The organism is Peribacillus muralis, from assembly GCF_001439925.1.
GTDB lineage: Bacteria > Bacillota > Bacilli > Bacillales > DSM-1321 > Peribacillus > Peribacillus muralis.
This window is the reverse complement of sequence record NZ_LMBV01000018.1, coordinates 1-57671: the sequence shown is the minus strand read 5'-3', so window position 1 is coordinate 57671 and position 57671 is coordinate 1. Positions and strand designations below refer to the sequence as shown.

49 protein-coding genes and 1 pseudogene are annotated in these 57671 nt (G+C 38.4%); 43 read left to right on the top strand and 7 right to left on the bottom strand.

Going from position 1 to position 57671, the window contains the following annotated elements; genetic code table 11:
* Positions 1 to 171 precede the first annotated feature (171 nt).
* The 21 genes from ASU00_RS18140 to ASU00_RS26715 all read left to right on the top strand — a co-directional run bounded on the left by ASU00_RS18140 (position 172) and on the right by ASU00_RS26715 (position 21992).
* A complete protein-coding gene (locus ASU00_RS18140; protein WP_057914896.1) occupies positions 172 to 798 on the top strand; it encodes a hypothetical protein in 627 nt (208 codons plus the stop codon).
* A gap of 401 nt (positions 799 to 1199) precedes the next feature.
* Positions 1200 to 1772, top strand: coding sequence for a YdhK family protein (locus tag ASU00_RS18135; protein ID WP_152983790.1), 573 nt, complete (start codon positions 1200 to 1202; stop codon positions 1770 to 1772).
* 698 nt (positions 1773 to 2470) lie between these two features.
* Complete coding sequence (locus ASU00_RS18130; RefSeq protein WP_057914895.1) at positions 2471 to 2953, top strand: GNAT family N-acetyltransferase; 483 nt, start codon at positions 2471 to 2473, stop codon at positions 2951 to 2953.
* 335 nt (positions 2954 to 3288) lie between these two features.
* The gene (locus ASU00_RS18125) at positions 3289 to 4020 is read left to right on the top strand and encodes a GntR family transcriptional regulator (protein ID WP_057914919.1); all 732 of its coding nucleotides are present in this window, start codon (positions 3289 to 3291) and stop codon (positions 4018 to 4020) included.
* Positions 4021 to 4410: 390 nt separating this feature from the next.
* Positions 4411 to 5460: a LacI family DNA-binding transcriptional regulator gene (locus tag ASU00_RS18120; RefSeq protein WP_057914894.1), complete on the top strand. Its 1050-nt coding sequence runs from the start codon at positions 4411 to 4413 to the stop codon at positions 5458 to 5460.
* A 73-nt stretch (positions 5461 to 5533) separates the two neighbouring features.
* Positions 5534 to 6808, top strand: coding sequence for a Gfo/Idh/MocA family protein (locus ASU00_RS18115; RefSeq protein WP_057914893.1), 1275 nt, complete (start codon positions 5534 to 5536; stop codon positions 6806 to 6808).
* A gap of 288 nt (positions 6809 to 7096) precedes the next feature.
* A complete protein-coding gene (locus ASU00_RS18110; protein ID WP_057914892.1) occupies positions 7097 to 8341 on the top strand; it encodes an ABC transporter substrate-binding protein in 1245 nt (414 codons plus the stop codon).
* A gap of 84 nt (positions 8342 to 8425) precedes the next feature.
* Positions 8426 to 9346 carry a carbohydrate ABC transporter permease gene (locus tag ASU00_RS18105; protein WP_057914918.1) on the top strand — a complete coding sequence of 307 codons (921 nt, stop codon included), beginning with the start codon at positions 8426 to 8428 and terminating at the stop codon, positions 9344 to 9346.
* 89 nt (positions 9347 to 9435) lie between these two features.
* Positions 9436 to 10194, top strand: coding sequence for a carbohydrate ABC transporter permease (locus ASU00_RS18100; RefSeq protein ID WP_152983791.1), 759 nt, complete (start codon positions 9436 to 9438; stop codon positions 10192 to 10194).
* Positions 10195 to 10551: 357 nt separating this feature from the next.
* Positions 10552 to 11457 (top strand): ROK family protein, encoded by a 906-nt coding sequence (locus tag ASU00_RS18095; RefSeq protein WP_057914890.1) that lies wholly within the window; start codon positions 10552 to 10554, stop codon positions 11455 to 11457.
* Positions 11458 to 11476: 19 nt separating this feature from the next.
* The gene (locus ASU00_RS18090; RefSeq protein WP_057914889.1) at positions 11477 to 12643 is read left to right on the top strand and encodes an SIS domain-containing protein; all 1167 of its coding nucleotides are present in this window, start codon (positions 11477 to 11479) and stop codon (positions 12641 to 12643) included.
* Positions 12644 to 12917: 274 nt separating this feature from the next.
* Positions 12918 to 13853, top strand: a complete 936-nt coding sequence (lacC, locus tag ASU00_RS18085) for a tagatose-6-phosphate kinase (protein ID WP_057914888.1) — start codon at positions 12918 to 12920, stop codon at positions 13851 to 13853.
* Between the two features lie 15 nt (positions 13854 to 13868).
* Positions 13869 to 14855 carry a tagatose-bisphosphate aldolase gene (gene lacD / locus ASU00_RS18080; protein ID WP_057914887.1) on the top strand — a complete coding sequence of 329 codons (987 nt, stop codon included), beginning with the start codon at positions 13869 to 13871 and terminating at the stop codon, positions 14853 to 14855.
* Between the two features lie 480 nt (positions 14856 to 15335).
* Positions 15336 to 16520 carry a glycosyltransferase family 4 protein gene (locus ASU00_RS18075; RefSeq protein WP_057914886.1) on the top strand — a complete coding sequence of 395 codons (1185 nt, stop codon included), beginning with the start codon at positions 15336 to 15338 and terminating at the stop codon, positions 16518 to 16520.
* Between the two features lie 20 nt (positions 16521 to 16540).
* Complete coding sequence (locus ASU00_RS18070) at positions 16541 to 16864, top strand: hypothetical protein (RefSeq protein ID WP_057914885.1); 324 nt, start codon at positions 16541 to 16543, stop codon at positions 16862 to 16864.
* A 37-nt stretch (positions 16865 to 16901) separates the two neighbouring features.
* On the top strand, positions 16902 to 18692 hold the full coding sequence (locus ASU00_RS18065) for a glycosyltransferase family protein (RefSeq protein WP_057914884.1): 1791 nt from the start codon (positions 16902 to 16904) through the stop codon (positions 18690 to 18692).
* Positions 18693 to 19057: 365 nt separating this feature from the next.
* Complete coding sequence (locus ASU00_RS18060) at positions 19058 to 19543, top strand: PaaI family thioesterase (protein WP_057914883.1); 486 nt, start codon at positions 19058 to 19060, stop codon at positions 19541 to 19543.
* Positions 19544 to 19768: 225 nt separating this feature from the next.
* Positions 19769 to 20224: a LytTR family DNA-binding domain-containing protein gene (locus tag ASU00_RS18050; protein ID WP_057914881.1), complete on the top strand. Its 456-nt coding sequence runs from the start codon at positions 19769 to 19771 to the stop codon at positions 20222 to 20224.
* Positions 20224 to 20640: a DUF3021 domain-containing protein gene (locus ASU00_RS18045; RefSeq protein WP_057914880.1), complete on the top strand. Its 417-nt coding sequence runs from the start codon at positions 20224 to 20226 to the stop codon at positions 20638 to 20640. The genes ASU00_RS18050 and ASU00_RS18045 overlap by 1 nt, the downstream gene beginning before the upstream one ends.
* Before the next feature lie 772 nt (positions 20641 to 21412).
* Positions 21413 to 21592 (top strand): IDEAL domain-containing protein, encoded by a 180-nt coding sequence (locus tag ASU00_RS18040; RefSeq protein WP_057914879.1) that lies wholly within the window; start codon positions 21413 to 21415, stop codon positions 21590 to 21592.
* Between the two features lie 271 nt (positions 21593 to 21863).
* Positions 21864 to 21992, top strand: a complete 129-nt coding sequence (locus tag ASU00_RS26715; RefSeq protein ID WP_269085335.1) for a hypothetical protein — start codon at positions 21864 to 21866, stop codon at positions 21990 to 21992.
* A 440-nt stretch (positions 21993 to 22432) separates the two neighbouring features.
* Here the strand turns inward: ASU00_RS26715 and ASU00_RS18035 are convergent, their stop codons facing one another.
* Positions 22433 to 23836: a sigma-54 interaction domain-containing protein gene (locus tag ASU00_RS18035; RefSeq protein ID WP_057914878.1), complete on the bottom strand. Its 1404-nt coding sequence runs from the start codon at positions 23834 to 23836 to the stop codon at positions 22433 to 22435.
* Positions 23837 to 24054: 218 nt separating this feature from the next.
* Between ASU00_RS18035 and speB the strand changes: the two genes are divergently transcribed.
* The 5 genes from speB to ASU00_RS18015 all read left to right on the top strand — a co-directional run bounded on the left by speB (position 24055) and on the right by ASU00_RS18015 (position 29330).
* The gene (speB, locus tag ASU00_RS18030) at positions 24055 to 25053 is read left to right on the top strand and encodes an agmatinase (RefSeq protein WP_057914877.1); all 999 of its coding nucleotides are present in this window, start codon (positions 24055 to 24057) and stop codon (positions 25051 to 25053) included.
* Positions 25054 to 25123: 70 nt separating this feature from the next.
* Positions 25124 to 26557 carry a sodium:solute symporter family protein gene (locus ASU00_RS18025; protein ID WP_057914876.1) on the top strand — a complete coding sequence of 478 codons (1434 nt, stop codon included), beginning with the start codon at positions 25124 to 25126 and terminating at the stop codon, positions 26555 to 26557.
* Positions 26558 to 26992: 435 nt separating this feature from the next.
* Entirely contained in the window at positions 26993 to 27085 is a 93-nt protein-coding gene (locus ASU00_RS26380) for a putative holin-like toxin (RefSeq protein ID WP_220126990.1), read from the top strand.
* Positions 27086 to 27281: 196 nt separating this feature from the next.
* A complete protein-coding gene (locus tag ASU00_RS18020) occupies positions 27282 to 27851 on the top strand; it encodes a TetR/AcrR family transcriptional regulator (protein ID WP_057914875.1) in 570 nt (189 codons plus the stop codon).
* Positions 27852 to 27899: 48 nt separating this feature from the next.
* Positions 27900 to 29330: an MDR family MFS transporter gene (locus tag ASU00_RS18015; protein WP_057914874.1), complete on the top strand. Its 1431-nt coding sequence runs from the start codon at positions 27900 to 27902 to the stop codon at positions 29328 to 29330.
* Between the two features lie 118 nt (positions 29331 to 29448).
* Here ASU00_RS18015 and ASU00_RS18010 read toward each other — a convergent pair whose 3' ends face one another.
* Positions 29449 to 30291 carry an alpha/beta fold hydrolase gene (locus ASU00_RS18010; RefSeq protein ID WP_057914873.1) on the bottom strand — a complete coding sequence of 281 codons (843 nt, stop codon included), beginning with the start codon at positions 30289 to 30291 and terminating at the stop codon, positions 29449 to 29451.
* A 241-nt stretch (positions 30292 to 30532) separates the two neighbouring features.
* On the opposite strand from ASU00_RS18010, the gene ASU00_RS18005 reads away from it, so the two are divergent.
* From ASU00_RS18005 to abc-f, 8 genes are all read left to right on the top strand, one after another.
* The gene (locus ASU00_RS18005) at positions 30533 to 31591 is read left to right on the top strand and encodes an alkene reductase (RefSeq protein ID WP_082630431.1); all 1059 of its coding nucleotides are present in this window, start codon (positions 30533 to 30535) and stop codon (positions 31589 to 31591) included.
* A gap of 126 nt (positions 31592 to 31717) precedes the next feature.
* Positions 31718 to 32239 (top strand): P-loop NTPase family protein, encoded by a 522-nt coding sequence (locus ASU00_RS18000; protein WP_057914871.1) that lies wholly within the window; start codon positions 31718 to 31720, stop codon positions 32237 to 32239.
* Positions 32240 to 32288: 49 nt separating this feature from the next.
* Positions 32289 to 32594 (top strand): NIPSNAP family protein, encoded by a 306-nt coding sequence (locus tag ASU00_RS17995; protein ID WP_057914870.1) that lies wholly within the window; start codon positions 32289 to 32291, stop codon positions 32592 to 32594.
* A gap of 175 nt (positions 32595 to 32769) precedes the next feature.
* The gene (locus ASU00_RS17990) at positions 32770 to 33195 is read left to right on the top strand and encodes a MarR family winged helix-turn-helix transcriptional regulator (RefSeq protein WP_057914869.1); all 426 of its coding nucleotides are present in this window, start codon (positions 32770 to 32772) and stop codon (positions 33193 to 33195) included.
* On the top strand, positions 33179 to 33520 hold the full coding sequence (locus ASU00_RS17985) for a DUF3147 family protein (RefSeq protein WP_057914868.1): 342 nt from the start codon (positions 33179 to 33181) through the stop codon (positions 33518 to 33520). Before ASU00_RS17990 ends, ASU00_RS17985 begins: the two co-directional genes overlap by 17 nt.
* 442 nt (positions 33521 to 33962) lie before the next feature.
* Positions 33963 to 34481, top strand: coding sequence for a histidine phosphatase family protein (locus ASU00_RS17975; protein WP_057914867.1), 519 nt, complete (start codon positions 33963 to 33965; stop codon positions 34479 to 34481).
* Between the two features lie 679 nt (positions 34482 to 35160).
* The gene (locus ASU00_RS17970; RefSeq protein WP_057914866.1) at positions 35161 to 36663 is read left to right on the top strand and encodes a malate:quinone oxidoreductase; all 1503 of its coding nucleotides are present in this window, start codon (positions 35161 to 35163) and stop codon (positions 36661 to 36663) included.
* Between the two features lie 630 nt (positions 36664 to 37293).
* A complete protein-coding gene (abc-f, locus tag ASU00_RS17965; protein ID WP_057914865.1) occupies positions 37294 to 38925 on the top strand; it encodes a ribosomal protection-like ABC-F family protein in 1632 nt (543 codons plus the stop codon).
* 52 nt (positions 38926 to 38977) lie between these two features.
* On the opposite strand, the gene ASU00_RS17960 is transcribed toward abc-f, so the two are convergent.
* From ASU00_RS17960 to ASU00_RS17950, 3 genes and pseudogenes are all read right to left on the bottom strand, one after another.
* The gene (locus ASU00_RS17960; RefSeq protein WP_057914864.1) at positions 38978 to 39892 is read right to left on the bottom strand and encodes an iron-hydroxamate ABC transporter substrate-binding protein; all 915 of its coding nucleotides are present in this window, start codon (positions 39890 to 39892) and stop codon (positions 38978 to 38980) included.
* Between the two features lie 416 nt (positions 39893 to 40308).
* Positions 40309 to 40521 (bottom strand): annotated as a pseudogene (locus tag ASU00_RS17955) (glycerol-3-phosphate transporter); the annotation flags it as partial.
* Positions 40522 to 40622: 101 nt separating this feature from the next.
* Complete coding sequence (locus ASU00_RS17950; RefSeq protein ID WP_057914862.1) at positions 40623 to 41816, bottom strand: L-lactate MFS transporter; 1194 nt, start codon at positions 41814 to 41816, stop codon at positions 40623 to 40625.
* Between the two features lie 290 nt (positions 41817 to 42106).
* Between ASU00_RS17950 and ASU00_RS17945 the strand changes: the two genes are divergently transcribed.
* The 4 genes from ASU00_RS17945 (at position 42107) to ASU00_RS17930 (ending at position 45516) form a co-directional block, all read left to right on the top strand.
* Positions 42107 to 42451: a peptidoglycan-binding domain-containing protein gene (locus tag ASU00_RS17945; RefSeq protein WP_330219551.1), complete on the top strand. Its 345-nt coding sequence runs from the start codon at positions 42107 to 42109 to the stop codon at positions 42449 to 42451.
* Between the two features lie 163 nt (positions 42452 to 42614).
* Positions 42615 to 44066, top strand: a complete 1452-nt coding sequence (locus ASU00_RS17940; protein ID WP_057914860.1) for a spore germination protein — start codon at positions 42615 to 42617, stop codon at positions 44064 to 44066.
* A gap of 416 nt (positions 44067 to 44482) precedes the next feature.
* Positions 44483 to 45037, top strand: a complete 555-nt coding sequence (locus ASU00_RS17935) for a cysteine hydrolase family protein (protein WP_057914859.1) — start codon at positions 44483 to 44485, stop codon at positions 45035 to 45037.
* A 269-nt stretch (positions 45038 to 45306) separates the two neighbouring features.
* The gene (locus tag ASU00_RS17930) at positions 45307 to 45516 is read left to right on the top strand and encodes a hypothetical protein (protein WP_057914858.1); all 210 of its coding nucleotides are present in this window, start codon (positions 45307 to 45309) and stop codon (positions 45514 to 45516) included.
* Positions 45517 to 46368: 852 nt separating this feature from the next.
* Here ASU00_RS17930 and ASU00_RS17925 read toward each other — a convergent pair.
* Both ASU00_RS17925 and ASU00_RS17920 read right to left on the bottom strand, forming a co-directional pair.
* Positions 46369 to 46821 (bottom strand): helix-turn-helix domain-containing protein, encoded by a 453-nt coding sequence (locus tag ASU00_RS17925; RefSeq protein ID WP_057914857.1) that lies wholly within the window; start codon positions 46819 to 46821, stop codon positions 46369 to 46371.
* A gap of 1191 nt (positions 46822 to 48012) precedes the next feature.
* Positions 48013 to 48939, bottom strand: a complete 927-nt coding sequence (locus tag ASU00_RS17920) for a LysR family transcriptional regulator (RefSeq protein ID WP_057914856.1) — start codon at positions 48937 to 48939, stop codon at positions 48013 to 48015.
* A 138-nt stretch (positions 48940 to 49077) separates the two neighbouring features.
* Between ASU00_RS17920 and ASU00_RS17915 the strand changes: the two genes are divergently transcribed.
* The 5 genes from ASU00_RS17915 (at position 49078) to ASU00_RS17895 (ending at position 56938) form a co-directional block, all read left to right on the top strand.
* Positions 49078 to 50595 carry a long-chain-fatty-acid--CoA ligase gene (locus tag ASU00_RS17915; protein WP_057914855.1) on the top strand — a complete coding sequence of 506 codons (1518 nt, stop codon included), beginning with the start codon at positions 49078 to 49080 and terminating at the stop codon, positions 50593 to 50595.
* Between the two features lie 54 nt (positions 50596 to 50649).
* Positions 50650 to 52170, top strand: coding sequence for an aldehyde dehydrogenase family protein (locus ASU00_RS17910; RefSeq protein WP_057914854.1), 1521 nt, complete (start codon positions 50650 to 50652; stop codon positions 52168 to 52170).
* 45 nt (positions 52171 to 52215) lie between these two features.
* Complete coding sequence (locus tag ASU00_RS17905) at positions 52216 to 53448, top strand: iron-containing alcohol dehydrogenase (RefSeq protein ID WP_057914853.1); 1233 nt, start codon at positions 52216 to 52218, stop codon at positions 53446 to 53448.
* Between the two features lie 160 nt (positions 53449 to 53608).
* Positions 53609 to 55513 (top strand): alkyl/aryl-sulfatase, encoded by a 1905-nt coding sequence (locus tag ASU00_RS17900; RefSeq protein ID WP_057914852.1) that lies wholly within the window; start codon positions 53609 to 53611, stop codon positions 55511 to 55513.
* Between the two features lie 150 nt (positions 55514 to 55663).
* On the top strand, positions 55664 to 56938 hold the full coding sequence (locus ASU00_RS17895; RefSeq protein ID WP_057914851.1) for an MFS transporter: 1275 nt from the start codon (positions 55664 to 55666) through the stop codon (positions 56936 to 56938).
* Positions 56939 to 57671: the final 733 nt, after the last annotated feature.

The window sequence follows — 57671 nt, the reverse complement described above, 5'->3', positions numbered from 1 at the left end:
AGACTGTCGACAACCCTTGCCGGTCTTTTAGTGGGTGCATTCAATAATGGGAACCGGTAGCTTCCTTTTAATATGAATAATGCTAATTTGAAACTTACAAGATGATGGTGAAACAGCAGAGCTAATGCTGATAAAAAAAGATAGATTGATAAAATGAAAGGGGGAAAGAGCATGGAAAGAAACAATCGTTTAGTATTTTCCCGGTCCAACACGACCATGAAACGAAAATTCGATGAAGCAATATCGATTCTGGAATATAGTGTCATGCTGGTGGAACTGTTTGAATTGGAAGAATTCAATAACGTAATCGCCGGTCAGCTAAGACTGATGTTAGGTGAAACGAAACATACAAGAATAAAGAGGGAAAAAGTCACCATAGATCAATCCTTAATAAAGAAAATCAATCCTAACCCGAAATTGTACCCTGTGAAAGATTGCATTCAAATAGGCGTTGACGGTCTTGCGCAACTTCCTGAAGAATTCTTCGACTATACTGAACAGAGAATTGACCTAGTTGCGTGGAGAAACCAAGTCATCTTCAAAAACAGAATGGAAGGAAAACTTCATGAAATGACCATCATCGACTTCATTAAGGAAACGGCTGATAAAATCGGTGGGGCTCAAGTGGATTCAAGGCTTCCATATAAATCTTTGATAGCGGAAGAGCATACCAAAATTTTATTGATGGCCATAACGAAGGGTTTATTCAAGTCCATCGGCAGGGATTATTCACAGCACTCATCAATGAATCTTTCGAGCATCAGAGAGAAGATAGAGCAAACGAAAGCCATTGAATAGGGGAAATATTGGGACAAAAAAAGGTTCCCAAGATATGCGACCAAGCTTAGTAAAATCATTTAGCCTGTTTTTACATTACATAAGCAGTGGTAGGTTAACGGAACGAATAATCGAAAAAAATAATTTCCTGTTCTGAGTGAATAGAAAATAATGCTATTACTTGGTTAGCCAAAAAAGCAAGATGACGTTTAAGCAAAAAAGACGATTTTTCTATTGTAAAATAGGAAATTCGTCTTTTTTTCATATGGATTTTAAGAGAACAAGGTCTGGGCACAATCATAAAAGGGAAAAACTAAACGCATAACAGGCATGCCTGGCTTCATTTTTTCACACGAGTGCACTCCATAATTTTTGCATATTTAATTGGTACGATTGATGTAAATACGTAAGGAGGTTTTAATATGCTGAATGCAAAAACAAAAATGCCAAACGTTTTAGCTTTATTAGCAGCGCTGCTCTTAGTCCTTGGCGCATGTTCCAACAGCGAAAATAAAGACAAGGAACATAAAGGAGAAGGCGAACATAGTGAAATGGACATGAATCATTCTGGCTCAGAAGATGTTCCTGAAGAATTGAAAGCTGCAGAAAATCCAACCTATGAAGTTGGAAGTCAAGTGATTATCGAATCCGCTCATATGGAAAGCATGAAGGGGGCAGAAGCAACAATAGTGGGTGCTTATGATACGACGGCTTACTCTATTTCGTATACACCTACAACCGGAGGGGAAAAAGTCGAAAATCATAAATGGATCATTCAAGAAGAGATAAAAGATGCAGGCGAGAAACCGTATGAATCGGGAGCTGAGGTTATCATAAATGCGTCACATATGAAAGGGATGAATGGTGCGGTAGCTCATATCGAAACGGCAGAAAATACGACAGTGTACATGGTTGATTTCACGCCGACTTCTGGAGGAGAGAAAGTGAAGAATCATAAATGGGTAACGGAAAGTGAATTATCAGCTGTTGAATAATTGGCACCAGCTTAACCGCATTTCCCGCAGGAGTCTCGCGCCTTCCGTTCCATTCCACTATGCGTGAAAACGTAGAATTACTTATAATCACAGTTTTGGTGCATGGATATTGACTGTTTCATTGCACTGCAGGCGGGGCTCGCTTATCCAGAGGAGGTCCGTGATCAGAAGCCTGCGATACGCGCATTTCTCGTAGGAGAATCGCTATTTCCATTTAATCCACTTTAATTTCGATGCTAAGCCTTAACTCGCGAGTAAAAGTGTCAAACTCGCGAGTAAAGTGGTTAAATTCGCGAGTAACGTGCATGTAGCGGCGAGAAACGACCCCAATTGCGTGTGAAAAGCGCGAAGTTTACGAGAAACGGCCTCAAATTTCATGCAAAACCCGAACTCGCGAGTAAAATGGCTAAATTCATGAGTAACTGTACCTTAGACCGTTTCATTGCACTGCAGGGACTCGCTTATCCGGGGTCCGTTAGTCTCCTTGACTTGCGCCTGCGGGGTCACACGTAGACGCACATTTCTAAGCAGGAGTGCGCTCCTTCCATTCCACTGGTACTTGCTTTAGGAGTTTCCCACTTTCAATTCTTTTAATAAAATTCTGGGAATTCATCAATGGTGTATGGATGGTTACTTTTAATATCTGGTAATATAGAATTATCAGTTTTTTTAAAAATTATGGATGTGGTGGTGAGGGCATGGGAACGGGGTTAGTGATAAGGCCTTTCATGGAAAAGGATATTGCAGCGCTGAACGATTATTGTTTACCTATGGAGCAAGCAATTTATACTTCGCTGCCTTTGAAAGTCATTGAAGACTTCAGGAGGGATAAGCATAATCTTCCGATGATGATAGTATTTAACGCTGATTTAGTAGGCTGTTTAGCGCTATATACCGATAAGGCAGGAAATCAATATACACATAATGAGAACGCCATTCTACTTAAATCATTCTCCTTGGATTCACGTCATCAAAAAATGGGGTTAGCTTTTAAAGCTTTAAAAGTCTTGCCTGATATGATTAAACGAAATCATCCTGATAAAGATGAGGTAATTCTGACCGTGCATCATACGAACATTCCAGCGATCAATTTATATAAAAAGGCTGGATTCGTTGATAAGGGATACAGATTTAAAGGGCAAGACGGGGAAGAGTTAGTTTTCCATTTAGCTTTAGGTTAAGGAAACTTTAGATAGTATCCGGTATATAGGTGTGAGGATCCAAGCGTGACACCAATAACCGCCGGAAAAATTAAGGTGCATCATCTTGAGAAGTGGAGTGTGTGAGCAAATGAAACACTTCGGGGAGAGTATGATAACGCTTAGAAAAAATAAGAGAAAGAGCGAGTTAGGTAAGCTACAACTGGTTAAAAGCTTGTGGCAAATCAAATCAGAATTCATCGAATCAACAAGTAATAATGCCTAGGTCAACTTTACTTGTTGGGTTGACACTATAAGTGTCGATGATATAATTTGTTATAGGAATGTTAGTATGGATGGAAGGTAGGCTTATTATAATGAAACCACTTCAGCACGAAAGTGTAATTCCTCTTTATCACCAATTAATGGAGAGGCTGAAAGGTTCCATTGAAAAAGGGAAATGGACGCATGGCGACAAAATCCCATCTGAAAATCAATTAATGGACCAATTCGGTGTGAGCCGAAACACAGCAAAAAAAGCAATCGAAGAGCTAGTACAGGAAGGCATCCTTTACCGAATCCAAGGAAAAGGTACCTTTGTGGCAAAACCAAAATTGCAACAGTCATTGATGGGGTTTTACAGCTTTAGCAAGGTATTAAAAGAAAAAGGAATGAATCCTAAAGATATCATTCTAAAAATAGAGGAAGTTAAATCAACGGCAAAAATTAGGGAAGCGCTGCTGCTTGAAGAAGATGATAATGTCATTGAAATGAAACGCCTTCGTTGTGCCGACGATGAACCGTATATTCTGGAGTCATCTTTCATCCCGAAAAGCGTGATTTCAGATGCGGAGCAACTTAAAAAAGTTGGCGAAATTTCATTATATGATTTATTTTCACAACAATTTAATATTATAGTAACCAGAGCAAAAGAGGCATTTGAACCTGTGCTCATTCGTGCTGAAGAAAGTGAGTATCTTCAAACGGAAGAAGGTCGTCCAGCGCTGTTGCTTGAACGAACAGCCTATGATATCAGTGGAATGCCTGTTGAATTTTGCATATCCATTGTACGAGGCGATCGTTGCCGCTTTTACACGGAACTAACATAAAGTTTGAATCACTCATGGCAATGTGTCTATGAGTTTTTTTATTTCAACTCTTGCTAAACAACTGCTATCATGGAAAAAAAAAATCATTGTGTATTTTTTTTATATTTAAGTTGTTGGGTTGACAGGTTAATGGATGGGGTGTATATTTACTTTAGTCATAATTTTCTGTCAAATAAATTCATTGTCGACAGTGTTTTTGAATTCTTTTTTTAATCTATCTTGTACCTACAACCCATTCTCTTTTAAACGAAAAAGAGTATGCTTTGGAACAGAATAAAACCACTCTTAAAACATTAAAAATATTCAAAAAGTTTTTCTTATAAAGAATAAAAATTTTTGTTATCCTTTATAAGAAAGCGCTTAACTACATAATTAAGAGGTGTTTTATTAGTGATCAGATTAAAGGATATTGCTGAACGTGTAGGTGTTTCTATTTCTACTGTTTCGAGAGTAATACAAAATGATCAGACTCGTAATGTTAACAAGGAAACAAAAGAAAAAATTTGGGAGGTTGTTAAGGAGTTAGGGTATATACCAAATCAGCATGCTCGAAATTTAGTTGCCAACAAGCAAGAGAAGAATAACATAAGAACAATGAAAATTGGATGGGTAGCCAATCCAAAACAAGCGGAAGTTAACCCTTACTTTGCAAATATTTATACAGGTATTCGTGATGTATTACTAGAAAATGATTACAACTTAATTAGTATTACCAGAGATGAACTTGAAAACGAGACGCTACTTCTTAAGATTATACATGATTCGGGGATAGAAGGACTGCTTCTTATCGATAAGATTAATGACAGCATTATCGAATATATTCAACAAAATATACCTATAGTAGGTTTGGACTTTTATTATACGGATAAAAATATAGCGATTGTCGACTACAATCGCGAGGAAGCCATTAAAATGGTGGTTCAGTACTTAATTAGTCAAGGTCACCAGGAAATAGGTTTTATTGGTGGAGGTGTTAATCAATCTTTTGAAGATTTGTATGCTGAACATCGTTTTAAAGGTTTTCAATATGCCATGGAAGAAGCCGGGCTTGCCATCCAATCTGAATGGGTAATCAATACACAGTGGAAAATGGAAAATAGCTTTGAGAAAATGAAAAGTTTGCTTAAAAGAAAACCATTACATGTCCCAACAGCAATGGTTTGTGCGAGTGACTTGATGGCCATCCCTGCGATGAGAGCTGTCAGAGAAAATAAACTTAGAATTCCAGAGGATATCGCCTTCTTTGGAGTTGATAATATTGAAATGGGTAAATATTCGTCGCCACAGCTTTCGACGGTAGAAATTCCTAAATATGAAATGGGAAGAATAGCAGCTAAAACTATCATGGAAATGGTAGAAGCGAAGATTAAGCTTCCGATGAAGATCATATTGCCATTTGAATTAGTCCTTCGGGAATCATCTAATATAAAACGAACCTAAGCGGTTCTTTTTTTAAAAATTGTTGGAAAACGTTTGGAGTAAAATAGGAAAACGGAGGCTAGGTGGGTAAAACATGAAACAAATGACAGCAATTATTATCGGAGCAGGTGACAGAGGGGTAAGAGCATATGCACCATATGCCCTGGATTATCCTAATGAATTAAAAATCACAGGTGTGGCAGAGCCATATAAAGAAAGAAGAATTAAATTTCAACAAGAACATAATATTTCTAACGAAAATTGTTATGAGTCGTGGGAAGATGTTTTCAATCTAGAAAGAAAAATTGCAGATATTGCTATTATATGTACACTTGATCGCAATCACTTTAAACCGACCATGAAAGCACTGGAACTGGGCTATCATGTTCTGCTGGAAAAGCCTATGTCCCCGGATCCAATGGAATGCATAGCGATGGAACAAGCAGCCCAAAAGTATAATCGACATCTTACAATATGTCATGTATTGAGGTATACAGAATTTTGGGCAACGATTAAAAAGGTTATTTCCTCAGGGGAAATTGGTGAGGTAGTATCGCTGCAATTAAATGAAAATGTAGAAGTCATGCATATGTCGCATAGCTTTGTACGTGGTAATTGGAATAATAAAGAAAGAACAAGTCCGATGATTTTGCAAAAGTCATGTCATGATATGGATATTATTTCATTTGTGATAGGCAAGGAATGTAAACGAGTTAGTTCATATGGTTCGCTTATGCATTTTAAGGAAGACAATGCACCAACTGGCGCGCCGAACAGATGTTTAGATGGCTGTCCTGCTGAACATGAATGTCCATATCATGCTGGAAGGTATTATCTTGGTGAAGGAAAAGGATGGGCAAGGAAATTTACAGAAGATTATACGAATGAGGGAATCATAAAAGCATTGAATGAAACTCCATATGGAAAATGCGTATATCGCTCAGATAATAATGTAGTGGATCATCAAGTTGTAAATATGGAATTCGAGGATGGAGCAACAGCGACGTTTAGTATGTGCGGATTTACAAGGGAGCAAACACGTATTGTTCAAATAATGGGAACAAAAGGAGAAATACGTGGAAATATGGAGGAAAATAGTATTTCGATCTTTAATTTTCTCACTAAGCATGAAACGGTAATAAAATTTGATATTCCCATTGGTGGACATGGTGGTGGAGATAAAAGCATCATTAGGACATTCTTGAGAGAAATTCAATACGGAAATGAACAAGATAGTGTTTCTTCCGCCCTTGCTTCCGTAAGAAGTCACCTAATGGCATTTGCTGCTGAAGAGTCAAGGTTAAAACAGGGACAATCCATTAATATTGATGAATATTATAACCGTTTAAAAGAAAAACCTAGAGGTTAGTAGTTTCACTATATTAAAAGAAAAGTACCATCCCACATTTTCCAAAGAGTCAAAATAAAGAAAGTTTGTTCACCTTCTGGTTTAATTTCGCGAGACGATTTTTATTTAGTAGAGGCGGTAAGCCCTAAACAAATCAGCATTTGTCCGTATTTCTTCTTTATGTAATAGTGAAAGTTTTAATGGATGAATTAAATGTAAGGGCTATCATAAAGGCTTTGTCATAGCACCATTCATGTTTTAGGAGTATTTTGTTAGAAATCTACTAAAATTCAGAAAGAAGGTAACATGATGAAAAAATGGCTACTACTGCTTTTAACCGTAATTCTAGGATTAATAGGATTAGCCGGATGTAGTAATGATGACACCGCTTCAGGGGACGGAAAGGTTGAAATTACTTATGGATTTTGGGATAAGAAGCAAGTCGCCGCAATAGATGAAGTTATCAAATTATTCAACGAGAAATATCCGGACATTAAAGTGAAAACGGAGATTACTCCTTATGGCCAGTACTTTCAAAAACTCGAAACTGCTGCAACTGGCGCTGCGTTACCCGATGTTATGTGGATGAATGGTGCCCATGTTCAACAATATGCTGAGGGAAAGGTAATCCTTCCACTTACTGACCTTGCAAAAAAAGATAACTATAGCTTAGATAATTACCCGAAATCTTTAACTGATCTTTATACTGTTAAAGGAGAAATATTTGGTATTCCAAAAGACTTTGATACAACAGGCTTATGGTATAACAAAAAAATCTTTGATGAAGCAGGTGTGCCATATCCAGATGACAGTTGGGATTGGAATAAATTAAAGGAAGTCGCGAAAAAGCTGACAGATAAAGATAAAGACATTTGGGGCTTTGCTGCCACTATGGGCAATCAAGGTGGTTATTATGACCTCATTTGGCAAAATGGCGGTTATATTATTTCTGACGATGGCAAGTCCGCAGGATTTGATCAACCGGAGGCCATCGAGGCATTAAACTATAATATTAGTTTCATTAAAGAAGGATTATCACCAACGCAAGCTCAAATGACTGAAACGGCCGTTTCTGAATTATTTTCTTCAGGAAAAGTAGCGATGATGTTTGATGGTCCTTGGATGGTACAAGAGTACAAGAATAATCCTGATATAAATGTTGCTGTAGTACCAAAAGGAAAACAGCGCGCGGTTTCTATTCATGGGCTAGCCAATGTAATTGCGGCTAACACAAAGCATAAAGATGCTGCATGGAAATTTGTCCAGTTCCTAGGTTCTAAAGAAGCGGCAGAGATATTTGCGAAAACAGGGACGGTTATACCAGCTTATAATGATACACAAGATGCTTGGGTACAAGCCGTTCCAACTATAAATCTTCAAGCCTTTATTGATGGTGTCGATTATTCTGTTCCACTGCCTAATGAGAAAAGAACAGGAGAAATTTGGCAGTATGAAACGGACGTACTCAAAAAGGTTTGGAGTGAAGAAGAAAGTATAGAAGACGGTGTAAAAGAGTTAACAGAGAAGGCAAATGAGGCACTATCCAAGAAATAGAAAAAAAGAAGAAGAGAAGATGATTCTTCTCTTCTTTCCTTAAAAGGAGTGAATACATTGAAGGAACATCCTCTCCAGATAAAAATGAATACGAATACAAAACTTAAGGTTTCTAACTTAACGAAGACAAGAAAAAGTTCAGACTTCTTTTGGGCTTATCTTATGATTGCTCCTACCATGTTAGGTTTATTCATTTTTTACCTTTGGCCTATCTTTCAGACCTTTTACTTTAGTTTTACCGAATGGGGAGCATTTGGTCAATTCGAGTGGACGGGATTAGATAACTATAAGAGGATGCTCGAGGATACTAATCTGTTAAAATCGTTTAAAAATACGGGGATTTATATTATTTTTACTGTCCCAATTGGGATTATCTTATCTATTCTAATAGCGGTACTCCTTAACCAAAAAATTAAAGGGAAATCCGTTTATCGCACATTATATTTCCTACCCGTAATTACTATGCCTGCTGCCATCGCAATGGTGTGGAAATGGCTTTATAATTCCGATTACGGACTGCTGAACTATATTTTATCTCTATTTGGAATCAAGGGTCCACAGTGGGTAAGTGATCCGAAAATTGCCTTATATTCAATTATTGTGGTAGCTATCTGGAGTGGGATTGGTTATAACATGGTCATTTTCCTTTCCGGACTACAAGGAATTCCGAAGTCTTATTATGAAGCAGCGGAAATCGATGGTGCAGGTCCAATCAGTGTGTTCTTTAAAATTACGCTGCCACTGCTCTCCCCTGTCATTTTCTTTGTAAGCATCACTTCTCTAATAGGAGCTTTTCAGGTGTTTGATTTAATTTTCATGATGATTGGAAAAAGTAGTACAGCCTTGGAAAGTACTCAATCGGTTGTTTATTTATTCTATCAGCACGCTTTCGTTTTAAACGATAAAGGGTATGCAGCAGCAATCGCTGTTCTATTATTAGTAGTCATCCTGATTATCACTGCAATCCAAATGGTCTTACAGAAAAAATGGGTTCACTATGACTAAAGGGGGTAGAGGCATTGGAAAAAACGAGACAGCTTGTGAAAAGTAAAACATTCCTTATCCATTTCGTTCTTATTGTGGGATCTGTAGCAATGGTTATGCCTTTTTTATGGATGATCTTAACCTCCTTAAAAACGTATGCTGAGTCCATTCATGTTCCGCCTGTTATATTTCCGAAGGACTTACAATGGGGGAACTTTATAGAGGTTTTTGGACTTCTGCCTTTTTTTAAATTTATGTTTAATACATTTATTATTACGGTCGTACGGACTGCAGGACAGTTATTTTTGTGTTCGTTAGCCGCCTATGCATTCGCTAGGATTGAATTTCCAGGCAGGAATATCCTATTTTTGTTAGCTTTATCCGTTTTAATGGTACCAGGACAAGTGTTTTTGCTCCCGCAATATATGATTATGGTGAAACTTGGCTGGTTGAATACATTACAGGCAGTAATAGTCCCTGGAATGTTTAGTGCATTCGGTACGTTCCTGCTAAGGCAATTCTTTATGGGGCTTCCAAAAGAACTAGAAGAGGCAGCAAGACTCGATGGCTGTAACCATTTCCAAATTTACTGGAAAGTCATGCTTCCTCTCGCCAAACCTGGTTTAATTGCATTGGGTATTTTCACTACTCTTTGGAGCTGGAATGAATTGATGTGGCCAATGATTGTGAACAGTTCTCCTGAATCGATGACACTTTCTGTTGGATTGTCATCCCTTCAAGGTCAGTATTTAACGAACTATCCGGTACTTATGGCAGGCTCCTTTTTAGCGATACTGTCCATGCTTGTTTTATTTATCATCTTGCAAAAACAATTTATTGAAGGAATTGCAGTAACAGGAGGAAAATAATATATACCAGATTGAATAAGGCTAAATTTTACATCAAATCAATAATATAAAACCTCGATATGTTGGGTTGACCCTACAAGTTCTATTGGTATAATATAAATATAAAATGTAAGCATTGTTTTGAAATGGCTTATTATAGATAACCATTATACTGAGCTACCACATTAAAAACTCATAGTAATTGACTATGAGTTTTTAAAAAGAATAACTTGTACCAACAACCCATCTCCGCTGAAGCAGTATAAAAAGGCTGAGAGAAAAGTACCATTTTCTTTGGAGGTAGTAACAAGTATAAGAAATGATGTGAATAGCTTGTTGACATAGTAGAAAACGGGTGGGGATTTAGAGGTGAGGAAAATGAAAAAGGCAATTGGCATTGACATCGGAGGGACTAAAATTGCAGCAGGGATCATTACCGAATCGGGAGAATTGCTAAAGCGTGAAGATGTAAAAAGTGATCCTTCTGACCGGGAAAATATGTTTGCTAGAGTGTTAGAAGCGGTAGAACAAGTTCTTAAAAAATCATCTTTTTCCTTAGCCGACATAGAAGGTATCGGTGTGGGGGTGCCAGGCAAAGTAGATCGTGAGAATGGCATCGCTATTTTTCAAAATAATTTACCTTGGGAACAGTTCCCCATCACCGCTCGTTTACGGGAGCAATTCGGTCTCGAACAGATTCAAATTGACAATGATGTCTATATGGCTGCATTTGCCGAGTGGAAGGCAGCTCAGGTAAAGCGGAGTGAGACATTTGTCTATGTGACTATCAGTACCGGAATCTCCTGTTCCATCATTCAAAATGGTTCATTTTTTAGGGGTGCTGGATTCGCCGGGGAACTAGGGTTAATACCGGTACTCTCGAAGACAGACAATAAGGGAAATAAGCGATTGGAAAAAGTGGCTGCTGGACCGGCCATTGAAAAGTTGGCAGAAAAGGAATTGCAAGTTGAACAAATTTCCACTAAAGAAGTCTTTGCAGGCTATGCAAAGGGGACATGTGAATATCTACCATTCATTGAAGAAGTGACAGACAACTTAGCTCAGGGACTTTATACAATTTCCTGTTTATTGGATCCACATAAAATGGTTTTCGGCGGCAGTGTCATCGTAAACAACCCTTTTCTGCTTGAGTTACTGAAAGAAAAGCTACAAAGCTACCAATTACCTGAACAACAACATATTTTAGGTCAAATGAGTATTAGCAGATTGAGGCAAGATAATGGCGTCGTTGGTGCAGGATTGCGAGTATTCGAGAGGTTATAAAAAAGGAGAAGTGTTGGAGATGTTTAAACTGGATAAAGAAAAATTAGTATCGTTAGGTGCATCGATTACAACTGAGGAAATCAAGCAACAACCTGCTTTATGGGATGAAACCTATTTATTGTATACAAAAAAACAAGAGGAGATTCAAGCATTTTTGCAAAAACTGTCTAAGCAACATGAACGAATACGTGTCATTTTTACTGGTGCTGGAACTTCTGCCTATGTCGGTGAGACGGTCTTACCATATTTAAAAGGGGTAGTTGATGAAAAAAAGTGGGAATTACTGAGTGTCCCGACTACCAATTTGGTGTCAAACCCCTATGAATTTTTAAAAGCAGATTTCCCAACCTTGCTGGTTTCATTTGCTCGAAGCGGCAATAGTCCCGAAAGTGTGGCTGCTGTAGAATTAGCTGAACAAATCGTAACAAATTTCTATCAATTAACGATTACTTGTGCAAATGATGGCGAGTTAGCGCTAAGGGCAAAAGGTGATGAACAAAATCTTTTGTTGTTGATGCCTGAAAGAGCCAATGATCAAGGATTTGCCATGACCGGAAGCTACTCATGCATGACATTAACAACATTACTCGTATTTGATCCGCTGCCATTGGCGGAAAAAGGGTCGATTATCCAAACGATTGGTCAAATGGGTGAAAGTGTTATTCGTAGAGAAGATGATATCCAAAAAATAATTGATTGCGATTTTGACCGCATCATTTACCTAGGTTCAGGAAGTTTAGAAGGCTTAGCGAGAGAATCGCAGTTAAAAGTACTAGAGCTAACAGCGGGAAAAATTGTAACCGCATTTGATTCGCCATTAGGATTCCGACACGGGCCTAAAGCGTTTGTCAATGAAAGAACGGTGGTTTTTGTATTTGTTTCTAATCACCCTTATACACGTCAATATGATTTGGATATATTAAATGAATTGCAGCGAGATAACATTGCCAACTATATTTGTGCAATTGAAGTTGATGGGGACACGAGCTTTGTAGGCAACACGTTTTTATTTGGCAGAGATGCTCAATCCGTTCCGGATGTTTACCTGGCATTACCTTTTGTCATGATTGGACAAACTGTCTCACTACTAGCTTCCGTAAAAGTCAGGAATACACCGGATACACCTTCACCGACAGGGACGGTTAACCGTGTAGTAAAAGGCGTAACCTTATACGAATATACGTAAATAGGGACTGGAACGGTTAGTAGTTTTATAGAATTAGTAAATAAATAAGTGTTTTCTTCTGGAAAAGGTGGTAGATGCTGATTTTCTGCAGTTTCCCACCAATTCTATCAAATTGAACACTATTAGCAGGTGCAGTACTTGCCAATTAAAAGGTTCTTGCAGGGATGTAAGACCTCAACCTCATTGCTGAATCATTGGGTCCACTTTCTAAAAAAAGTACAGAATTTTCAATCTGCAGTTTCTACCTAAATAACAACCAGAAAGAGTGATTACGATGATTTTAGCTGTAACAATGAATCCATCAGTTGATATATCTTATCCGATTGATCGATTCAAGCTTGATGATATCAACCGTGTAGAAACGGTACGTAAAACGGCTGGTGGAAAGGGCTTGAATGTTGCCCGAGTAATCGCACAAATGGAAGAAGAGGTCTTGTCTACAGGTGTGTTAGGTGGAACTATTGGCAATTACATTGTTCAGCAATTGAATAAAAGTAAAATTCCCAATGACTTTTTGAGAATCGAAAAGGAATCAAGAAATTGTATCGCCATTCTTCATGAGGGAATGCAAACCGAAATTTTAGAATCTGGTCCCACATTATCCGAAAAAGAAGGAGCGGATTTTTTAGAAAAATTTGAATGCTTGCTTAAAAACGCATCAATTGTAACGATTTCAGGAAGTTTACCGCAAGGCTTACCGACTCACTTTTACCGTGAGATGGTTGAAATAAGTCGTAATAAGGGAAAGCCCGTGATTGTCGATTCATCAGGAGAATCGTTAAAACAAGTCTTGATGCATGAGAAAAAACCATTTGCCATCAAGCCGAATACTGCTGAATTGTCACAGCTGTTAGGCTTTGAAGTGGAAGCAGGAATCATCGATTTGAAACGAAAATTAAACCATAAGATTTTTCAGGGGGTTGAATGGATTGTCGTGTCCATGGGTGGTAATGGTGCCTTTGTCAGGCATTGGGACGATTATTATCAAGTTACGATTCCAGAAATAGATGTGGTCAATCCTGTGGGGTCCGGAGATGCAACCGTTGCTGGGTTAGCTGTGGCATTGAACCGAAATCAAACGGTGGAGTCCGTACTGAAAACGGCTATGACCACAGGCATGCTAAATGCCATGGAAGAGGGTACCGGTTATATTAATCTAAACAAATTTAAACAGTACTTTGATTTTGTAAAAGTTGAAAAAATAGATTGATAGAGGAGAATACCGATGTTAGAACTAACCAAAAATAAATTGGAAGCTCTTAAACGTTTGTCCGATGAAAATGGTGTGATTGGAGCATTAGCCATTGATCAACGTGGTTCATTGAAAAAAATGATTGCGTCTGGCGATGCAAGTCATGTGGGAGATGAAGGTATCATCCGTTTCAAAAAATTGGTTTCTGAGGAATTAACACCGCTTGCAACAGCTATTCTTTTGGACCCAGAATATGGTCTGCAGGCAGCAAAGGTCCGTGACAAGAATGCCGGTTTATTAGTAGCCTATGAAAAAACTGGTTACGATGCGTCAGATGTGGGCCGTTTACCTGATTTATTACCGGAATGGTCAGTGAAACGGTTGAAAGAAGCCGGCGCAGATGCTATCAAATTCTTACTATATTATGATGTCGATGAAGAAGAAAGAATTAATAACTCTAAGCATGTCTATATGGAACGTGTTGGATCGGAGTGTGCGGCTGAAGATCTTCCGTTTTTCCTGGAAATTATCTCGTATGATGCTAAAAACGATGATGCGAAAAGTAAAGAGTACGCAAAAGTGAAACCGATTAAAGTGATTGGGGCCATGAGGGAGTTCTCCAAACCTCAATACCAAGTCGATGTGTTGAAAGTTGAAGTTCCGGTAGATATGAACTTTGTGGAAGGGTATACGGAAGGTGAACCTGTTTACAGTAAAGAAGAAGCTGCCTTCCTTTTCAAAGAACAAAGTGAAGCAACAGAACTGCCGTTTATCTTCTTGAGTGCCGGAGTAAGTGCAAAGCTATTCCAAGAAACACTGAAATTTGCGAAAGAATCCGGTTCTACCTTTAACGGTGTGTTATGTGGCCGGGCAACCTGGAAAGATGGTGTGGCACCTTTTGCTATAGATGGAGAACAAGCAGGACGTGTCTGGTTACAAGATACAGGTAAAAGAAATATTGAACAACTGAATGTCGTATTAAAAAAGACAGCCGAATCCTGGTTTGGGAAAATAAAATAAAGGTTCAATTTCATTAAGACAGAAATTACAGAGAAAAAAAGTGATTATTTCAGTTTCGAAATTATATTTAGTATAAGTTCGAGGGTGAGTATGGTGGGGGTTAATATTACAATCAATATTTCATGTGAAAAAACTCTGGAGAATAATAGATTCTCCAGAGTTTTTTCACATGATGTTAAGTGTCGTTTTTACTTTAATGAAATTGAACACTAATCCTTGATTTATAGAGATATCTTCATGTTCAGTAAAACCTTCGGCAATCAGGCTCTCAAAAATTAACGTGTACCCACATGCCCTTTTCCTATACAAAAATATATAAAAGTTAATGAAAACTTTACTTTTATTTACATACTTCTCGTATTGCTGTCAATGTTCAGTAATACACGTTTGTTATAATCTTTTAAAAGTGAAATAGGTTTTGGATAGGTGTCTTCTATAAATCTTATATATACAGAAGAATATATGGTAGGAGTGAACAACATGGAGCAATCTATAAATCTAAATGAGCATATATTTACCGATAAAGATAGATATGTAATCATTACGAATGCTTATCCACATGAAAAGCAGTTATACCGGAATGGGTTCATCCATCGAAGAGTCAAGGCATATATGGAAGAGGGCTTGAAGGTCGATGTCTTTGTTTTACATCCTACCTATAAAAAGGCGGAAAGATATACGTATGAAGAGGTGCCTGTTTATCGAGGAACTGAACAGCACTTGCGCATTTTTTTGGATCATAAAGTGCATAAAAAAGCGCTCATTCATTTTGTGAATCCCCAAATGGTACAAGCGATAAAAGAAACAAACACAGACTTGCCAATTATTACTTGGATACATGGTTTTGAAACGGAATCTTGGCATAGAAGATGGTTTAATTTTCTTGAAAGTCCTGAAAGCTTACGGAAGATACTTGAAATGGCGGACGACTATTATGAAGAACAACTTTCTTTCATGAATTGGTTTTATCAAACGAATGAATTGGATACAACTTTTGTTCATATTTCTAAATGGTTCAAAGAACATATAGCCGAATGCGACGCGAGAACAGAATCAAAAAATGCAGTTATCATTCCCAATGTAATAGATGACAATCTGTTTACCTTTATAGAAAAGCCAGTGGAAATGAGGACAAAAGTACTTTCGATCAGACCTTATGCTTCTCGAAAATATGCCAATGATTTATCGGTGAAGGCGGTGCTGGAACTTTCAAAAAGACCGTACTTCAATAAATTGGAGTTTGCTTTTTATGGTGATGGAAAGTTATTCGATCAAACCGTTGAGCCAATCCGTAATTTTGAGAATGTAACCATTCATAAAGGCTTCCTATCTCAAGAACAAATCGCTGCATTACATAAGGAGTATGGTATTTTCCTTTGCCCAACCCGTTTGGACTCACAAGGGGTTTCCATGTGTGAGGCCATGTCCAGTGGACTAGTGCCGATTTCCACAAATATTACCGCAATCCCGGAATTTGTGGAACATGATGTTTCTGGCCTTCTTGCAAAACCTGAATCACCTATTGAAATTGCCGATGCAATAGAACGCTTATATTATAATTCGGACGTATTCTTAAGAGTGTCAAAACAGGCATCGCAGTCGATTCGCGACAAATGTGCCGTAGATGTTGTCATTAAAAGAGAATTAGAGCTTATCGTAGGTTAATGGAGGGGAGTTTTTTCAATATGGACGAACGAAATGTTTATTGGAAAACGATGTATGATGAACTAGAAATACAAATGAAAAACATGATGTCCATGACATTGGAGCTTATCGAGAGCAATGATACTGAAAAACAAAACCTTATTGAGAGCGTTACAAAAGAAAATACGATGTTGCGAGAAGCATTGGAAAAAAGTAAGTTTGCCGAAAAAGAGAACAGTAAGCTGATCAAAGAGATCCGCAGACTTAAGGTACTGGAGCACAAATTTAACGTTACATATATGGGGAAGTTCACATTGAAATACCTTGAACTTAAATCATCTATGAAAGAACAGATTAAAAAATAGACATTCATATCACATTTCAGTCATTGGAGTGAAAACTTTGAGTTCACATGAATTAGTGCATAACAGAAAAATGAAAGTACTTCTATTTGGCTTTATTGACATGAATTCAATGGATGGTTCTGCCGTATTTTTATCTTCCTTAGCTTCTACTTTTGCGTTAGATTCTAATATCGAGGTTGATTTACTTTTAGCTTGCCCAGTCAAGCGCACTATCTTAATACAACCGCTTGAAAAGTTTGACAACATCAAGATTATTAATCCTTTTGTTGATCCTTTTTTTTATGCGACCGAAGAAGAATGGGTGAAAAGGGGTGTCATTGATTTTGATATAGCCCAAATGCTCATTTCTCATTATTGGAGTCAAAAGGAATATGATTGGTTATTTGTAAGAAGCATCGAGACTGTTGAAAAAATAGTCAAGCATAAGCATATCATAGAGAATACATTAGTTTATGCGACAGGACTGACTCACATCGGTCAGAATGTTAATGAAGAAAAATATGAGAGCATCAAAAATATATATGAACAGTGTGCGTATTTCTTATGTCAAACAGAAGAGATGTGCGAATTTGTCATTGAAATTCTAAATTTGGATAAAGAAAAAAACAAAGTTTCCCTGCTTACCCCGATGATACCGAACATCGAATCAGCGGAAGGGCAGATTCGGTTAAACAACAAACTTGTATATACCGGAAAATTCGACCCTGATTGGAAGACTATCCCGATCATAACCGCTTTTAAAGAATTAAAACGTGAGATTCCGAATCTATCACTCGATGTAGCGGGGGATAAATTCAAATGGGTTAAGGATGGATCTCAGTTTAAGGAGGAAGCGAAATATCTCCTGGAAAATACAGACGGACTTTCATGGTACGGGGCATTGACCAGGGAGAATGCTCAACAATTAATCGTGAACAGTGACATCGGGATCACTTGGAGAAGTGAGGAAATGGACAGCAGTCTGGAGCTGTCTACGAAGCTGTTGGAATACGGAATGTTAAGGAAGGCCGTTATCATGAATCCAACCCAAATGCATGTAAAGATCTTTGGAGAAGATTACCCTTTATATGCTGTTACAGAGAAGGATTTCCGTAGCGCAGTCAAATTGGCACTATGTAATCAGGATATATATGAGTTTGCCGCTCAACGAATGTATCAAGTTAGCAGGCAGTTTTTATTTTCCGAAACATTAAAGAAACTGCAAGGGCTATTATGGAGTAGACGTATTTCAGATTATTTAGATAAAAGTGAAAATGTGTATTATATGGATGAAGCTGACTTAAAAGAACTGAATAAGCATGTATCAACATCGAAGGTAAAGAAATTGGCAGCTAAAATCGAGCTTGAAGAAGTTTTTACCTATATTTTCAGTAACATGCCTGAGGAATTAACGAAGGTAGAAAAACTAGTGAAACTGTCTGGTTATGGCCGAATCATTCAAGCTGAACAAGCAGGATGTTTTACCTTCCTCCAAGTTCATAAAAGTGATGAAAGCTTTGAGCAAAATATTCAAAATAACCTGCCGTATTTAAAAATTATCGGATTTAAAACCAATAGCAGTCCGAAATTAAGACCAAAAGATATCGAAATTCCATTGAAGGAACGGATAATAGTCGATAATAAAAACAATGAAATAAAAGGGAAAAATAAAGAATTGATTAAAGAAGTAAAGCAATTAAAAAAACTGAATGCAGTTCAACTTAAACAAATGAACAAGATGGAAAAACAAAATCTATCTCTTGAACGTAAATACGATTCACTTTCGAAGTCAAAAATGGGTAAGATGACATTCAAGTATTGGGATTTAAGGAAAAGGCTTAACTTTTAATAAGATGGTAAGCCTGCAAAAAAAATAATAGACATTGCGGAAAAAATAGTAAAGCAATGTGGCTGAGTGTAACTACTAAAATCAAAATTATTCTTTTCGGATGATTGCTATATTGGTCAACTAAAAGCTCCTGAAATCAATTATCGTACAGGGGCTTTTGTCATTTGTTTCGAGAAATGGAGTAGCAAAATGCACTGAAAACATTTAGAATTCAACACTCACTTAGCGCGAAAAAGTCAAATGCCAATGAATTCTCAGAACTTCTATTACTGAATTAAGCGTGATAATCATAATATTGAATTAATGAAGCTGCTACAGTATCATTGAATATTATAATATTCTGAAAAGGAGGAGGTGAATAGACGATGGAGGAGAAAGAGTTTAAAGCGATCCAAGATGAGTATCCCGACGAATTTGCCTGGTGCTATGGATGTGGTAGATTAAATGAAAAGGGCCATCATTTTCGGACAGGCTGGCATGGCGAGAATACTAGGACGATATATAGACCGCTTCCGGAACATATGGCCATCCCCGGATTTGTCTATGGCGGCTTGATCGCTTCGCTAATTGACTGTCATGGAACTGGTTCGGCTGCGTTGGCCTTGCATCGAAAAAACGGGCATGAAGTAGGGGACGGGACGGAGCCTCCAAGGTTTGTCACTGCTTCATTAAATGTGGAATTCGTAAAGCCAACCCCGAAAGATGTGGCATTAATGGCCGTTGGCACAATTCATGAGATTCATCCTAAAAAATGGAGAATTGAGACAGAAGTATTTGCTAATGATACAGTTTGCGCTCGCGGAGAGGTTGTCGCAGTCTTAATGCCAAGCACTTTTATTAGTAAAGGTTAACGTAATGATGAATGTTGGAAACAAAATAAGTAAGCGCTTACTTTATATGCAGTATAACTTATTAATAGAAATCGGACCGTCCAACTTTTTGGACGGTTTTTTAGTGTATGTAAGTGTTCATTTCATACAAGTTAGGGCATATATGTTACCTGTTACCGAAAATCATAAACTAACTTTTCGATTTCTCAATATACTTAAACTACAAGCTAAAGGGAGGCCGCACATATGAAAATTCAGGTAGAGATCGATGAGGAGGTCAAGGCGATAGAAGTGCTAATTCGCAACCATACTTGGAATGAGGAAGTGGAGCAGCTGATGGAGCGCTTAAAAGAAAGGAAAAGGCCATACTTTGTTGGACGGAAGGCAGACATGCAGCATGTTTTCCGGGCAGAGGAAATAATCTGTTTGTTCACCGAACAAGAATCCATAATGGTACGAACGAAACAGGGGACGTTCGAAATGAAAGAAAGATTATACGAGCTTGAAAGGGATCTTCCTGGTAATCAGTTTGTGAGATTGTCCAAGTCGGTGATCGCCAACCTTGATGAGTTAAGCAAATTTGAAGCATCTTTCAACGGGACATTATGTGTATATTTCCGGTCAGGGGAGAAGGAATACGTTTCCCGGCATTATGTTCAAGGAATCAAGAAAGCATTTCAATGGAAAAGGAAGGGATTATGATGAAAACACTATTATTCAGTAGCTTTGTCGGAATTTGCTTTGGAGCGCTCGTCATGGTGTTGACGTGTTTTGGGGTCATCGGTTTTGGTGAGATTACAGCATTGGACAGTGAGATGTTCGTGAAAAATGCGATAGGCTGCCTATTATGTGGCTGGTTTTTCAGCACGGCAACCATCTTATTCGAAATTGAAAAATGGAGCTTATTATTTCAGACCACCATGCACTTCCTAACTGTCAGCATCCTCTACTTTCTACTATCTTTCTTCGTTGGCTGGATCTCATTCAGCATGAAAGGATTAGTGACTGGTATATTGATTTTCATCCCTTTCTATGTGACCATTTGGACAATTTTCTATCTCTACTTTCGCTTTCAAATGAAAATATTGAATGATGGACTTGATAAGAGAAGGAATTGAGGAATGGCTGAGAGAAGAAGTGAAAATACGGATGTGTTAAAACATCAAAAAGAAACAGGCGCCAGCTGAAAATTCCGGTGCCTGTTTCGTGCGACTTATGGTTAAACTTAAAGGATTTTATTTGTCTTTCCACTATTACTGGCTTCACTAAGTGTAAGTGATTTAGTTTCAGGAGCCCAGGCTATTGAATTCGACCTAAACCACCAATAATTCGACCTAAACCAAAATAATTCAACCTAGATCAAAATAATTCGACCTAGACCAAAATAATTCAACCTAAACCACCAATAATTCGATCTAGACCAAAATAATTCAACCGAAATCACTAGTAATTCGACCGACAATCCAAGCAAGATTCGTTCGTCATCGTAACTAATCCGTACGTTTGCATGAACAAAATCGTTAGTAAGTGAATATAAGTAAAAAAATGGATTATTCTAATGGTTTAGTGGAGGTGTCCATTTCCTTCAATAGATTGCCGACTTTTCTAAATAAAGCATGTCATTTTAACTGCCAGATATAATTAATTCTATATTAATGGGAGATATTATCGAAGAAAAGGTTAGGTTACTGTAACAGTTGTAAGTTGCAAAATGAAAGGGATCGATTTTAACTGATGGATGACAAAATCATTTAGTATATTTTATGTATAGAAGAGTGGCAATGTGGGAATCATGTGGATAAGGAAATAAATAAACAAGCAATGAAATAAATATTAATAATATCCAAGTTACTTAGTATAATAGAAAAAAGGTTAAGGAGTTGGTTTCTAATGGAGAAGCAATTGCCGGGAACATCACTGGAGCCTGAAGAGATGGCTGAAATGGTATTGGAAAAGGCCCTAAGCGATTATAGAAAAGCACAAATTGAAAAAGCGATCGATGACTCCTTGAAGGATAGGGATAAGGAAGAGTTCATCCGTTTAACTGAACTATTGAAGAGCATCTCATGAAACTTTGCGCAGAATGACAGACAAGGGTTATCATATATAGAAAAGTCTCCGATCATGAAATTCATTAAAGCATACTAACGTTAGCACGTTCTTTAATCGAGTCTAAGGATATAGGAATCTACAGAATCTTCACAACTAGATTGTAAGCGCTTTCTTTTAAGGGTATAATAATTATAAGAATACGAGAAGATCGTGGGAATTCCTGAATTCACAGGCAGTAGTGGTTGAAAGGGTTATGCAACAGGATGACATGCTAAAAGGGGGAAAAGATATGAAAAAGAATGGAGTGTCGCTAGCTGAATTTGTACAGGAGGGTCGATTTGAACTCAACTCCTACATTACGTCTTTATTCAACAAACTGAATGATTATGTTCCCAAAAACCTTCCGGATAAAAGATAAAACAGATAATGAATCAGAAAGTGCTCAGCGCTTCCTGATTCATTTTTATTTTTTCTTAATGATCGATAATGAAGAGTAGTTATCGACCTTTTCGTTTTCAAATACTTTTTTGCTAATCAACAAGTAATGCAGTGTGGTTGATTTCCACTCCAATCAATTTTAATTAGTTTAAGTTTTTAAACTGAGACTATATTTTTCCATATTTATTAGTAAGGGTGGAAATATGTTTTTTTGCTATCGCCGTGCTGTGGGAAGCGGAATGGTCGCCTTTTACATACAATAGCTTTACCTTCACTGAAATTTCAGGCTCCCATTTATGGGGGCCCTTTTTTTTACTCATTTTTGTCCAACGATACAGTATTCAAAAGCCGGAACCGATAAGCTGCAGCAATCCGGAAACCAGAAGTGAATGGTTTTTCTGTATAGGTGCTTTTATTGCATTAAAAAAACTTTTTGTATTTCTTTAATTTATAGATGACGGTTGGCTGACTGATGCCCAAGTGATCTGCCAGTTCATAAGTGGTTTTACATTGCTTCGATGCTTTAGCAAGCAGTTGGATTTCAACCTTTTCCAATGTCCTCTTTAAATCGAATTTCTCTTCCCATTTCTGGTCAATTTCCAGCAATGAGCAATCTTCAGGCTGTTCGATTTGGCCTGTGATGGAATGAGGCAAGTGTTCCGGAAATATAATGGTTTCCTCAATGGTCAGGATTAGTCGTTCAATTAAATTTTCCAATTCGCGTATATTTCCGGGCCAATCATAATGCGTCAGCACTTCATATGTCGAGGGGTGGATTTTTTTGGACTTATGGTATTTAGTATTGGTTTTACGTAAGTAATGTTGTATTAAGAGAGGGATATCCTCTTTACGTTCATGTAATGCCGGAATCTGGATTGGAATTACATTCAATCGATAATATAAATCGAGCCTAAACTTGCCTTCACTCACCATCTTCTTTATATCTTGATTTGTTGCTGCTACAAGGCGAAAGTTAATTTGGATTTCTTTCTTCCCTCCGAGCCGCTTTAGCTTTTTTTCTTGTAACACTTTCAATAATTTAGCTTGCATGGCAAGTGGGAGCTCCCCGATTTCATCCAAGAAAAGGGTTCCGCTGTCAGCCTGTTCAATCAGGCCCTGGCTTCCTTGCGTGCTTGCCCCTGTAAATGCGCCTGGTTCATAGCCGAATATCTCTGATTCAAACAAGCTATCAGGTATCGTGCTGCAATTTACTTCAATGAAAGGTTCTCTCTTTCGGTTGCTTTGATTATGTATTGCACGGGCAAATGTACTTTTTCCTACCCCTGAAGGGCCCAATAAGAGAATTGTGGCATCGGTCTTCGCAACATTATGGAGCGTTTTTATAATATGCTTCGTTTCGTTACTCCTCGCGATCATATCATGGTGATCCAGCTCCTTTTCCCTCAAATCCTCGACTTCCGTTTGATAGCCTTTTACTTTTCTTTGTAAGTGCTCAAATTGGTCCTGCAATTGCAGGATCTCGGTTTGATCCTGACCATAGCTGATTACCCTCGTAAGAATGCCATCTTTATTGAATATAGGATAGCCTGTCGACATGACGACATGACCCGTTTTTGTTTGCTGCATGATTCGTTTTGCTTTCTTTTCTTTTAAAACAAGCGCATTGATGGAGGGGGAGAGCAGGCCATCTTTCTCAAATTGATAAACGGAGGCTCCTATATATGAGTCACTTTTCATGCCATAAATCTCCCACAGCTTTGGGTTGGAATATAAAATGATTCCATCTTGATCGGTAATCAGGATATTATTATTCGAGGTTTCAATGATCTTTTGTAATTCTTCCTCAAGCATTTCGTCTTTCATGATTTCGACTCCTTTCGACTGCTGTTAATTAAAATATAAATCATAAAGTTTGAATAATCAAAAAGTAAATCAAAAAAAGGGGCGTTGATTAATCTTTTAATCAATCAATAGGAAAGAAAACCGAAAAACCGCCATAAATGGCTGCTGACTAGTTGGCGCGATTCTTGCTTATGTAAAGGTAAGATGAAAATAATAGTAGAAACTTAGGAGGATGTTACATGATGAAATATCAACCGAAAGACTCATTCAATTCACCCCGTTTTTGTGGAGTGAGGACGTTTATGCGGCTCCCATTCGTTGAACAGGTTGATGAACATATGGATTTTGTCATTACGGGAATTCCTTTTGATTCCGGGCAATCATTTAGGACGGGGTCAAGATTCGGACCAGGAGCGATTCGGGATTTTTCCATTCTATTACGACCATATAATCCAGAACAAGATATTAATATTTTTGATTATATATCTGGAGTTGATTATGGGGATATTCCGGTTGTTCCTGGCTATATATCTGAAACTTATAATAAGATCGAAACTGAGCTTACACCAGTTATTGAAAAAGGGATCATTCCGATTTCATTGGGAGGCGACCATTCCATTACGTTAGGGGAGCTGCGTGCAATCGTAAAAAAACATGGACCGGTTGCCCTGCTGCAATTCGATGCCCACTCCGATACGTGGGATAGTTATTTCGATCAAAAGTATAACCACGGAACCGTTTTTCGCCGCGCGATAGAAGAGGGTCTCATCGATGTATCGCGATCTCTTCAAATTGGCATGAGGGGTGGTCTGTATGGACCGGAGGATTTGCAGGATGCCCGGGACTTGGGCTTGGGTGTTTATACAACGAATGACTATAAAAAGATCGGCGTCGAAAAGATGCTGGAGGTCATCCATGAGCGGGTAGCGGACGGTCCGGTCTTTTTATCATTTGATATTGATTTTTTAGATCCGGTATATGCACCAGGAACAGGGACGCCTGAGGTTTCAGGGGCGAGCATTGATGATGCATTAGCGTTCATCAGGGGCTTGACGGATATTGATTTCGTAGGCTTCGATCTTGTCGAGGTTTTACCGGCGTACGATCATGGACAACTCACCGCAGCCGCAGCCGCCAACATTGTCTATGAATTCATTACACTTATCGCACTTGCGAAAAAAGGTAAGCAGGATAAATTGGAGAAGGTGCAAGATTTGGAAAAACATCTTAACAACTAATGGGAGGAATCGATGAAAACCCATTTTAAACGGAAGCGCTAAAAAACAAACCCCTAAAGGAGATGTGTACATGCAAATTTTGGATATATCAATCATGATTCTATATTTTTCTGTTTTAATCATTGTAGGGGTAATCGGATCGAAACGGGCAAAAACGGCGGATGATTTCATTGTAGCAGGGCGTAATCTTGGTCATTTCATGTATTTATCGTGTTTAGCGGCGGTGATATTAGGTGGAGCTTCCACTTTAGGTACGGCAAAGTTAGGTTATCAGTTTGGTATATCAGGTATTTGGCTCGTCGTGATGATCGGGCTGGGCATTATTGCTATCGGCCTATTTTTAACAAATAAGATTTTTGATTTAAAAGTGCTGACGATCAGTGAAATGCTTGAGAAGCGGTACAATTCCCAAACACGTCTGATCAGTGCCTTGGTCTCGGTCATCTATACCTTCATGCTGACTGTAACGCAAGTGATCGGAATGGGGACAATATTACATATTTTGGCTGGCTGGAACTTAACGGTTTCCATGATAGTCGGGGGCGGAATCGTTTTATTTTATACAATATTAGGCGGAATGTGGTCAGTTACCATGACGGATGTAATCCAATTCGTCATCATGACAATCGGTATCTTCCTTATCATGCTTCCAATGAGCATTTTCAAGGCAGGAGGGTGGAGCTCGCTTCAAGAGAATCTCCCGGCATCACATTTCGAATTAGGCAACATCGGCGGAGGCACGATCTTTCAATATTTTTTATTATTTACATTAGGGGTAGTTGTGGCACAAGATATTTGGCAGCGCCTTTTTACGGCACGAACCAAAGCCATCTCCCGCAGTGGAACGATTGGAGCTGGAATATACAGCGTTTTTTATGCAATAGCAATCAGTATCATTGGAATGTGCGCTTTTATTATCCTTCCTGATTTAGGCGATCCGCAAAATGCGTTTACAAGTATCGCGATGGAAACATTGCCTGTCGGGCTATTGGGAGTTGTCATTGCGAGTGTGGTCTCTGCCCTGATGTCCACTGCATCAGGAACATTGCTCGCTTCATCCACTTTAGTCGTCAATGACCTCATAAAAAAATATATCGGTCCAGGAATGAGCGAACGTCAATTTGTAAAAACATCACGAATCACGACTTTGACGATTGGTGTGATGACCATCATCGTTTCAATCTGGATTCAAGATATTTTAGTAGCATTGGATGTAGCCTACGCAATCTTATCGGGCGCCGTATTCTTTCCGATCATTCTTGGCTTCTTTTGGAAGAGGGTCACGGCTAAAGCTGCATTCTACTCCATTCTGGCGAGCATGATCGTTATCATCGTCGGATTGGTCATAAAAGGTCCTTCCTCGACTGGTCCGATTTTATATGGACTTGCTACAAGCTTTGTCGTCATCACTGCCCTTACTTTGCTAAGTCCTCAAAACGAAATCTTAACTAAAGGTGATGCAACTAAAGATATAAAAGGCAAAGGCGTAGATATTGCCAATTGATGGACTATTTAGAGGGGAGACGAAAAATGAAAAAGACAATTCCTCTGCAATCCCCACTTGATAAGAGCGCCGTCACTGGAAAGAACGGATTCAAAGTTTGGCTTCAATGAACGGATAGCGGGGCTTCACGGTACGAGACCCGAAATATACAAACCATTTTTGATCAATCCGTTCGGGATGCACTTTAGTCAAATTTCCGTTTCAAGTCTTAAATTGGTAAATCATAAGATATTGTGGAGGGGGAACATTCAGTGAATATCGCTGCCTTCGTCATGCATTCGGATATCCATAAGGCGAGGCCGGAAGCGATTGTAGTTCCTCCCCTTTTTTTACAGCATTATTGTAAACTTTTGTATAGTGGCCACTTCCTCAAGTTTTTTCTGTATAGGACAATCTCCAATCAGGAAAAGCTTGATGTAAGGAGGCGATGTATGAATGGGTACTTTCGAAGTTATTTCCCTGATGCTAAGCTTTGGCATGTTTGTAATTGCTATTCTTGATTTCAAAAATCATGATAAAAATCCTTGAAGTATTGAAAAAGTCCCGTATTAAGGTTACGATTCCCACCATTCACTCATATAACCCAAAAGAGGACACCATTAGAAGGTGTTCTTTTTGTTGTTGCCAATCTTGGATTTCTCAAATGTTCAGCTTTGACAAAACGAAGCTATATCATTATAGTTATATAGACTGGTTGTTATAATTTTTAAGGAGTGATCCAGCTATGGCAGGCAAAAAAAACTCAAAAGACATTCTTATTGAGGTTGCTTCACGACTTTTTCGAATACGCGGCTATTATGGTGTAGGGCTTAAGGACATCATTGAGGAAAGTGGGGTCCCTAAAGGTTCCCTTTATCATTATTTTCCGAAGGGCAAGGAGCAATTGGCGATTGAAGCGGTCAATCATACGAAGGAAATTGTCATAGATGAAATTGAACGGGGGTTTGGGGAGTTTGAAGACCCAATTCAAGCGATCCAGGCTCATATTCTTCATATATCGGGAATTTTTGGCGAAAAAAATCTATTGGGACTGCCGATCGGGACGATAGCGGCGGAAACATTTACGACAAGCGAGCCGATAAGAACAGCCTGTCAAGAGGCGATGGAAGATTGGCAAGCCATTTATGTGCAGAAGTTACTCGAGGCGAATTACAGCGAGAAACGATCAAAGGAATTGAGTATCGTCATTAATGCCTTGATTGAAGGCGGCATCCTTCTATCTTTAACGGCGAAAAATGGGGAGCCGCTAAAAGCGATAGCCGAACAAATCCCCTTATTGTTGGCAACTAAATAAGTCATACGAAAAAAATATTTAGCTTAAGTAATTGGAGGAATTCATTTTATGTCTACAGATGCAACACAGCAGCAGAGTCCGGCGATAAGGACGACACCTATTTTAATATCGTTTTTAATGGCAGGATTCATCGGTTTATTCAGTGAGACCGCTTTAAATATGGCGCTAGGGGACTTAATACAGGAGTTCACCATCAGCCCTTCCACTGTGCAATGGCTGACAACGGGTTACTTATTGACTTTGGGAATATTAGTTCCCGTTTCCGGGCTCTTGATTCAATGGTTCAGTACACGCCAGCTATTCATTGCAGCCATGGTGTTTTCCATCATCGGGACGCTCATTGCAGCGATGGCACCTGGTTTCGGCATCTTGATGCTCGCACGTGTCATTCAGGCAATCGGAACCGGTCTTTTATTGCCGCTCATGTTCAATACGATTTTGGTGATTTTCCCGATTCATAAACGGGGAGCGACGATGGGCTTGATGGGGCTAGTGATTATGTTTGCACCTGCAATCGGCCCCACCGTTTCAGGCTTGATCATCGAAAATTTGAAATGGAACTATATATTCTGGGTATCTTTACCGTTTTTTGTAATAGCATTGCTTTTTGGTCTCAAGTATATGCAAAACGTTTCGTCCATCACCAAGCCAAAAATCGATGTAGCTTCCATAATCTTGTCGACAATCGGTTTTGGGGGAATCGTTTATGGTTTTAGTATTGTAGGTGATCAAGGCTGGAGCGATGTAATCGTTCTTTCCTCGCTCATTGTAGGTGTTATAGCTTTATTCCTGTTTGCCGTAAGACAATTCAATATGGATAAACCGATGATCGACTTGCGCGTGTTTAAATATCCCATGTTCACATTAGGGCTATTGACCGTATTCATTACGTTCATGATCATCATGTCTTCAATGATCCTTTTACCGCTTTACCTGCAAACGGGACTGACCTTAGCAGCATTTTCCGCCGGACTTGTACTTTTACCGGGCGGTGTGCTTAATGGTATCATGTCTCCGATAACAGGTCGCATTTTTGATAAGTTCGGCCCGAGAGGCTTAGTGATTCCAGGCTTCATTATCATGATAGCCATGTTATGGACGTTGACGAACGTAACGACTGAAACGTCGATCATCATGGTGATCGCCATGCATACCTTCCTGATGATTGGTGTTTCGATGGTCATGATGCCTGCCCAGACTAACGGGCTGAATCAACTGCCGAAAAATCTATATCCTGATGGCACGGCACTCATGAATACATTGCAGCAAGTATCGGGTGCAATCGGAACGACGGTTGCCATTACCATCATGTCAGCATCCCAAAAAAACTATATGGAAAGTGCAGAAAATCCTTTCGATCCTTCAGCCATAAGCGGTTCTTTGACGGCGGGAGTTCAGGATGCCTTCATTTTCGGTCTTGTCATTGCCATTGCCGGTTTGATACTTTCATTCTTTATTAAAACGGCACGCGAAGAATAAAAACAAAAAGGTCAGCAAGAGAATATCCCCTTTATAAAGGACATTTTCTTAAGAGCTATTCAACCCAAAGGAGATGCTGTCTGTATTTTACAGGCGGCATCTTTTTTAGGGACTGAATTCAATTCATCATCCTAAAATCAGAAACCATAGTCATAAAACCTTCTTTTTCTTCGAGGTAAGGAAAGTGGTTACTTTCTTCAAAAATATAAAGCTTCGAATTCTTCAATCGAACGTCAATGTCTTCAGAGAAAATCAAAGGGCATTGTGCATCATAGCGTCCACAATAAACGATAGCAGGAATTCTAACCCTAGTTAGTTCGTCTCGTATATCAAAATTAGGTAAGTCATAAAAGGAAAAGTAATCTAACCTCCTTTGAACGACTCTGCCGCTAGAAGGTTTTTGAAAATATCCGTCTCGTTTTCGTTTATCGTATAGGGACATATCCGTCCATTCTCGATTGGCAGATCTTTTTATCGCAGTTGTTTGATCGGAAGATTCCAAAATAGTGAATATTTCTTTCCACTTTTTATTAAGAGGACTGCTTGGACTGTACATGCTTCCTTCATGCTCCATATATTTGTTTGTAGCGGTTGCCCCTCCGACCATTACCTTTGAGAGGGAATCAGGAAAGCAGGTTGCATAGACCAAACCGAGCATGCCGCCAGTAGAATGCCCGGCAAATCCCCATTGCTCCAATCCTAATTCTTCCCTAATGGCTTCTAAGTCAACAACTGATTCTTTCATGCTCATTTCTGCGCCTACCACTGGTTTGGAAGAGCGTCCTGAACCCTTTAAATTCACAAGATACACTTTGAAATCATTTACAAATGTATCAGCAAAATAATAGCCAAGTTCATTGAATTCGCTATATAAATGAGTGATGCAAACTGGTTCACCAAGACCTTGAACAAAAACCTCGAACTCACCTCGTGCCGTTACAATCATTTGACGCTTCCACATGTAATACCCTCCTTATGAATTTTCAAATTTGATTTGGGTGATATAAACAATGTCTAATACCTTCTTGCCATGCTCTAAAAAATTAAATTTTATTGGTCTTTACTCCCATATTTTATCAAATGGGACTCGGACCGGAGTGAATTGTTTGAATATTGTTCATTTTTCGGATAATCTTACACAGTGACAGGTACTTACAATTAGCTTCTATCAAAAAACAAAGCGCTTAACAGGAGGAATTCAAATGAATCAATTACTGACTAAAATCTTTGAGCCTGTAACGATTGGTGCTTGGAATTTAAGAACAAGAACAGCGATGGCTCCCATGACACGGTCGTTTGCCGATAACGAAACGGGTGTTGTGAATGACGCGATCGTACAATATTACAGAAAGCGAGCCCAAGATGGTATCGGGCTCATCATTACAGAAGGTATAGTGATATCACCAAGAGCGAAGGGAAATCCAGGTGTTCCTGGGCTGTATACACAAGAGCAAATCAATGGATGGAAAAAGGTGACGGAATCTGTACATGCTGAAGGCGGAACGATCATTGCGCAAATTTGGCATGTCGGCCGAGCAAGCCACCACGAAATTGCTGGAGGGCTTCCTCCACAGGCTCCATCTCCCATCGCTGCCGAAGGAAAGGTTTCGCGATTTGGAAAGCCCTATGATAGGCCTGAAGAAATGACTGAACAAGATATTGCACAAGTGGTGGATCAATATAAACAAGCGGCGAAAAACGCAATCGAGGCTGGCTTTGACGGTGTAGAAATTCATGGTGCCCACGGCTACTTGATTGATCAGTTTAATTCCGACACATCCAATAAAAGAACGGACCGGTATGGCGGTGATTTAAAACAGCGCCTGACATTCTTGAAGGAAGTGCTAAGTGCTGTCATCGATGCGGTAGGAGCGGACCGGACCCTCATCCGTTTTTCGGCTTTTAAAATAGATCAACCAACATATATGTGGGAAGAACCAGAACAAGCGATTGAAACATTTGTTGAAGCATTTAAAGAAACGGGCGTCAAAATGATCCATCCGTCCACGATGGAATTCACCAAACCGATTGCCGGAGGAGCGACTTTGCATGAATTGGTACGCAGACACTGGGATGGAGTGATAGTGGGTGTCGGCGGATTTGACCCTGAAACAGCAGAAGCAGCATTGGAAAAAGGCATCATTGATGTTGCGGCAATAGGCCGTCCGCTCATCGCCAATCCTGATTACCTAACAAAAATCAAGCAAGATGAAGCACTTGTTGATTACGAAGCAAAGCAACATTTAGGCCAACTAATTTAATAGAGAAGCCGATAAGGGCCGTATCAGTAATCATCACCATTCAGTTGCGATTCTCCATTTAAGGAGAATCGCCTTTTCTAATGTTAACGGGTGCGATGAACGTTAAGAGTCAAAGGGAGGTAGGAAATGGGACGGATTATGGTAATTGGCGTGTCCGCGGGTGTCGGTAAATCTACTTTTGCAATAAGGCTTGGCGATATTTTGGATATTGATGTTCATCATTTGGATAGATTTTATTGGAGATCTGACTGGGTGGAGGCTCCGTTTGAGGCCTTTTTAGCTGCTCAGAAGCAAGTGCTGACTCAAGATAAGTGGATAATGGAAGGCAATTATGGTAATTCCATTGATTTACGCTTGAATCATGCCGAGACGATCATTTATTTAGAACTTCCCCTTCGCGTATGCCTGTATCGTGTTGTAAAGCGGTACCTTTCCTTTAGGGGAAAAACAAGACCTGATATCGGTGAAGGTTGCCACGAAAAACTGGACTGGCCGTTTCATAAATTCATCATTACTACCTACTATTCTCGCAAGAAAAAGATGAAAAACAGATTTGCTGAAATTAAAAGCAATGAGCCTGATAAGGTTATCGTTATTTTGGACAGCAAGCCAAAAATTGAAGGATATTTGTTAAATAGAAAGGGATGAGCGGACATGATGGGGAAATAGATAGTAAATATGCAAAGGAGGAGTGACATTGGTTACATGCTATTTAAAATATGTTATTGACCCTTACAAAGCAACTGAGTTCGAAGAGTACGCTAAGATGTGGATTCGCTTAGTGAATAAACTAGGCGGCTCCCATCAAGAGTATTTCCTTCCGCATGAGGGTGCTAATAATATTGCTTATGCCTTATTCACTTTCCCGAGTCTGGCGGCCTATGAAGAATACCGGGTGAATATGGGTTTGGATGCAGAATGCCAAGCAGCATATAAATATGCAGAGGAGACTAAATGCATCATTAGCTATGAAAGAAGCTTCATGCGCCCTGTATTCGAATGAACACTCTATTACTGGGCTGCTGGTTTATCGCTCTAGTCACCCCCAGGGAGAGTTGCTTTGGCAGCTCTTTTTTTTGTATGAAACAAGCGGAACAAGATACACATGCAGTTGTTTAATGTGAATTAATGTCGTATTATAAGATATATTCGTTAATTACGATACATAGGGGGTAAGAATGAAAAAGGAAATCGTAAAGATAAATCAATTATGGACGGATATTTACTATCAATTGCGTTATACGCACCAAGAAAAAATTACCCACCAAAGCATTAGGATCATGCAGGTAATTGAAAAAGAAAATGAAGTGGGGATAAAGGAAATCGCAAAAGCGATCCAAGTGTCTCACAACACAGCTTCAGAACATATTAAACGCTTAATGGAAAAAGAATATGTATTCAAATCTCGTAGCAGCAAGGATGAACGAAAGGTAATTTTAAGGCTCACAGAATTGGGAGGTGAGGTTTTACACCGACACTCAAGTCTCAATGAAGAAAAGCTTGAACATCTTCTTTATGAAAAAATGAGCAGTGAGGAGAGGCAACTTATTTTGGACGCATTTACATTAATGAGGGAGAGAGTGAACGATGTTTACAATCGTTAAAATTATCGCATCAGCCATCATCATTGGGGTCATTACCGAAATATCACGGAGATATCCCAACTATGGGGGGATGATTGCCGCTTTACCCATAGTCAGTGTAATTAGTATTTTATGGCTATATGTACAAGGGGAGCGGATGGAAGCACTAAGCGAATTTAGTTTAAGTGTGGTGTGGGGGATACCTGCAACAGTTGTTATGCTTGTGATAATTTGGATGGCGCTTCAGCACTCCCTTCACTTGTTTGCTTCATTGGGTTTAGGACTGGCAGGGTGGCTGGTATTTTTATTTGCTCAAAATCTGCTGATTAAACATTTAATCAATTAAAGTGTAAATGAACAAAGTTAAAGATGACTGGCCGTCATATCATTGACGGCAATGAGATTCAATTCCATTGTATTTTTTTAAAGAATTTCGGCGCCTTTTTGATTCCTTCCGTTCCTATAAAACTGCCAATGCTCGCCACTAATACGCTGGATGACATGTACTTGATTGTGAAATAGATTCCTGTTCCAACGATCAGGTCCAATAGGAAATTTTTTTTTATTGTTGAACCTTTAATTACTAAAAAAACGATTCGGTTGTCTTTCCCCATATCCCGCAATTTCACATCCTAGTCTTTTTCTAAATGGTATGACAAAGGGAGGTTGTCATATTCGCCTGCATCATTGATGTTTTAGTGAAAGACAGTTTCATCCTTTTAAAGGTTTTTTGAATTGGAGATAGAATTATTATTTTGGATGTATAAAACAAAAAATGAGGTGTTAGCTTGCAGCTATTATTCATTCGACATGGTGAGTCAGAGGACGATTTTCTTGAAAACGATTATCAAGGAACGACAGATTTACCACTAACCTCCAATGGAATTCAACAAGTACATAAAATGTGCCGACGCGTATCTGTTGAGTTCCCACCCGAATTCGTCTGGTCAAGTACCTTGCTTCGAGCCAGTGAGACTGCAGGAATGTTATCCGATACCATCAAATGTCCCGTGTCATTTCTGGACGATTTAAGAGAAAGGCAAGAAGATGAGAGTGAAGCTGATTTCAAATTGCGAGCTCAACATGCTCTATCCTTTATAAAAGAGAACAGTGCAAACCATAAAAGAATTGCTGTCATTTCCCATGGCGGGATGATTACAAACTTAATTGAACGATTCCTGCAATTACCATTCGAAATGAATGATGTATGGTTCCGTTCCAATAATACAGGTATACATCTTCTTGAATATACGGAACACCCATATAATCTTATTAGGTTCAGTAACTGTACCAGTCATCTGGATTAATGGAACCCCGGATTCATTTGAAAGATGAATGACTTTGGTGTTTGACAATGATAATAAAATGGCTTGATTAGGCGAACCAGCTTCAAAAGAAAATCAATTACTGTATAAGTGATGATAAAGGGCCGCCAAATGGTGGCCTTTCGAATGTGCGAATCTATCCGGTTTTCTTTAATAAAAATGTTATAATAGTAAATGGATGTCGTATAGCTCCATGGTTTTATGATTTGACCACTCATGTTGGCACAAAGAAGCATGCGTAATGGGTTACTCGTCAAGTCTTAATACTTTGGAAAGGAAACTGGAGGAGCAACTGAAGTGTGTCAGGATTTTGCTTCGTAGGTTACATCGTGAAAGTTTGAAATTGGTTCATAATGGTAATATATATATATATGAATAAGATTTTCACGAAATATCAGTGCATGAGGGTTAGAGTGTGCAGCCGGTTTTTCTTGCTTCAATATGGGGTCTTACTTGCTTAAATTCGTTACTTCATCAAAACTGAATTTTAACAATATAGTAATTGTAGATATTTTAATCTATTAACAATTGTATTAAACTGTTATAGGGGTATAATTGAGACAGAAATGGTGTGTGACTAAGTCACGCCTTGACTTGGTGTGACGCCTATGCAGGAGCGCCTACATCCTTTCTGCAAAAATAGGGAGTGAGGAAGGTTAAAATGAGCAACAGAGAAACTAAAACAGACGTCATCTTAATTGGCGCCGGAATCATGAGTGCCACTTTGGGGACACTTCTGAAAGAATTAGTACCGGCATGGGATATCAAAGTGTTTGAAAAGCTTGAAAGCGCAGGAGAGGAAAGCTCTAACGAGTGGAACAATGCGGGAACGGGGCATGCAGCCCTGTGTGAGCTAAACTACACAACTGAAAGACCGGACGGATCTATAGATATAAGCAAAGCCATTAAAATCAATGAACAGTTTCAGCTTTCAACCCAGTTTTGGTCGTATCTTGTAAACAGGAAGCTAATAAAAAATCCGCAGGAATTTATCATGCCATTGCCACATATGAGTATGGTACAAGGGGAGAAGGATGTAACGTTTTTAAAGAAACGTTTTGAAGCCTTATCAAACAATCCTTTGTTCCAAGGAATGGAATTTTCCGATGACCCAGCGAAACTGATGGAGTGGATTCCGCTTATCATGCAAGACCGTCAATCGAAAGAAGCGATAGCAGCAACGAAGATCGACACTGGAACGGATGTCAACTTCGGTGCTTTAACGAACATGTTGTTCGATCACTTAAAGACGAAAAACGTCGATATCAAGTATAAACATAGTGTTGATAATATGAAACGGACTGACGATGGTTCATGGGAATTAAAAGTGCGTAATGTCGATAACGGCAGCGTCGAACGCCATACTGCCAAGTTCGTCTTTATTGGAGGCGGGGGCGGAAGCCTGCATTTACTGCAAAAATCCGGAATTCCTGAAGGAAAGCACATCGGCGGATTCCCGGTAAGCGGTATTTTCATGGTGTGCAATAATCCAGAAGTTGTTGAACAGCATAATGCAAAAGTGTACGGAAAAGCCAAAGTCGGTGCTCCGCCAATGTCTGTACCGCATCTGGATACACGCTTTATCGACAATAAGAAATCGTTGCTATTTGGACCATTCGCCGGCTTCTCACCGAAGTTCCTTAAAACAGGTTCAATGCTCGATTTAGTAACATCCGTGAAACCGAATAATCTCTTGACAATGTTGGCGGCTGGCGCAAAAGAAATGTCATTGACAAAATACTTGATCCAGCAAGTCATGCTATCGAAAGAACAGCGCATGGAAGAGTTAAAAGAATTCATTCCGAATGCCAAAAGCGAGGATTGGGATTTAGTGGTGGCTGGACAGCGTGTGCAGGTTATTAAAGACACGGATGCAGGCAAAGGAACGCTTCAATTCGGTACGGAAGTCGTTAGTGCCTCCGATGGCTCGATTGCAGCATTATTAGGAGCTTCCCCGGGCGCTTCCACGGCTGTTCACGTTATGCTTGAGGTATTTAAAAAATGCTTCCCGGAACATATAGCAGAATGGGAGCCAAAGCTGAAAGAAATGATTCCTTCTTATGGAATGTCTCTCATGGAAAACCCAGAGCTTCTAAATGAAGTTCATTCTTCAACAGCTGAGGCGCTTGGTCTAAGCAAAAAAAAAGAATTAGTCTATAGTTAATTATTGGGAAATAATAAAATTGAAACGGAACCTTCAATCGATATTGGATTGAAGGTTCTTTTTTTCTGCCTCTTTTCGTAAAGATTGCGGTTTTAGAACGAAACGAGTAAAGATTGATTGGAGCAGATTGCGAGACTCCAGCGGGACAGGTGAGACCTTAACAGCCATTCACTCCGAGGAGGCTCACCGCTCGCACTCTTGAAAGCTGAGCATTGGAGGGGAAATCAACCACACCGGATTACAAAATATGCGAAAGTAGCCTTTTTTTGTTACCCGATAAAATGGTTTCACTGTGATTTCACCTGGAATGCGCCGGTTCAATAAAAAGTGCTAAATAGATGTCAATGGTTCATTGCGATATTTGTTAATAAGTGTTAGAATCTAAGTAACTATAAATGGAAAGGGATGATGGGTGGACGATGGATAACTAATCTTATTTTTTAGATTTTGAAATTTTATATTTCGAATGATAATGATATAGGATTAGTCTGCCCATTTTTCTATCATCTCTTGAGCTACTTAGAGCTGCAAAGCGCGAGATAGCTTATTTCAGTACGGTAAAATGAGACTAATCCTTCCAAAATAATTGGGAGGATTTTTTTATTCTCCCTATAAAAAGGGTGGATTTGAATGAAAGAGCTACTGCAGTTACAACATATATGTTTTGAAATAAAGGATCATACGATTTTTGAAAAGGTGAATATCACAGTGCAGCAGGGTGATATTATTGGCATCATTGGGAAAAATGGTGCTGGAAAAACCACATTGCTGCGGTTGCTGAACAATGACGACTCACCGACTGAAGGTCACATTAAACATGTCGTGAACGATCTTAAACTCACCATGGTTGAACAGGAAACCGAATCGTATACCTTTGAAGTCGTCACTCCAAAGGAAGGTGAATTATTAGAAAAATGGCATGTCCCAAATCTCGACTTCTCCAAATTAAGCGGCGGAGAAAAATTGAAAGCTCGACTTGCTAGAGGACTCGCACAAGAAACAGACATTTTATTATTGGATGAACCGACAAACCATCTTGATGAGCAAAGCTTAGAGTTCCTCACCAACCAGCTAAAAGATCAAAAAGGTACAGTTATTCTCGTATCACATGATCGTTATTTTTTAGATGCTGTTGCAACGAAAATCTGGTCCATTGAAAATAAAACGCTGATCAGTCACAAAGGTAATTATTCCAGTTATATGAAATTCCGGGAACAGAAAAGGCAAACGCAGCAAAGAGAATATGACAAACAGCAAAAAATGGTTGAACGCATTGAAGGTCAAATGAATGAGCTCACAAATTGGTCTAAAAAAGCTCATGCACAATCAACGAAAAAAGAATTCCCTAAAGAATTCTATCGTGTAAAAGCCAAGCGGATGGATGCACAAGTAAAGTCAAAACAAAAACGGCTTGAAAAAGAACTTGAAAAGATTAAAGTCGAGCCCCTTGAATCGGAATACACCGTTCGCTTCTCAATGAAGGCAAATAAAAAAGTAGGAAAACGCTTCTTGGAAGTGAAAAATTTAACGAAATCATTTGACGGGCGAACTCTTTTTAAAGCCTCTCACTTTACGATACAGCATGGAGATAAGGTTTCTATTTCTGGAGCGAATGGGAGCGGGAAAACGACGTTTTTGAAATTGATCACTGGGCAGGAAAAAGCTGAAGGAGACATATGGATTTCACCATCAGCAAACATTGGGTATTTAACACAAGAAGTATTCGACCTGCCGCTTGCTCAATCACCTGAACAATTATTTCATCAAGAAACATTTGCAGAAAGAGGGCATGTGCAAAATTTAATGAAGCATTTAGGGTTCATGGCTTCGCAATGGACAGAGCCGATTATGAATATGAGCATGGGCGAACGTGTGAAGTGTAAGCTAATGAAATACATTCTAGAAGACAAGGATGTGCTTATCTTAGATGAACCGACGAATCATCTGGATTTAGCTTCACGTGAACAACTTGAAGAGACGCTAGCAGAATACAATGGTACGCTTTTGGTTGTATCGCACGATCGTTATTTCCTGGAAAAAACCACAACTTCAAAACTCATAATTGCGAATAATCATATACGCAAACAACTGAATGAATTGGCGCCGCAAAAGGATAATAAGGAAGAAATGCGCTTACAGCTTGAAACAGAAAGACAGGAAGTTTTAGGAAAGCTAAGCTTTATGACCCCAAAAAATAAAGAGTATGGAGAACTTGACCTCCGATTTAAAGAACTTACGAAACAAATAAAAGAGCTTTCATAACGAAGAGGATATAAACAAAGAAGGAATTCAATGTGAATTCCTTCTTTGCATTTTAGCTATTAAGAAAAGATTTTTCGAAAAACTCAAGCAGATGGTCGAGAGTGATTGGATCACTATAGGTGGATGCTTTACTATTTATTTCAAAAATATGATCGTTTTTAACTGCAGGTATGTTTTTCCATGATTCTGTGCCGACAAATGAATTTTCAACATCTGGATTTTTACTGAAGATGATGTAATCTCCCGTATACTCAGGAAGAACTTCAGATGAGAGCGTGTAAATACCTGGCTTCAGAGCTTTTTCTTTTACTTTTTCAGGCATGTTCAATTTCATTGCTTGATACAATATTTCTGTTCCACGTGCAAAATTATTTCCAAACACATAAAATTCCTTAGCATCGTTTTCTATGACGGAAACGGTTGCATCTTCACCAATTTTTGCGCGTATCTTTTCTCCTGCGGATTCTGAACGCTCTTTGAAATCAGTAACCCAGTCTTTGGCTTCCTTTTCTTTGTTCAAAAGTTTTCCGATTTCTACTTGCTGTGATAAGTAATCCAATTTTCCCCACGTGAATACGACAGTAGGGGCAATTTCATTAAGTTTTTTGATGTTTTTCATTTCTGATCCAGCGATGATGAGGTCCGGTTCAAGTTCAATGATCTTCTCCAGGTTATCCTCTGATACGACTTCCACTCCCTTTAGCCTATCTGTAAAAAGAGGGTTCATATTAGTCCATTGATCAATCCCAACGACATTACCATCTAAAGCCAATACATTAGGGCCATTGGAAAGAGCAATGATTCTTTTTGGATTGGCAGGGACCTTAACAGGGCCTGTCTCTGATTCATATGTAACTGTTTCTGCTTTAGACTTGGTTTCCTTATTTTCGTTCGTTTTCTCGTTGTTCCCGCAAGCGCTAAGAATAAGAACGAACAAAAGTAAGAATGGTATGAAAAGCTTTTTCATATTGATTTTCTCCTTGCCGATTTTAGTGTAGGTAAAAATACATACAAGTAATTGTAAATAATAATGATAGTCATTTTCAATTACTACTTCAAATATTAATAGTAATGATAATCATTGTCAATAACTTTCGTTAGAACGCTAAACTATCTGATATAAGGGTTTTTTTACCTTCAATCACGATAAAAATCAATCTTCATTTGTTTGCAAATTCGGCTTTTAGGAATTACTTTTTTAGGAGAAGTACAGCTAAATTTTTGATTTATGATCAGTGATAAAGACCTACAATAGTCTTCTAGTATGGATGATTTTTCTCTAAAACTATGAAATCTAACCTGCAATCGTTATTTTAATCAATAAACAGACTACATCACATAACTAATAGGGCTATGGCGCCAATCACCATAGCCCTGCATGTATTAACCTTTTACAACTTCTTGTCCACGAACATTCCAGGTAATAGCAAATACGACTACTGCCAGAACACAGGAAACGGTTATTAATGTAAAGCCTGCATTCCAACCTGCATAGTCCACTACATATCCCATCATCGCGTTAGCTGCTACAGATCCACCTAAATATCCAAACAAGCCAGTCAATCCTGCTGCAGTACCGGCTGCTTTCTTAGGAACCCCTGCTTGCAATAATGATTCAATTAATAAATCTGCGATTGTTTGCTTCATTCTTTTCTTCCTCGATGGTGATATACATGCTTAATGGAGAGATGAAAATGTTATAAAGGTTTTTCCTCACGAGCATTTGGCGGCTTCACTCTGAGAGCGATGATGAATGACGCGATGCATAATACGGCTATGATCATGAATGTAGGCCTAAATCCATTGATGATGGCAGCAATAAATGAGCCAGAAAGAGCACCAAGGCCGAAACCTTGATATACAATGCTATAATTTTTGTTGTGATTTTTTAAACCGAAAAAATCACCAACAATTGCGGGGAAGACGGTGATATTCCCGCCAAAGCAAAAGGCGATGCCCGCTACACAGGTAAAAAAGAGACCGAAGCTGATATTCCCCAGGGTCAATACAAGAACGGCTGCAGCGGTGACCAGGAAACTGAAGGCAATCACCTTCATCCGGCTGATTTTATCCGAAAGGGCTCCCAAAATCAGACGTCCGATCGTGTTGAAAATGGCAATCATGGCTACGGCATTCGCGGCAGTGTCCGCATCCAATCCAGCTAATTGGACTCCCACATCCTTGGCGATGCTGATTAAATAAAGACCGCTCATGCATGCGGTAAAAAACATGACAAACAATAGATATACCTCTTTGGTCCGCATCATTTCCTTGACTGTATAATTATTCGAGTTTGAAAGAGAGGACGCATCAATTCCAGCTGGCTCCGGTGCCTCCCGTACAAAACGCGATCCAATCAGCACCATGGCCATTACAATAATTCCCCAATACATAAAAGTCTGTGAAGCACCGACATGATCTAATAACCATGTGTTGATGTATTTAAATAACAGACTTCCCATACCGTAAGCCGAAACGGAAATTCCAGAAATCAATCCCTTGCGCTCAGGAAACCACTTTATTAGGTTGGACAATGAAGTAATGTAGGCCAAGCCATCTGCGAAGCCGACAATAACCCCTGCAGTGACGTATAAAACCAATAATGACGAAACGAATGAACTGGCGATCAATCCAGCTCCAAGCACGATTCCCGCTAAAGCTATCAGCGAACGCAGTCCCCATTTTTCCTGAAGTCTCCCGGCAAAGAGGGTTGCCACTGCCAATGCGAAGCTTGTTATGGAAAAGGTGATGGCCACTGAACTGAGTTTCCAGCCGAACTTATCTGCTAAAGGCTGATTGAATAAGCTCCAGGTGTAGATCGTACCCAGACCTATTTGGATGAGAATTGTCCCAAACACAATCAATCCCTTATTTACTCTTTGATCAGGAATATTTTTTCCTCCTTTCAGTGAAACAATTGGGCAATGATGTTTTCTTTCTACGAGATTGCTTTTATTATGACCATCAGGATTGTAATACTATTCGTGGATATCGAGGGAGCGTGTAAAGGGAAGGAAAGAAGCGTTGGTCCAACCATTTTCCAATGAAATTTTGCTGAGATCAATTCTCCTGCTTCCGTTGTATTTGTAAGGAATGCTTTTCAGACGCTTCAAAACACGGAGGATATCACCATCCTGATAGCTGGGGCAAAAATTCTATTTTGCGTAAGTACACTCTTGGGGTGGAGGTCAGAAATATGCAGTATGTCCTGAATGTGATGAGGTTTCATACTGATTCAGCGGTCGTTGACGTTGATGGAATATTCGGGCTGAAAACCGAGGAGGGCGTAAAGAAGTATCAAAAAGAAAACAACCTGAAAGTCGATGGCGTCGTAGGACCCCGGACATGGGACAGCTTCTCTCATTATATTAAGAAGAATGGCAAGAACACCTATGGAGCAGGGGGGAACATGGGGCTCAGAATTAAATGGAAGTACGACGATTCTTCCTATGCATCCGGCTCTATAGCCTATCTTTATGGTAATGGAGATACATTAAGCGACCAATATCGCTTGTATACGAATTAAAATATAGAAGTAAAGGTATTTCCTCCATACGAAAAAACGTGACCGTTAGGCACGTTTTTTCGTATGGAACTAACGGGGCATGTTAGTAGAACAATCTTTAAATACATTCTTGTTTTTATGAACATACTAAAAGCATAAAATATTTTAGGTGGTAGGTTGAACAATGTACAATACTTTGCAGGAGGATTTAGAGAATAATATTAACAATATAAAAATGGATTTTAACAATACTTCTGATTTAAGTATTAGAGAAATTAAATTTGGAACCAATAAAATTTTGAAGTTGAATGCTGTTTATTTAGATGGTTTGGTTGATACGGACTACCTTCAGAATTCAGTAATACTTCGAATTATAGAGACCTTTAACATAAATAAACCTTTAATCAATAAGGAATTAATAAATAACGTAGCCAATAGTATACTTTCCACAGCGAGTATTAAAATCACCAATTCATATCAAGATGTACTTGATGCAATAATTCAAGGTAAAACCGTTTTGATATTTGATGGGTTTTTAGAAGTTATCATTGCAGATACTGCCAAATGGAAAGAGAGGGCACTGGAAGAGTCTTCTGGAGAAAGAACGCCTAATGGAATGGTTTTTGGCTTTTCGGAAAACGCCCAAACCAATTTAAACGTGTTAAGGGGAATTATTAAATCAGAACAATTTTGCGTAGAAAAGATGAATTTCGGGTCTATAGCTAAAACGGATGTATATCTTCTTTTCCTTCATGAAACTGTAGACAATGGCATATTAAAAGAAGTAACAAAACGATTGGAAAAAGTCGATGTTAAATATATCATGCAAGGAAGAGTGGTTCAAGAAATAGTCGAGGGTAAACAAACATTCTTTCCTTTAACTTTGAATTCAGAACGACCTGATGTAGCAGCTTCCGGAATTTTGGAAGGACGTGTAGTATTGATGGTGGATGGTAATCCACAAATAATGATCTTTCCATCCATGTTCACGGATTTTTTACAAGCGCCGGATGAGTATACTACCAATTATGGAAGGTTTTCCATTAGAATAATACGTCTTTTGGCATTTTTAACAACAATATTCCTTCCTGGTATTTATGTTGCACTTGATAAGTATGGAAGTGACCGTCTATCAAATAAGGTTTACGAATCTTTAGTAACAAAAAACGAACTTTTACCAACACTATGGGAAGTAATAATCCTTATCATTTTATTTCGTATCGTTTTAGATGCATGTAACAGAATACCTAAAAATATGGTTATCTTAATTGCACTAATTGGACCAATATTAATTGGTGAAACAGCAATTACAGCAAACCTGATCCATCCTGTAGGTCTTATTATTATCGGGTTAACCTTTATTACAGGGACTCTGTTTGGCAATTCAGGACTTACAGCAGCATTCAGTACACTAAGATATCTAATGATTATACTTGCTTATTTCTTCGGTTACTCCGGGATTATTATCGGATCTACATTTTTATTAATACATATGGTTGGTTTAAGATCTATTGGAGTCCCATATCTATCTCCTCTCATTCCTTTTAGATTTAAAGAAATCAAAGACTCTCTATATAGGGGGGATTTAGAAAAATCATTTAACAGCAAACATAGTTATCCAGATGATAATAATTAATCGAATTGCCTGACTTAAACTAATGAGTGCTTTAGCTCCATGAGAAAGAATAAACAGAGCAGCTTTCAATATTCAAAATTCAAATACAAGTTTAGTCATCATAAATAGAGTAATAAAAGATGTGACAGGAAAATATTTAAAAAGATGAACCAGTAAAAACATTCCCTGGCTCATCTTTTCGTGTTTTTTTGTCCTCTTAATCTTTGGTTCCCCAAGTTCCGCTCCTCAAATTGAAAAAATGAAGCCACACCAATAAAATTATAATAATATGGATTCATTTAAAGGCTTGCTTCCGAACCAAAATCTTACGCCCTTTTGCTGGATATACATGAAAATCAATATATTTTTGTTCATGTATATAAAAAGTCAGAGTTTTGTTATGATTAAAATGAGTGAAAATTGGAGGTGTTTTACGGGTGGTTAAGAAAGCATTAGTGATCATTGATGTGCAAACGGCCGTCGTTGAGGAAAGCTATAAACGCGATAAGGTAATTAACAACATCAACCATTTAATTCATCGTGCAAGAGGGCAGCAAATACCGATCATCTATATCCAACACGAATCCCCAGAAGGTCCAATGAAAAAGGGAGAACCTGGTTGGCAGCTTCACCCAAGGCTTGAGAAGCCAATTCATCAAGAGATGACCATCTCCAAAATCGTACCGAATTCATTTAGCCATACTCCATTAAAACAAACCCTCGACAAGCAAGGCATAACGCAGCTCTATATTTGTGGCGCACAGACGGAATACTGTGTTGACTCTACATGTCGAGGAGCTTTTGATTTAGACTATGATGTTACGCTTATCACGGACGCCCATACCACGAATGATGCAATTCACTTGTCCGCTCCCCGCATTATCGAACATGTCCATGAAACATTAAAGAACTTTGGGAGCCCAAGCGCAGAGATACGTTTGGAAAAATCAACAGAACTTGATTGGATGCAAAGTGAAATCCACCCTCAATAGGGAATACGCTTTTATTTGCAAACCGGCGCGATTCTTTAATTAGAATCGCTTTTTTGCGTTACATTTCTATAGTTCGTTCAACTTATTGGGAGAGTTGGAATCCATGGAACAACGATTTTATTAGTCACTCAAGCCACATTAAGCACTAATATAGATTACAGCTATTAATTAAGCCTCATCTCATGTTATAATGGTTCACTTAGGATAATTACTTATAATTGAACGGATGCCAACAAAAGCCTCCGCATAAAATATGGGGGTGTAAGAGAATGAACAAACAATGGACGATTGATAAAATTAATGAATTTGTTGAGAAAAATTCGGAAAGTAAGTTGCTAACGACGGAATATCACGGTTTTTCTCAAAAGTTACTATTCAAATGTACATGTGGCAGCAACTTTGAAAAAACATTTAAGAAATTTAAAAATAATAACCAGCGTAAATGTGACGTGTGCCAACCGCCTAAAGAAGCACGATGACGTATAGCGAATAAACGAAGTGCCAATTTCTTTTAAAAAGAAGTTGGCACTATTTTTATAGCTTTTTAATTAACGGGTGATAGTAAGCTTAATTTCGGATGAATCCAGCGATTGCCTACAGTTGTAGAATCTGAACTTATCCCGTTCCATTGCACTTTGTATTAAAACGAAGATGGTATCCGGATGGTCCACATGTTGTTGGTGAGAAACGGTACAAAAAGCATCTAAAAAGTACGAATGCTATGAGATTTCTCTTCAAATTCGAGGCAAAGTCTAAATTCACGAATAAAAGCACGAAACTCACGAATAAAGTCGATAAATTCACGAATAAAAGCACGAAATTCACGAATAAAGTGGTTAAATTTGCGAGTAACGCTCCGAAATGGTGAAAAAAAGCAGTAATTATACGGAGAAACAAGGCCGAATTCGAGAGTAACGCAAAAAAATGACGAGAAACGGTCCCAATTGAGTGTAAAAAGGGCAATTTTTATGACGTAGAAGCGCATTTCCCGCAGGAGTTTCGCACCTTCCGTTCCATTCCACTCTTCGTGAAAAAAAGAAAGGATTTACATTGTCTATAGTTTTGATGATTTGTACCTAGACCGTTTCATTGCACTGCAGGTACCATTTTCAACCAATTGCAATTTGCCGATGTATCACACTTTTTTAAATTTATGTTGCTAAGTGTAAACTTGGCGACATAAAAACGTTTATAAACAAGTCATTAGTCGGGCATCTACAAAAGAGACAATAACCTAACATGATTGCATTTGTGGATATTCAGTATCGTATGTGAACCAGTTATGTTTCTCAGCTTATATACATAAGAGTTGAGAAAGATGCATTCTCAATTTAAGGTGCATATTTATCTTTCAAGTAATCTGAACCAATACCACCGATAAGCATCAATGCCAATGGTAGGAAATTTGATACAGCCGGCATACCTTCTAATATTGTAATGTCTGTGCCAGCAAATTTGTTAAGACCCAAAATAATGAGTTTAGATACTAATAAAAATGATCCAAGTAAAAATACACTATCAAAAAACACTTTTCTTTTCGGAAATGCCAATTGCTTGCTATCTCGTATTATTTTTTCTTTCAATTCCTCGTCACTCCTTAATAATTCATCAATCGTAATATGAAATAAGTCACTCAAATGAATGATTACTTCAATGCTCGGATAATTTTTGCCTGTCTCCCATTTTGATACAGATTGCCGACTTACATGAATCTTCTCCGCAAGATCATTTTGTGACCAATTTCTTTTTTCTCGTTCTTGTTTCAATCTCTCGCTAAGTATCATGAATGGTTCATTTCCTTTCTTCATTCCTAGTATGGTGAGCTAACTACTGTAAAGTAAAGATAGTATTAAGCGCATTACGGCGCAACCTATGAGTTACACACAGGAAAACCTTGATATATCAAGGTTTTTAACTCGTTTTTAAAAAATCGAATGGCGCATTCAAAATTATTGAATTCAGACATATGGATGCCGTTTACTACTCTATGTACAAGAATTTCATGATGAAATCCTGTCGTTACCATAAACGTAAGGGTTCTTTCTGTTATATACATATTGGAATTAGGAAGAATCTAAAACGTAGCAACTATAATTGGGTTACATCAAAAATGAGCGCCTTTTCTAATGCAGCTAGAGGACTGGTTGGCCCAGCATGGTATTATTTTAGTGTATAATATTCCTATGAAAATTGAGAAAGAAAATGTTATTATTCGTTTTTTACTGGTAGGTGTAATTGATGGGGAGTGAACCATTTAGTAAAGATACGCCAAGACTCATTTCACTAACGTAAGCGTTAGCTGGTTTGTGGTAAACGGCAAATTAAGTAGAAGCTAGCATGAATACGTTTTTTTGTGTCTAAAATATTGATCAAAATTTCCACTCTAAATTAACTAAAAAAGTGGAGTTAGTATAGTTTCATGGACACATTTTAGTTAAGTCCTTACAATGATTTTTGGGTGTTTGAAAACAAGATACACACTGCAATGGTGTTTGTTTCCCGTAAAAGTTTATTGTATGTGAAGAGGGGGTTGATTGGGAGTATACAGTAATACATTGTTTAGATCCAAAAACTAAGATGTTTTATTTAGAGTTGGATAAAGAAAAAGGATACATAATGAATATAAAATTTGAGAATATTATTGGAGAAGATTTACTTATCACAAAAAACAAATACAGTATTTATCAAGTTAGAGAAAATCCTACCATTTTATTGATGAAAAGGAAACAACTTTAAAGAGCCTTGCTACAATGAAAAGTAGAAAGGCTCTGGCTTTTTTGCTGTTTATATATATTCATAAAGACGGAATACAAAGTAGACCAGACTTTTGTATAATTTCTAAACTTCACCTTGTTGGAATTACATTGTGTAGATTTGAGAGGATAAAGAATTTAATAGAATGGTACATCACTTTATAAAAGAAGAAAAAGTGGTGTTTGTTTATGATTTAATTTAAGGCTCAGTCCATTTTCACATTAATCATTATGAGTTAAATGGGTTAGCATTCGAGAGTGGAATTTAAAAAGTTCTAAAAATTTCTTTGTGTTGATTGAAAAATGATTTTCCGCTGAGCGTACCCATCCTACACCTATATCTACCTGTTCATACTTTATTATTTGGATAGGAACTATGTCGCCGTTTAAAACATAAGGATCATGGTTTAGAGAAAAGTCAGGCCCGAAGCTAATTCCTATTCCTTCAATAATAGCTTTTTTAATTACTTCTGTATTATCGGAGGTGAATAAAATATTCAAAGGTCCAAATTTATTAATTAAATTATTTGCAAATTGTTTTACATAATCACCGTTATAAAGAATAACGGTTTGAGTCATCAATTGTTGAGGAGTTATAGATTTGTGTAACGCTAGAGGAGATGTTTTGCCGACGTATACCTTCATCTTGCCTTCAAGTATTACATCAAATATTAAATCTTCTGTTTTATTTAATAAATCTTCGTAAATCGTGATTAGGCCAATGTCAATCTGATTATTTTGGACATGTTCAATAATATGCTGAGTGCCTTTTTCTGAGATTTCAATATTCACATTTGGATAAGCGTTTTTAAAAGAAGATAGTGGTTCTAACAAGAACAGCATAAAGCCAGGGATAGAGGATAATTTTAAATTTCCGGAAACTACAGTGTTATAAGATTGGGCTTCTTCTTTAAAATCTTGAAGTCTCATTAAGACCTTATATGCCTTTTTAATTAATGTTTTTCCTTCATTTGTTGGAACTGCACCAAGGCGTCGGTAGCGATTAAATATTTTAACGCCCAACTCATCTTCCAATTTAGTAATTGATTGACTGATTCCGGATTGGGAAACATGTAGGTTTTGTGCTGCTTTAGAAATAGATCCTGTTTCAGCAACTTTTACGATATATTCCAATTGTTCGATATGCATTGGTTTCTCCTTTTAATATAGAAGTGCAGCTTAAGTATTTATCATTAATAGTAAATTTATTTAAGTGTAAATTATATATATAATAAATTCAAGCAATTCTTAATTTTCTAAAAAAACGATTAAGGGGGGATGAAAACAATGAGTTTGAATTTGAATGAAAATTTAAAGAACAGTGCTGCAAAATTTCCTAGTCATCGTGCCTATACATTTCTGAATCAAAGTACAACGTATGCAGAACTTGATAAAGAGGTGGATTGTGCTGCATCTGCCCTATCCGCCGCAGGTATCGGGATGGGGGATAAAGTCGCTTTATTGCTTGGTAATTGTCCAGAGTTTATCACTGCTTACTACGGAATCCTTAGGTTAGGTGCTGTGGTTGTTCCAATTAATCCTGGCTACACCTTAGGAGAAATTTCTTTTATTTTACTAAACAGCCAAGCGAAAGCTGTGATTGCACATTCATCTTTAGAATCCAATATATATCCATTGAGAGAGAAACTGGAACATTTAAAGATGGTCATCTATACAGATTCAATTAAGTCCGAATGGAAATGGGAACGTCTAACTCAAGAAACGGAAGATATTTTTGTAAGCCCTTTCATTTGTGAAGATGATCTGGCAGTCATTCTCTATACTTCCGGAACAACTGGAAAGCCGAAAGGCGCCATGCTATCCCATCGAAATATGGCGTCCAATGCTAAAGCAATTTCCCGACTTGCAGAGTTAACTGAAGCAGACCGCATGATCGCTGTTCTTCCCATGTTCCATGTGTTTTGTATGACGGTTTGCATCAACGTTCCTATTGCTTGCGGGGCAACAATTGTAATTGTTCCTAAATTTAGCCCTGCTGAGGTTATGAACACGATTAGAAGTGAGAAAGCGACCTTTTTTGCCGGAGTTCCGACCATGTTCAGCTTTATGTTACAGTTGCCAGGAGCGACAGCAGAAGATTTTGCATCTATACGGGCCTGTTTTTCAGGTGTTGATTCGATTCCCCTTGTACTATTAAATGGGTTCGAAGAGAAGTATAACGTTCGGATTTTAGAGGGATATGGCCTTTCTGAAACTGCTCCTGTGACAGCCTTCAATCCATTACGGGGAACACGTAAACCGGGCTCTGTGGGTATTGATATTATGGAAGTAAAGAATAAAGTGGTAGATCCAAATGGTTTTGAAGTCCCAAGGGGAGAAATTGGAGAATTAATTGTACAAGGTCCCAACGTGATGAAGGGTTACTTAGGATTGCCGGAAGAAACTTCTTCAGCGCTGAAGGACGGTTGGTTTTATACCAGTGATTTGGCCCGTATTGATGATGAAGGTTACATCTATATCGTTGACCGAAAAAAAGATTTGATCATCGTTGGCGGGTACAACGTCTACCCTAAAGAAGTGGAAGAAGTATTATATCAACATCCGGCAATTGTTGAAGCAGCCGTAATAGGAATTCCAGATAAAGAATATGGAGAGATTGTGAAAGCTTTTGTTGTTTCTAACGATGAATGTATAACTATGGATGACATCCTCCATTTCTGCCAAGACAAGCTTATAAAATACAAGCTGCCAAAACAAGTGGAATTTAAGAAAGAATTACCTAAGAACAGTACAGGTAAAATTTTAAAAAAAGCTTTGCGTGTTGATCAAGTCGAAGTCATTTAGTTTGCTGATATCATTTGAATATCTTTTAAAAGTGAATAATAAGGAGGAATTTCTATGAAAGCTGCAGTGCAAACTTTGGAATTTCCACTCTATATAAACGGGGAGTGGAAGCCTGCTATAAACGGAGAAACGTTTAATGTAACAAACCCTGCAACTGGTGAAGTCGTGGCTAGGGTGGCTAAAGCCGGGAAAGAAGATGTGGAGCAGGCCGTTTCCTCTGCCCGGCAGGCATTTGATTCAGGAGTATGGTCCAGAAAATCTCCGCAAGAACGTGCTGACGTACTTGTCCAATTTGGCAACAAGATCATTGAACATGCTGAAGAATTGGGTTACTTAGAATCTATAAGTTCGGGAGCTACAGTTCGACGCATTTCAAACTTAGACATCATGTCCATAGTTGACCTCCTGCAGCAAACGGCAAAGTTCACTGTAGAGTATCCTTATGTAGAATCCCTTCCTACTGTACCATTCCCTGGACCAAGTAATAACCAAGTTTGGCGAGAGCCGCTTGGTGTTGTAGCAGCCGTGACTGCTTGGAACTTTCCAATGATTTTAGCTATGTGGAAATTGGCCCCTGCGTTGGCAATGGGGAACTCCATCATAGTCAAACCAGCATCCAATACGCCGTTATCTACCCTTAAATTGGCTGAATTGGCTGCTGAAGCGGGAATACCAGCTGGTGTATTCAATGTTATATCTGGGCCTGGTTCAAGTATAGGGGAAACTCTTGTGACACATCCAAGCGTAGATAAAATAGCATTTACTGGTTCTACGGAAGTAGGGAGCCGCATCATGAAATTGGCATCCGAAACGGTGAAACGCGTCACTCTTGAGTTAGGCGGGAAATCACCTGCAATCGTATTGCCAGATGCGGACTTGGATATTACAATTCCTGGAATTTTATTCGGATTCTTGACACACTCTGGGCAAGTTTGTGAATCAGGCACTCGTGTTCTTGTACATGATTCCATTTATGAAAAAGTAATTGAACAATTATCTGAAGTAGCAAGCACGATTAAAATTGGAAATCCATTAGATATCGCAACCGGAATGGGGCCTATGGTATCAAAACAACAATTGGAAACTGTACTTTCTTATATTGAATCTGGTATTCAAGAAGGAGCACGATTGGTTTGCGGCGGAAAGCGTAAAATTGTAGAAGGATTTGAAAATGGCTATTTTATTGAGCCAACTATTTTTGCCGATGTTCATAATGACATGAAGATTGCTAGAGAAGAAATTTTTGGACCTGTTCTATCAGTCATCCGTTATTCCACAGTTGAGGAAGCGATTGATATTGCGAATGATACGATTTATGGATTAGCAGGCGGAGTTTGGTCAAAAAACGTAAATAAAGCGATGCAAATAGCCCGCGATTTAAAAGCTGGAACGATATGGATCAATGATTGGCATATGCTGAGGAGTGATGCGCCATTTGGCGGATACAAGCAAAGCGGTTTTGGTCGGGAATTAGGACGCCATGCACTAGACGAATATTCTCAACTTAAGCATGTTCACTGTTCACTCGTACCTGAAGTAAGCCAAAGATCTTGGTATCAAATATTATTGGGATAATCCAGAAAAATTTACGAATACAAATCTAAAAAAGCGGGTGATTCTATGTCGACATCATTTTTTCAATTTTCTGTTCGTACGGTTGTAAATAGCGGGGCGGGATCTAGAACTTTGCTTCCTGAGATGATTAAAGGACTAGGCGGGAAACGTGCAGTTCTCTACACGGATAAAGGTTTAACCCAAGCCGGAATTACAGCCCAAATTAAAGAATTATTTGAAATCATGCCGGGTACGCCTCAGCTTGTTGGGGTTTTTGAAGATATCGAACAGGATGCCAAAGGTGAAATTATTAATCACGGAGCTCGTTTCTTTAAAGAGTGCAACGGTGATTCCTTAATCGCTCTTGGAGGCGGCAGCGTTTTGGATACTGTAAAAGGGATCAAGTGGATGCTCCATAAAGGTCTGCATGATATACGTGATTCCCTTCTTACCGGTAATGTGATGGAGTGGTGGCCTGAAGCCCAATTTATCCCGATCCCACATGTAGCCATTGCGACAACGGCAGGAACAGGTGCTGAAGTATCACCGGTAGCTGTTGTCTTGAATGAAAAGCTTGGAATGAAAACAAACCTTCTTCATCCATTTATCAATGCGGATATGGCTATTCTGGATCCGGATTTAACGGTAGGTCTTCCTCCTAAAATCACTGCATTTACAGGATTTGATGCATTGACTCATGCAGTGGAAGCTTATTTTTCACCCCAGGCCAATCCGATGACAGATGCCTATGCACTTCAAGCGATTCGTCTGATTGTAGACAATTTACAGACTGCGGTTCGAAAAGGTGACGATCTTTCAGCAAGAGCGAATATGCTAATGGCAAGTTCGATGGCTATTTCTTCATTTTGCCTTGCGATGAATGCAATTCCAATTCATAACATGGCACATGCGTTAGGGGCAAAATTCAATATCCCTCACGGGCTGGCTAACGCTGTTTTGTTGCCGAATGTAATGCAATCTTTGCCTAGATTCTATTTACCGCGGATTACTGGGTTTGCACACGCGTTGGGCATCACGAATCCTTCAGGACAACCTGAAAAATGTTTAGAGGAAGTTATCCAATGTATTAGAAATCTCCGTAAAATGGTGAATTTGCCAGACACTTTTGTTGAATTTGAAAGGAACGACGATATACTTCAACATATTGTACCGGCTGTTCATAATGATCCTGCCGGAATTTTCTTCAAGATCCCAGCAAATATCATCACCAAAGTGATAAACGAAGTATTCGAGGTAACTGAAATAAATAAAGGCTTAACCTCGATCACAAGATATTAAGCACTAATTTTACATTTCAGAATCAGGCAATCTAGTTAAATGGAAAACACTTGAAAACCTCCTCTTAATGTTTGGTTGGAGAACTAACATTATATCCAGGTATACAAATAGTGTTTTCCTTTTTTGAAATTTTTATTCTATTCATATTTGGAGGTTTTTTATGATAAGTAAAGTACCCACTCAACCTAGGTCAGCTACTTCTTTTACAAAAAAGGCAAATATAGCAGTGTACGAATTACTGAACTTTGATGATCGACAGGATTTTGAAGATGCATACCGAGGCTTTATTGCACCACTGGAATCCAAAGTTATTAAAGATGATTCTGGGGAGATAGTTTGGGATATAGAAAAGTTGGATTTTCTAAACGACACTGCCCCGGAGACAGTGAATCCAAGCTTATGGAGAAATGCACAATTACAGGCCATTTCTGGTTTGTTTGAAGTGGTGGAAGGTATATATCAGGTTCGTGGACAATCTATGGCGACAACTTTCTTTATTGAAGGTAAGCATGGAGTCATAGTCTGTGATGTATCAGGAAGCACGGAATCTGCTAAAGCCGTAATGGAATTATATTATAAGCATCGACCAAGAAAGCCAGTTTCAGCCATCATTATAAGTCAAAGTCACGCGGACCATTTTGCCGGTATTCAGGCCGTTCTAAAGTATGCCGAAAATCCAGCAATTCCGATAATAGTTCCCCAACATTTTACAAAAGAAGCGTTAAGTGAAAACGGGCTATTAGGTACAATTATGGCGCGTCGTGCAGAGTATCAGTTTGGTAAAAATATACCAGATGCCAGGGTGGGCTCTGTATCCATAGGTATAGGTAATACGATGAGTTCCGGGACGATGAGTTTTGCACTGCCTACGGTTGAAATAGAAAACGAAGTACAAACGATGGAAATCGATGGGGTAACCTTTCAATTTTTGTTAACCCCGAACACCGAAGCACCTGCTGAAATGCATTTTTATATCCAAGATTACAAAGCATTATTTGTTTCAGAGAACGCTAATCAATTGATGCATCAAATTTATACGGTAAGAGGGGCAAAAACCAGGGATGCCCTGCATTGGGCTAATTCTCTCGATAAAACAATCGAATTATTTGAAAATGAAGAAATTGATGCCTTGCTCATGATTCATGCATGGCCTGTTTGGGGGAAAAATCGTACTTTAAACCATTTGAAATTACAACGTGATTTATATAAATATATGCACGATCAGACAGTGCGTTTAGCCAATCACGGATATACGATGGATGAAATAGCTGAAACGATCAAACTTCCAAAAGCACTGGATACTTATTGGGGGAATCGTGGGTATTATGGTACTTTAAAGCATAATTCAAAGGGGATTTACAATTTTTACTTAGGTTATTATAGTGCTCATCCTTCAGATTTAGATCCATTGCCACAAGTGGAAGCTGGGCTTAAATATGTAGAATACATGGGTGGAGCGGCTGCTATTTTGAAACGAACCAAAGCTGACTTTGAAAATGGTGAGTATCGCTGGGTAGCTCAAGTATTAAAAAATGTCGTAATGGCCGAGCCAGAAAATTCGGATGCAAAAAATTTATTGGCAGATGCTCTAGAACAATTAGGATACCAAGCAGAATCAGCCAATTGGCGTAATATGTATCTTGTTGGTGCATCCGAACTAAGAAATGGAATTAATAAAGAGAATTCCCCATTGGATGTTTCTGGAATCATTAAAAATATGCCATTAGAAGAATTCTTAAAGCTGGTCGCTGTTAAATTGAACGGTCCCAAAGCAGATGGTAAAAAAATAACGCTGAATGTAACGTTAACAAATACCAATCAAGAATATGCGATTTATTTAGAAAATTCCGTTTTGGTTTATAAAGCTGGTAAGACAGACGATAATCCAGATGTTTCCTTGGCTCTTGAGCAATTAACGTTCTATGGAATTGGACTTGGCATGATTTCACCAGAAAAAGCAGTGGCAGCGGGTAAATTGAACATTACCGGCGACCAAACAAAATTGAATGAATTTTTATCACTTTTAGATATTTTTGAGCCTTTACCAAATATCGTAACTCCTTAATTAACTGAGAAAAATCCTTTATGATTCAATTTTTACACAATAAGCACCTGCTCAATCTTGCTCGCTATTAAGGCGGCAAAGCAGGTGTTTTTTCTCCTTAAGTATGATTGCTAATCTTTATTGAAAAAATGGTGAGAGGCAGGAGTTTTAATGAAAAGTTGGGCGAAATGGATTATTTTACTTGCACTTTTTATTATGTCAATTATTAATTTTGCCGAAAAGTCCATTACAGGATTAGCCGGTACCCATATTATGAAAGATTTAGATCTTACCTCAACGCAGTTTGGAATAGTTGGAAGCAGTTTTTTTTGGTTGTTTTCCATAGCTGGAATAATAGGCGGCTCTTTGTCTGATCGTTTGGGTACTGGAAAATTACTGGCTATTATGGCGATTATTTGGACAATCTCACAATCGATGGTGCTGTTTGTATCAAGTCTACCATTACTTATATTTAGTAGAGTGTTACTAGGTGCTGGAGAAGGTGCTTTTTCTGCAACTGCTGTCAGCCATATTAGTAAATGGTTTAAACCGGAATCACGAGGCCTTGCAATATCAATCATAAATTTTGGCAATGTTGTGGGGATAGCAGTTACAGCCCCAATTATGGTTTTTCTAATCTCAAATTATGGGTGGAAACAAGCATTTTTTATTTCTGGTATTTTTAGCTTTGTCTGGTTTATCTGTTGGCTTTGGCTAGGACGCCTGAAAGCCCCTGTTTCTTTGGAAGAAGAAGTAAGTAAACAAGAAAGCAAACAAAAGATAAATAGAAAAGATATCGGGAAAGCTTTACGATCTCCGTTTTTTATTTTTACAACCTTAACTTCATTTGTTGCCTATACTTTAATTGTCTTTAATCTTACTTTTAATCCTTCATATCTACATAAAGTAAAGGGATTATCTGAACAACAGACTGCAATGGTTATTGCCATTTCCGGATTAATAGGAGCGATTCTTGGATTGGTACTATCTATAATTTCAGATCGCTTATACAAAAAAACTCAAAGTTTGTGGAAGTCGCGAACTCTATTTACTGCCATTTGTGCTATTCTTGCAGGGATTTTGTACTCAATTTATCCTCTTGTAAATGGTTCAGGTCCAATCATCATCATTCTTTCTTTAGTAAATGCATTAGTGGTCACAATAAACACACTTAATCCGACAGCGGTAACCAGTTTACTTCCACAGCGAAGAGGTGTTATGACAGGTACTTACTATGGATTAATGTCTTCATCAGGTATAATTGCTCCAATTATTTTCGGAAAACTCATTCAGGATTCTGGTACAAATCCAGCAGGTGGTTTTAGTGCATCCATTTATGGAATGTCTGTTGCCATGGTGACTGCATCCATTTTAATGCTCCTATTCGTAAAACAAAAACGACAAGTCACAACAGGGAAAAGTGATAATAAGATTGTGAATCTATAATGACAAGATTGATATTTGTATATTTTAAATTTTTGTGAGTAATGGCTTAAGTAAGGTAGCTGTCAATGCTTAACAATAATGGATTCAAAGTGGATATAACGATTTATTGCCTCTCCGGTCTTTTGGTTCACTTCAGGGCGTCGAGTGCGACCTTGGCGCTTGTCCGATATGCCCGTCGTTATATTAGGCATTCTGCGTATCCTTGCTGGATTTGTATAAGAGGAGTCAAAGAACCTATCCTTCTGATGAAATGTTAAAGAATGTGCCTGAAATAAATGATGAAATCCGAAAATCTTTGTTTTTAATCACCTCAGCTGGAAAGGAAAATATCTTTTAATAAAATTTTAGTACCGTTCCAAAATTAAGTGTTCCTCAAGAAGTAGGAACATTTTTTTATTTTTGAGTAATAGTTGCTTTTCTTCAATAAGCTATGATTAATGATTTTCAACAATCGGACGTTTTTATTTAGAAACGCTACCTTTTCGTGTTTAGGCTTATTAGTTGGAGGTATACTATTATCTTTAAAGAATCTTATTAAATTCTTCATTTTCCACTTAAAATTATTGCTATACTATAATAATTCCTAGCATGTCAGCTAATTAAATGCATATTCGTAAATCGGTAACAGGAGCTTAGTTTATATAAGATAAAAGGAGAACACATATTGCACATAACCCTGTCAAGTAGACAATAAAAAAAGAGTGTTTTTTAAGCTGCGGCCTTTTCTCGATAT

Coding starts and splice junctions, on each gene's coding strand:
- ASU00_RS17895 (WP_057914851.1), top strand. CDS start 55,664: ATGAAAAGTTGGGCGAAATGGATTATTTTACTTGCACTTTTTATTATG.
- ASU00_RS18015 (WP_057914874.1), top strand. CDS start 27,900: ATGTCTACAGATGCAACACAGCAGCAGAGTCCGGCGATAAGGACGACA.
- ASU00_RS17920 (WP_057914856.1), bottom strand. CDS start 48,939: ATGCATATCGAACAATTGGAATATATCGTAAAAGTTGCTGAAACAGGA.
- ASU00_RS18010 (WP_057914873.1), bottom strand. CDS start 30,291: ATGTGGAAGCGTCAAATGATTGTAACGGCACGAGGTGAGTTCGAGGTT.
- ASU00_RS18115 (WP_057914893.1), top strand. CDS start 5,534: ATGAAACAAATGACAGCAATTATTATCGGAGCAGGTGACAGAGGGGTA.
- ASU00_RS17990 (WP_057914869.1), top strand. CDS start 32,770: ATGAAAAAGGAAATCGTAAAGATAAATCAATTATGGACGGATATTTAC.
- ASU00_RS17960 (WP_057914864.1), bottom strand. CDS start 39,892: ATGAAAAAGCTTTTCATACCATTCTTACTTTTGTTCGTTCTTATTCTT.
- ASU00_RS18075 (WP_057914886.1), top strand. CDS start 15,336: ATGGAGCAATCTATAAATCTAAATGAGCATATATTTACCGATAAAGAT.
- lacD (WP_057914887.1), top strand. CDS start 13,869: ATGTTAGAACTAACCAAAAATAAATTGGAAGCTCTTAAACGTTTGTCC.
- ASU00_RS26715 (WP_269085335.1), top strand. CDS start 21,864: ATGAAAAAGAATGGAGTGTCGCTAGCTGAATTTGTACAGGAGGGTCGA.
- ASU00_RS18100 (WP_152983791.1), top strand. CDS start 9,436: ATGGTTATGCCTTTTTTATGGATGATCTTAACCTCCTTAAAAACGTAT.
- ASU00_RS18040 (WP_057914879.1), top strand. CDS start 21,413: ATGGAGAAGCAATTGCCGGGAACATCACTGGAGCCTGAAGAGATGGCT.
- speB (WP_057914877.1), top strand. CDS start 24,055: ATGATGAAATATCAACCGAAAGACTCATTCAATTCACCCCGTTTTTGT.
- ASU00_RS18050 (WP_057914881.1), top strand. CDS start 19,769: ATGAAAATTCAGGTAGAGATCGATGAGGAGGTCAAGGCGATAGAAGTG.
- ASU00_RS26380 (WP_220126990.1), top strand. CDS start 26,993: ATGGGTACTTTCGAAGTTATTTCCCTGATGCTAAGCTTTGGCATGTTT.
- ASU00_RS18020 (WP_057914875.1), top strand. CDS start 27,282: ATGGCAGGCAAAAAAAACTCAAAAGACATTCTTATTGAGGTTGCTTCA.
- ASU00_RS18005 (WP_082630431.1), top strand. CDS start 30,533: ATGAATCAATTACTGACTAAAATCTTTGAGCCTGTAACGATTGGTGCT.
- ASU00_RS18000 (WP_057914871.1), top strand. CDS start 31,718: ATGGGACGGATTATGGTAATTGGCGTGTCCGCGGGTGTCGGTAAATCT.
- ASU00_RS18095 (WP_057914890.1), top strand. CDS start 10,552: ATGAAAAAGGCAATTGGCATTGACATCGGAGGGACTAAAATTGCAGCA.
- abc-f (WP_057914865.1), top strand. CDS start 37,294: ATGAAAGAGCTACTGCAGTTACAACATATATGTTTTGAAATAAAGGAT.
- ASU00_RS17915 (WP_057914855.1), top strand. CDS start 49,078: ATGAGTTTGAATTTGAATGAAAATTTAAAGAACAGTGCTGCAAAATTT.
- ASU00_RS17940 (WP_057914860.1), top strand. CDS start 42,615: ATGTACAATACTTTGCAGGAGGATTTAGAGAATAATATTAACAATATA.
- ASU00_RS17910 (WP_057914854.1), top strand. CDS start 50,650: ATGAAAGCTGCAGTGCAAACTTTGGAATTTCCACTCTATATAAACGGG.
- ASU00_RS18140 (WP_057914896.1), top strand. CDS start 172: ATGGAAAGAAACAATCGTTTAGTATTTTCCCGGTCCAACACGACCATG.
- ASU00_RS17925 (WP_057914857.1), bottom strand. CDS start 46,821: ATGATACTTAGCGAGAGATTGAAACAAGAACGAGAAAAAAGAAATTGG.
- ASU00_RS18060 (WP_057914883.1), top strand. CDS start 19,058: ATGGAGGAGAAAGAGTTTAAAGCGATCCAAGATGAGTATCCCGACGAA.
- ASU00_RS18130 (WP_057914895.1), top strand. CDS start 2,471: ATGGGAACGGGGTTAGTGATAAGGCCTTTCATGGAAAAGGATATTGCA.
- ASU00_RS18090 (WP_057914889.1), top strand. CDS start 11,477: ATGTTTAAACTGGATAAAGAAAAATTAGTATCGTTAGGTGCATCGATT.
- ASU00_RS18070 (WP_057914885.1), top strand. CDS start 16,541: ATGGACGAACGAAATGTTTATTGGAAAACGATGTATGATGAACTAGAA.
- ASU00_RS17985 (WP_057914868.1), top strand. CDS start 33,179: ATGTTTACAATCGTTAAAATTATCGCATCAGCCATCATCATTGGGGTC.
- lacC (WP_057914888.1), top strand. CDS start 12,918: ATGATTTTAGCTGTAACAATGAATCCATCAGTTGATATATCTTATCCG.
- ASU00_RS17900 (WP_057914852.1), top strand. CDS start 53,609: ATGATAAGTAAAGTACCCACTCAACCTAGGTCAGCTACTTCTTTTACA.
- ASU00_RS18135 (WP_152983790.1), top strand. CDS start 1,200: ATGCTGAATGCAAAAACAAAAATGCCAAACGTTTTAGCTTTATTAGCA.
- ASU00_RS18110 (WP_057914892.1), top strand. CDS start 7,097: ATGAAAAAATGGCTACTACTGCTTTTAACCGTAATTCTAGGATTAATA.
- ASU00_RS18035 (WP_057914878.1), bottom strand. CDS start 23,836: ATGAAAGACGAAATGCTTGAGGAAGAATTACAAAAGATCATTGAAACC.
- ASU00_RS18105 (WP_057914918.1), top strand. CDS start 8,426: ATGAATACGAATACAAAACTTAAGGTTTCTAACTTAACGAAGACAAGA.
- ASU00_RS18045 (WP_057914880.1), top strand. CDS start 20,224: ATGAAAACACTATTATTCAGTAGCTTTGTCGGAATTTGCTTTGGAGCG.
- ASU00_RS17905 (WP_057914853.1), top strand. CDS start 52,216: ATGTCGACATCATTTTTTCAATTTTCTGTTCGTACGGTTGTAAATAGC.
- ASU00_RS18025 (WP_057914876.1), top strand. CDS start 25,124: ATGCAAATTTTGGATATATCAATCATGATTCTATATTTTTCTGTTTTA.
- ASU00_RS18125 (WP_057914919.1), top strand. CDS start 3,289: ATGAAACCACTTCAGCACGAAAGTGTAATTCCTCTTTATCACCAATTA.
- ASU00_RS17930 (WP_057914858.1), top strand. CDS start 45,307: ATGAACAAACAATGGACGATTGATAAAATTAATGAATTTGTTGAGAAA.
- ASU00_RS17970 (WP_057914866.1), top strand. CDS start 35,161: ATGAGCAACAGAGAAACTAAAACAGACGTCATCTTAATTGGCGCCGGA.